Below are 57,671 nucleotides of genomic sequence, written 5' to 3'. Positions count from 1 at the left end.
GCACATCTTCCTGAATGGCGGCATTGACGATTTCCTCCACCGATCGGTTATGGCCTAAATGGATGACCTCGGCGCCGCTCGCCTGCAAAATGCGGCGCATAATGTTGATTGAGGCGTCATGGCCGTCAAACAAGCTCGATGCAGTCACAAAGCGGACGTGATGCTTCGGACGGTAAATGTGCGCCATCGTTTCTTCTCCCCCTTTTAGACTCGCTGTTTCTCCATAATCCCCTTTAATAAAAACTCGGTTTGCAGTTCGATATATTCATCGAGTGTATACATTTTCCGCAGCACCCAACGGCGGAACGCCCACATTTGCCCAAGAACGACGATGTTGTGGGCGAACAGGCGGATTTCGCTTTCAGAAAGCTGCAACGCCCCGCTCTCAACGCATGCGCGCAAAATATGTTCGAAAATCGCCGCCATATCGAGTTCTTTATTCAACACATACGGCAGCGATTCTTTGCTTAGCGCTTTCACTTCTTGATACATGACGAGCACTTCATCATCGAGTTCATCAACAACGCGGAAATAGTGGGCAATGGCGCGCCTTAACCCTTCGATCGTGCCATGGTGGGCACCGAGGTCTTGTTCCGTCCGCTCCCGCACTTCGTCGTAAATGCGGTCGCACACGAGATAGAGGACGTCTTCTTTCTTGCGGATGTACTCGTACAACGTGCCGATGCTGAAGCCGGACGCTTTGGCGATCTCCCTTGTCGTCGTTTGGTGGAAACCTTTTTGTTTAAACAAGGAAATCGCGCCTTTGATCATCTCATTGCGCCGTTTTTTCACGAGCTTTTCGTCTTTGACCGATGCAATCACTTCCCGTTTTTTCATGTTCGTTGTCTCTCCCCCATTCCCATTTGACGGCGGGGCGCCGCCCCGCCCCATGCCTATCCGTGCGCCCTTTCCCAAAGCGCCAAGCCGCCGTTCAGATCCAAAACCATTGAAATGACGCACAATGTTTCAATCGCGCGCCAACACGAATGAGTGGACGCGCAATGTTTAATTGCGTGTCAACACGAATGAGTGGACACGCAATGTTTAATTGCGTGTCAACACGAATGAGTGGACACGCAATGTTTAATTGCGTGTCAACATGCGCGAAATGACAAGGCGTTGGATTTCTTGCGTTCCTTCGTAAATTTGCGTAATCTTCGCGTCGCGCATAAACCGCTCGACCGGGTAGTCCTTCGTGTAGCCGTTGCCGCCGAAAATTTGCACCGCCTCGACCGTCACTTTCATCGCCGTGTCGCCGGCAAACAGTTTCGCCATGGCGGATGCTTTGCCGTACGGCAAGCCATTCGACTCCAACCATGCCGCTTGATAGGTCAAGAGCCGCGCCGCTTCAATGGCCGTCGCCATGTCAGCGAGCTTGAAAGCGATCCCTTGCTGCTCGATGATCGGTTTGCCGAACTGGACGCGCTGTTTCGCATAGTCCACCGCCGCATCCAGCGCGCCCTGGGCAATGCCGACCGCTTGGGCGGCGATGCCGTTGCGGCCGCCATCGAGCGTCATCATGGCGATTTTAAACCCTTCTCCTTCTTGACCGAGCAAGTTTTCTTTCGGAATGCGGCAGTCTTCAAAAATGAGCTCCGTCGTCGGCGACGAACGAATGCCGAGTTTCTTTTCCTTTTTGCCGAACGAAAAGCCCGGCGTTCCTTTTTCCACGATAAAGGCGCTGATCCCTTTATGCCGCTTTTCCGGATCGGTGACGGCAAATACGACGTAAATTTCCGCTTCGCCGCCGTTGGTGATCCATACTTTCGAGCCGTTTAAAATGTAGTGGTCCCCATCTTTTACCGCACGCGTTTTCATCGAGGCGACATCCGACCCCGCCCCCGGCTCGGACAGAGCATATGCCCCTAGTTTTTCCCCAGTCGCTAAGGCGCGCAAATACTTCTGCTTTTGTTCTTCGTTGCCGAACTTGTAAATCGGCCAGCTGGCAAGCGATATATGCGCGGAAAGCGTCACCCCGGTCGAGGCGCAGACGCGCGACAGCTCCTCAACGGCAATGACATAGGCCAAATAATCGCTGCCAATGCCGCCGTATTCTTCCGGCCACGGAATGCCTGTTAAACCGAGTTCCGCCATTTTGTTGAAAATGCCGCGGTCAAACCGCTCTTCTTCGTCTCGCTCAGCGGCAGTCGGCGCCACTTCGTTTTCGGCAAATTCGCGCACCATTTTTCGCAGCATTTCATGTTCTTCGCTCAATCGAAAGTTCATCGTTTCATTCCCCCGTTTTCCTATATATCCGAAATCCTCGTCCCCCGTGCCAGCGTGATCACCATCTTCCAGATACAGACATAAACTTGTTGGTGAGTTCCCGTTGCACCACAAAACGCCGCAAAAGACAGAGCCCCATGTTTATGCCTCGATCCCTGAAAGCGGCGTTGTTCGGTCTTCCGAAAACCCGGCGCTTAGAGCTATTTCCACCATTTCATTCGATCGCCAATCATGAGCTGGCTGAACACAAGCTTTTCTGCCTCTTTCCTCGAACAAGAACGCCAGCGGGCAAATGCCATTTGCCCGCAAAACGTCCATTGTTCGAGGAGGGCATGCTGTCGCATGCCCAGTCGGCAAGCGAACGGCTTGCCGACTACGGCAGAAAAGCTAGGAACAGAGCCTTCTCATCTAGTTCGGATTGGTTCATCAGCATGCCTGGCACAAATGTTTGCTGATGACGATGCGCTGAATTTCGCTCGTTCCTTCGTAAATTTGCGTAATTTTCGCGTCACGGAACAGCCGCTCGACCGGGTAGTCTTTCGTGTAGCCGTTGCCGCCGAAAATTTGCACCGCCTCGATGGCATTGTCCATCGCTGTTTGTGAAGCGAAGAGCTTCGCCATCGACGCCTCTTTTCCGCACGGCAGCCCTTGCGCGCGCAGCCAAGCGGCGCGATAGACGAGCCATTTCGCCGCTTCCGCCGCCGTCGCCATATCGGCAAGCTTGAAAGCGACGCCTTGCTGCTCGATGATCGGTTTGCCAAACTGCACCCGCTCTTTCGCGTAGGCGACGGCATGTTCGACTGCCGCCTCCGCGATGCCGAGCGCTTGGGCGGCGATGCCGATCCGACCGACGTCAAGGTTGGCCATCGCGATTTTAAATCCTTCCCCTTCCTGACCGAGCAAGTTTTCCGCCGGCACTTCGGCGTCTTCAAACGTAATGGTCACCGTCCGCGACCCGTGCAGCCCCATCTTCTTCTCATCTTTGCCAATCGACATCCCTGGCGTCCCTTTTTCCACAATGAACGCGGAAATGCCGCGGCTTCCGGCTTCTTCCGGATTCGTGCGGGCGAAGACGATGTACGTATCTGCCTCCCCGCCGTTGGTGATGAATATTTTTGAGCCGTTTAGCACATAACGATCTCCACGGCGCACCGCTTTCGTCTTCAAGCTTTTCGCATCCGAGCCGGCGCTCGGTTCAGTAAGGCAAAACGCCCCCAAGTACTCACCTCGGGCGAGCTTTGTCACGTATTTTTGTTTCTGTTCTTCGGTGCCGAAATACAAGATCGGATTCGTGCCGACCGACGTGTGCACTGATAAGATGACACCGACGGTCGGGCTCACTTTCGAAATTTCATGAATGGCGATGATGTACGAAACAAAGTCCATACCCGCGCCGCCATATTGCTCCGGGACAGTGATGCCCATTAGGCCGAGTTCGGCCATTTTCGCTAAAATCGGGCGCGGAAACTCCCCTTGTTCCATGCGCTCGACAAATGGGGCGATCTCCGCCGCGGCGAACTCGCGCACCATTTGCCGCATCATTTCCTGCTCTTCGGTGAAGCGAAATTCCATGAAATGGCCTCCTTCCGATGTCGCTGACACAATGGTGTTTTCAGGCGCTCCTCCGCTCCATGGGGCAGCCAGCAGGCAGCTGAACGATTCTATAGATTTGCCTTATAGGCTGTAAAACAGCGTTCCCGCATGCACCTAACGTGCGGCGTTACGGTCGGCAGACAGCATAGCGGGCGCCGCCCCACGCACATTGCGGCACGCTTCGGCGTTGTCCTGGAGCGACGCCAAGCGGTTTATTCATACGTGTAAAATCCGCGGCCCGTCTTGCGGCCGAGCCATCCGGCTTTCACATATTTGCGCAAGAGCGGGCATGGGCGGTATTTGTCATCGCCGAACCCCTCATGAAGCGTTTCCATAATGTATAAGCACGTATCGAGCCCGATAAAATCAGCGAGCGTCAGCGGACCCATCGGATGGTTCATGCCGAGCTTCATCACTTCATCGATGGCTTCTTTGGTCGCCACCCCTTCGTACAAGGCGTAAATCGCTTCGTTGATCATCGGCATGAGAACGCGGTTCGAAATAAAGCCCGGAAAGTCGTTCACTTCGACCGGCACTTTGCCGAGCTTGCGGGCAACGGCTTCGATCGTTTCATACACGTCATCAGCCGTCGCCAATCCGCGGATAATTTCGACGAGCTTCATCACCGGCACCGGGTTCATAAAGTGCATGCCGATCACTTTCTCTGGCCGTTTCGTCGCGGCGGCAATTTCCGTAATCGGCAGCGACGACGTGTTCGACGCTAAAATCGTCTCCGGGCGGGCGAGCGCATCGAGCTCGGCGAACAGCTTTGTTTTCACGTCCATGTTTTCGACGACCGCTTCAATGACAAGATCCGCTTTGGCGGCGGCATGCAAGTCGGTCGAGCGGGCAAGCCGCGCGAGCGCTGCGTCTTTGTCCGCCGCTGTCATTTTCCCTTTTTCCACTTGGCGGGCGAGCCCTTTTTCGATGTTGGCGATTCCTTTGTCTAACTGCGCCTCGCTAATGTCGTACAAAAACACTTGATAGCCGGCGACAGCGCATACTTGGGCGATGCCTGACCCCATCTGTCCGGCGCCGACGACCATAATCGTTTTGACGTCCATCGTTCCATCCCCCTATAGCAAAATTCGCAAACGCTCTTGTTCGTTTATTGGCTCCATCCTGGGACAACGCAGATCGCAAGCCAGCGGCCGCAGCGCCCAAGGGCGCGGCGGGCCATCCATATCCCCAAACCGCGGCCGCCCCACCGCCAGGCGAACCGCCTCCTGTATGGCGACAACGCCGTCGGGCGGCATGACGCGTCACGCCTCGACGGCGGCGGCCGCGATGACGTGGCAGGCCATTCCTTATACTTCGATTAAGATGGCGTCGCCTTGGCCGCCGCCGCTGCAGATGGCGGCGATGCCGAGGCCGCCGCCGCGGCGTTTCAGCTCATAAATGAGCGTGAGGATGATGCGTGCGCCGCTCGCGCCGATCGGGTGGCCGAGGGCGACAGCGCCGCCGTTGACGTTCACTTTTTCCGGGTCAAGGCCAGCGATTTGGATAGCAGCAAGAGCAACAGCGGCAAACGCTTCGTTTATTTCGAACAAGGCAATGTCGTCGACCGTTTTTCCCGTTTTGCGGAGCAATTCGTTGATGACAAGTCCCGGCGTTTTTGGGAAATCTTTCGCCTCAACGGCGATGGCGGTGTGGGCGACAACAGTCGCGAGCGGCTCAAGCCCCTCGCGGGCGGCGCGCTCCTCGCTCATCAAGACGAGCGCCGCGGCGCCGTCGTTGACGCCCGGGGCGTTGCCGGCCGTGATCGTTCCTTCCGGGTCAAACACCGGCGGCAGTTTCGCCAACGCTTCAAGCGACGTGTCTTTGCGCGGCGCCTCGTCGTGTTCGACGACAAGCGGCTCTCCTTTGCGCTGCGGAATCGTCACCGGAACGATCTCTTCCGCGAGCCGACCGGCTTCGATGGCAGCAATGGCTCGCATATGGCTGCGGTACGCCCACTCATCCTGCGCCTCGCGTGTAATGCCAAGTTCACGCGCTGTATTCCCGCCATAAACGCCCATATGGACGCCGGTAAAACTGCATGTCAAGCCATCATACACCATTAAATCCTTCACCGTGCTGTCGCCCATTCGCAACCCCCAGCGCGCTTTCGGCAGCACGTACGGGGCGTTGCTCATCGATTCCATCCCGCCCGCGACAACGACATCGGCATCGCCTAAGCGGATGAGCTGATCCGCGAGCGTCACGGCGCGCATGCCCGATGCGCATACTTTATTGACCGTCTCGGTGCGAACATGCCACGGAATGCCGGCATGGCGCATCGCCTGCCGCGATGGGAGCTGTCCTTGTCCGCCTTGCAAGACGGTGCCTAAAATGACATGATCGACTTGTTCCGCGCTCACGTCCGCGCGGGCAAGCGCTTCTTTCACGGCAATGCCGCCGAGTTCTGACGCTGACAGCGCTTGCAAAGAACCGCCGAGTTTTCCGAACGGGGTGCGCGCCCCGCTGACAATCACTGTTTTTCCCATATTCCTCTCCCCTTTTCGTTGGATAAGAAAGCGATTACAAAAAAACAGACTGAACGCTCGCTCGATCACGGTGTGAAAGAGAAGGTGTACAACGGTACACCCTCTCCTCTACCCTTATTCACTATTTTAAAAAATAAAAATTGTCTATGCAACTATTTTTACGATGCTGCTTCCTCTTTTTCCTCGCCAAACACCGATTTCGCCAACAATTCAGCGACATCGTACGTCGCAACGCGGTCTTCCACTTCCTTGGCCTTCGTGCCGTCCGACAGCATCGTCAAACAGTACGGACAGCCGGAGCTGATGACGGTCGGATTGACAGCGAGCGCTTGCTCCGTGCGGGCGACGTTGATCCGGTTGCCGGTCGTCTCCTCCATCCACATGAGGCCGCCGCCAGCGCCGCAGCACATTCCTCGCTCGCGGTTGCGCTCCATTTCAACAAGCTCGACGCCCGGGATGGCGCGCAAAATTTTCCGCGGTGCGTCATAGACGTCATTGTAGCGTCCTAAATAGCACGAGTCATGGAACGTAATGCGTTCATTTACCGGATATTTTGGCACCAAGCGCCCTTCTTCGATGAGCTTGGCGAGCAGCTCGGTATGATGATACACTTCGGCCTCGAACCCAAAATCCGGGTACTCATTTTTGAACGTATTGTAAGCGTGCGGGTCGATCGTGACGATTTTCTTGACGCCCGCTTTTTCAAATTCTGCGATGTTGTTCGTCGCTAATTCTTGGAACAAAAACTCATTTCCTAACCGGCGCGGCGTATCGCCCGAGTTTTTCTCCTTGTTGCCTAAAATCGCGAACTTGACGCCTGCTTCGTTCAACAGCTTGGCAAAAGCAAGGGCGATTTTTTGGCTCCGGCTGTCATACGACCCCATCGAGCCGACCCAGAACAAGTACTCGATTTCCTCTCCCGCTTTCGCCGCCTCTTTGACGGTCGGCACATGCACATCATCGCGCAGCTCGCGCCAGTTCTCCCGCTCTTTTCGGTTCAAGCCCCACGGATTGCCTTGGCGTTCGATGTTCGTCATCGCCCGCTGCGCGTCCGGGTTCATCCGTCCTTCCGTCAGGACAAGATAGCGGCGCAAGTCGATGATTTTATCGACATGCTCATTCATGACCGGGCATTGGTCCTCACAGTTGCGGCACGTCGTACAGGCCCAAATCTCTTCTTCGGTGATGACATCGCCGATGAGGCTCGGCATTTCGATCGTCGCCGCCTGCTCGGACGCCGCGGCGAACGCGAGCTGATTGCCCCTTGTATGTTTGAAAGCGAACGCGGGCACCCACGGCGTGCGCGACGTGACGACCGCCCCTTTTTCCGTCAAATGGTCGCGCAATTTTAAAATCAAATCCATCGGCGACAACATTTTCCCCGTGCCGGTCGCCGGACACATGCTTGTGCAGCGGCCGCATTCGACACAGGCGTACAAGTCGATCAATTGCTTTTGCGTGAAATCCTCAATTTTGCCGACGCCAAACGACTCTTGGCTTTCGTCTTCAAAGTTGATTGGCGCCAGCTTCGGTCGCGTCAGCCGGCTAAAAAAGACATTGATCGGCGCCGCGATCAAATGGGCGTGCTTTGATTGCGGCACGTACACGAGGAACGTGAGCAAAATCAACAGATGCACCCACCAGGCAATAAAGAAGAGCACCGCAGCCCCCGTTTCGCCGACCCAGGAAAACGCGGCAGCAATGAGCGAAGCGACCGGCTCGCTCCACGTCGCTTCTTCGCCGTGCCAAATGATGCTCATCCCGTTGCCGAACAACACCGACAGCATGAGCCCGGCGATGAAGATGAGGACAAGCCCAGCTTTCAAGTCGCGCTTTAAACGGACGAGCTTTTCAATGTAACGGCGGTAAAAGGCGGCGAGCACCGCGATCAAAATAAGCAAAGTGACGATTTCTTGGAAAAACGTAAATCCCGCATACAGCGGCCCAAGCGGCAAATGCGCCCCCGGCGCAAGCCCTTTGATGATGAAATCAATCGCGCCAAATTGGACGAGAATAAAGCCATAGAAAAAGACGACGTGGATCAGTCCGCTTTTTTTGTCCTTGAGCAGCTTTTTCTGGCCGAACACGTTGACCCAGATGTTTCGCAGCCGCTCTTTTACTTTGTGGTCAAACTCGACTTTTTTGCCGAGTTTGATGTACATCGCCCGCGTTTTGACGACATATGCAAACAAGTAAATTGCGTAAGCGGTTACAAGCAAAAACGCGAGCCAGTTCACCACCAACAAGGCATTCATCTTCTCTCCCCTTCCCCCGTTTTTCGAGCGAATGTGTTGCCATAACAAAAGAAATTTTCAGAATTCGCTTTATGTCTATTGTACAAATGAATGAGCATTCAGTCAATAACCTTTTTTCATCCCAACCGTGAAAACTTTCCCTTGGCAACGGAGCGATCGCGGGGGAATCATCGATTTGTTCATCCCTCTATAGACTCCCATGACGAAAAACATTCATCAATATGGAAATTTGATTCATTTGGAGTTTGGGTATGTTCACGGTAGATGCAATTTGAAACGTTTTGCGCGTTCTCGGGCACATTAATACATACCGAATCGACATAGGAGGAGAAGATATGGTCGTCATTTCCGTCATTGCCATCGTATTGTTGCTCGTTTATCTTGATGACAAGCTTGGACAGTTCATCTTCCGCAATGGGCGCAAAAAAGTCGTCTACCCGGAGCGGAGAAGCGATATTTCCCTCTATATCAACGGCAGGCATTTATTTTCTGATTACTTCGCTGAACTAGGCCGCGCCCGCGATCATATTCACGTCTTGTTTTACATTATAAAAAATGACGAAACGAGCGCGCCATTTTTCCAGATTTTAAAGGAAAAAGCAGCTGCCGGCGTGAAAGTGCGAGTGTTGACCGATTGGGTCGGCAGCTTTGGACTGCCGAAAGCGCTCATCCGTTCGCTCGAGGAAAGCGGGGTGGAGTTCGCCTATGCCCGAAAGCCGCGCTTTCCGTTTTTCATTTACCGCCTCAACCGCCGCAACCATCGGAAAATTACGGTCATCGACGGGCGGGTCGGCTACATCGGCGGCTTTAACATCGGCCGCGAATACAACGGAAAAGACGCCAACTTCGGCGAATGGCGTGATTACCACTTAAAAGTGAACGGCGAAGGGGTTCACGACTTGCAAGAACAGTTTTTGCACGACTGGGAAGAAGCAACGGACCGGACGGTGCCTGACAAACATCGCTACTTCCCGCCGCTTCCGGCCGGCGCCATTCGCCATCAGCTCGTCGCCACCAACGGCACTGCCCTTGAAGAACAGTTTATCGAGGTCATCCGCCAGGCGAAAAAAGAAATTATGATCGGCAGCCCATACTTCATCCCAAGCCGGCCGCTGTTTAACGAGCTGATGCAAGCGCTTCGGCGCGGGGTGCGTGTGACCGTCCTTGTGCCGCTGAAGGCGGACCATTTATTTGTCAAAGAGGCTGCCTATCCGTACTTTTATCGACTCTTGAAAGCCGGCGCGCGCATTTACCGCTTTTACCAAGGATTTTACCATGCAAAAACGCTCGTCATCGATGAGGAGTGGTGCGACGTCGGCACAGCAAATTTCGATCGGCGCAGCTTGTTTTTAAACAGCGAAATCAACTGCTATGTGTTTGACCGCGCGTTTACCCGCCTCGTCAAACGGGCGATCGAGCGCGATTTGTTGCGCGCCGAGCCGCTGACGGTCGACTTTTGGCAAAAACGTTCGCTTCTTGACCGCGGCAAACAGTCGATTTCCCAGCTCATCTCCGCCTGGCTTTGACCGGTCCGAAGTTCCATTTCCCTCCCAAACAACAGAAGAAGCAAAAAACCCGGCCAGCGCTTCCGGCGGCTTGATGCTGCCAAAATGGCGCCAACCGGGTTTTGTTCCCCGTTTGATCATGCAAGTGCTTACTTCCAAAACACCGTGAACCATTGAAACAACCGCATGCCGAGATACACCCCGACGATGCCGGCGATGCCGGCCAACGCCGGGGGAGCGGGAATCGGCAACCGAAGCAAGGTGAACAAAAAGCCGACAACGATGCCGGTGATGAGCGATAGTACAACTTCTTTCATTTGTTGATCCTCCACCACTGTTTTTCTTTAGAATGCCCAAACAAAAGAGGGAGCAGTCGCTCCCCCTCGTTCGTTTACATTTGTTCCGGCGCTGAAACGCCAATGAGCGCTAACGCATTTTGCAGCGTAATTTGCACCGCCTTGACAAGCGCGAGGCGGGCTTTTGTTTTTTCGATGTTGTCCAGATCAAGCACTTTTTCCGCGTTATAAAAGCTATGGAGCGCGGAAGCCAAATCGAATGCATAGGCGGTGACGCGATGCGGCATCCGCTTGAGCGCCGCCTCGGCGACGACATCGGGGAAATCGCCGAGCACTTTGAGCAGCTCGATTTCCTTTTCCGTTTCCACAAGATGGTGAAGCGCTAAGTCGCCGTCATAGGAAATGTGTTGTTCCTCCGCTTGGCGAAGAATGCTCGAAACGCGGGCGTGCGCGTATTGGACGTAGTAAACCGGGTTTTCATTCGACTGCGACACGGCCAAGTCCATGTCAAAATCCAAATGCGTATCGCCCGAGCGCATCGCAAAGAAATAGCGGACGGCATCGACGCCGACTTCTTCCATGAGCTCGCGCATCGTCACCGCCTTGCCGGTGCGCTTGCTCATTTTGACGCGCTCACCGTTTTGGTATAGGTTCACCATTTGAATGATTTCCACTTCAAGCGCCTCCGGATCATAACCGAGCGCAGCGATCGCCGCCTTCATGCGCGGAATGTAGCCGTGGTGGTCCGCCCCCCAAATGTTGATGAGCTTTTTGAACCCGCGCCGCAGCTTGTCTTGATGGTAGGCGATGTCCGGAAGCAAGTACGTATATGTGCCGTCCTGCTTAATTAAGACGCGGTCTTTGTCGTCCCCAAACGCCGTCGAACGGAACCATGTCGCCCCGTCCTGCTCGTAAATATAGCCGCGCTCGCGCAAAGTGGAAAGCGCCTCGTCGATTTTTCCGCTTTCATAGAGCGATGTTTCCGAATACCAGACGTCAAACGGCACACGGAAGTCGGCCAAGTCTTTTTTGATTTTTTCAAGCTCATAGCGGAGCCCATAGTCGCGGAAAAAGGCAAGCCTCTCCTCTTCCTCCATTTCGACAAACCGGTCGCCGTACTCTTCGGCAAGCTTTTTGCCGATTTCGACGATATCGTCGCCGTAATAGCCGTCCTCCGGCAACGGCATATCGACACCGAGCGCCTGAAAATAACGGGCTTCGACCGATTTCGCTAAATTGTAAATTTGCTTGCCGGCGTCATTAATATAGTATTCACGCGTCACGTCAAACCCGGCTTTCGCCAAAATGTTGCAAAGCGAATCGCCGACCGCCGCGCCGCGGGCATGACCTAAATGCAGGTCTCCGGTTGGATTGGCCGAGACGAACTCGACTTGCACTTTTTCCCCGTTGCCGACGTTCGATTCGCCATACGCTTGTCCCGCCTGCAAAATCGCCGGCACGACCGCCGTCAAATAGCGGTTGTCCATGTAAAAGTTAATAAACCCTGGCCCGGCGATCTCGATGCGGGCGACCGACATGCGTTCGCGGTCAAGCTGCCCGACGATGGCTTCGGCGATCGCCCGCGGCGGTTTTTTCGCGATGCGGGCGAGCTGCATGGCGATGTTCGTCGAGTAGTCGCCATGCGCCTTGTCGCGCGGCACCTCAAGCAGCACATCCGGCAGCTCGTCGGCCGAAGCCAGCCCTGCTCTTACCGCCGCCTGGCGGATTTCTTCTTTCATCTTTTCCTTGATTTGTCCGACAATGTTCACCGCTTATACCCCCTTAAATGTCAACGTCAACGTATGGCGCCCGCTTCGCTCATCGCCTAGCATCAGTTCATAGGAAAGAAAGAGCCGCCCCTTTTTCCGCTGCTCATCATAGTGAAACTCCATGGAGCTCGTTTTGGCCGCCAGCGCCCATCGTCCAAACGCTGTCCCATAATGGCCCGATGTTTCTTGGCGGCGGCGGAACGTTTGCCGCATCTCGACCGCTCCGGAACGAAGGACGGTCACCTCGTCAGGCGCGATTTTCACAATGTTGTTCACCCGCCCGAGTTCGTTTTCTTCGGCAAACTGCAAATAAACGGTTTCCCCTTTTATGTAATACGTGCCATCCGCCTCAAGCACAACCGTCTCTTGGCGCGGACCGTCGCGAATGACAGCCACTTGGCGGAGGCGCGCCGGGATGCCGTTTGTTTCCTTCATATCGATGAACACACCTTTGCGAACAAACAGTCATAATTCATAGTATAATGAACTGTTTCGCTCCATTCAAGAGGGGACAAACCCGATGGCAGATTTCCGCTCCAGTGGGCAAAAAAAGGGACTGACCCAAAAGGTTGTTTTTCCTTAAATAAAACGTACGCTCATATTCCTGCATCTTTTGTCCCACCAAAGAAAAAAGCGCCCCCGCACATTGGCGATTTAGGCGCTTTTTCTCATTTTTCACTTCGCCACCCAGCCAAGCAGCATTTCTCTCACAAGCTTGCTCGCCGTATTGGCCGTTTGTTCGGAATGGTCATAAATCGGTGCAACTTCCACCAGATCGGCGCCAACGACTCGCACGTCGGAGCGGGCGATCTCGTGAATGGCCGAAAGCAGCTCTTTTGACGTAATGCCGCCGGCATCGACCGTCCCAGTGCCTGGGGCATGAGCGGGATCAAGCACATCGATGTCAATCGTCACATACACCGGACGGCCAGCGAGCTTCGGCAACACGGAGCGGAGCGGTTCAAGCACTTCAAACTTGGCGATGTACATGCCGTTTTCTTTCGCCCATTCGAACTCTTCCTTCATGCCGGAGCGGATGCCGAACGAAAAGACATTCGTCGGGCCGATCAAGTCAGCGACTTTGCGGATCGGCGTCGCATGCGACAGCGGCTCGCCTTCGTAATGTTCGCGCAAGTCCGTGTGCGCATCCATATGAATGACGGCCAAATCCGGGTAGTATTCATACACCGCTTTCATGACCGGCCAGGAGACAAGATGCTCTCCGCCAAGGCCGAGCGGAAATTTGCCGGCGTCAAGCACCTTTTTCACGAACTGTTCAATCAGCTCCAAACTGCGGGACGCGTTGCCAAACGGGAGCGGAATGTCCCCAGCGTCAAAGTAGCGGATGTCTTTGAGTTCGCGGTCCAAATATGGGCTGTACTCCTCAAGCCCGATTGACACTTCGCGGATGCGGGCCGGGCCAAACCGCGAGCCAGGCCGGTAGCTGACCGTCCAGTCCATCGGCATCCCGTAAATGACCGCTTCGCTTTCTTCAAAATTCGGATGGCTGCCGATAAACACGTTGCCCGAATAGGCTTCATCAAATCGCATTGCCTGCGCCCCCTTACTTCGTTAAATCCGCGACAAATTTCGGCAAGACGAAACACGCTTTGTGCAATTCTTTCGTGTAATATTTCGTCTCAATGTCATGGAACCGGTCGTCGCTCACAGCGAGCGGGTCGTATTGTTTCGAGCCGAGCGTAAACGTCCAGAGCCCGCTCGGATACGTCGGAATGTTCGCCGTATACAAACGGGTGATCGGGAAAATTTCTTTCACATCGCGGTATACGTTGCGAATCAAATCGGCCTTAAACCACGGATTGTCCGTTTGGGCGACGAAAATGCCGTCTTCCTTCAACGCGTTGGCGATGCCGGCGTAAAACCCTTTTGTGAACAAGTTGACCGCTGGGCCGACCGGTTCGGTTGAGTCAACCATAATGACGTCATACTCGTTTTCGCTTTTGGCGATATGCATAAACCCGTCATCGACTTTCACTTCGACGCGCGGATCGTCAAGTTGGCCAGCGATTTCCGGCAAGTATTTTTTCGAGCACTCGATCACTTTGCCGTCAATTTCCACAAGCGTCGCTTTTTTGACGCTTGGGTGCTTCAGCACTTCACGAATGACGCCGCCGTCGCCGCCGCCGACGACAAGCACGTTTTCCGGATTGGGGTGGGTGAACAACGGCACGTGGGCGACCATTTCATGGTAGACGAATTCGTCTTTTTGCGTTGTCATGACCATGCCGTCTAGAATGAGCATGTTGCCAAACTCCGCCGTTTCGACCATATCAAGTTTTTGGAACGGCGTCTGTTCTGTATGTAAAGTGCGGATGATGCGTGCGGTGATGCCAAAATGCTCCGTTTGCTTTTCGGTAAACCAAAGTTCCATTCGGTAACATCCTTTCTCCGAGCGTTGCTTACTATACAAGTTTTCCTTAGCCAACGAAAAACTAAACATGAAAAAGTATAGAGCAATCTAGCAAAAATGCAAGAGGAACAAGTTTAAAATAAAAAATTTTTTTTCATACTGGTAAGAAAAAGCGGAAAACCTCGCTGGCGAAGCCTTGACAAAAGCAAGGCGGCGCATTCAGCCGGGCGTCCGCCCGCATGTCTAAAACAACGCCAAAACCGTTGAGGTGATGCGCAATGGAACCGATCCCGGGCAGCCGTTTTCGCGGCACGTGGAAATATGTGCGCGCCGCCGTCTTTATCGGCTTTTTTCTCGCCATCTTTGCCTTCGCCGCTCTCGGGAGCTTTGTGTTGTTCGCGAAAATCGAAGGCGCCCCGCCGGTCGCCGTGCCGCAGACGACGATTTTTTATGCCGCTGACGGCAGCAAAATCGGGGAAAGCGACCATGGACAAAAGCGGTACTGGGTTCATCTCGGTGACATTTCCCCGCACGTCATCGAGGCGACGATTGCCGTTGAGGACCGAAAGTTTTACGAACACCACGGATTTGACTTGAAACGGATCGCCGGCGCGGTGCTCGCCAATCTCGAGGCCATGGACAAAGTGCAAGGAGCGAGCACGATCACCCAGCAATATGCACGCAACTTGTTTTTGACGCATGAAAAAACGTGGTCGCGAAAAATCCAGGAAGCGCTGTACACGATCCGCCTTGAAGCCAATTACAGCAAAGAAAAAATTTTAGAAGGCTATTTAAATACGATTTACTACGGCCATGGCGCCTACGGCATTGAAGCAGCGGCTCGCTATTATTTCGGCAAGCACGCGAGCGAGCTGACGCTGAGCGAGGCGGCGATGCTGGCCGGCATTCCGAAAGGGCCGTATTACTACTCGCCGTTTGTCAATGAACAGCGGGCGAAAGCGCGGCAAAAAATCGTGCTCACCTCCATGGTGGAAGCCGGCTACATCAGCCGCGAAGAAGCGGAGCAGGCGTACCGCGACAAGCTCGTCTACGTCCGCCACCGCGAACGAGAGCAGCCTGTGGCCCCGTATTTCCAAGATGTTGTGAAACAGCAGCTGCGCACGAAGCTTGGCCTTGATGAGCGGACGATTGAGCTCGGGGGGCTGCGCGTCTACACAACGCTCGACCGACGCCTGCAGCGAATCGCCGAAGAACAAGTTAAGCAAGTCATCAGTCCCCATTCTGCCATCCAGGCGGCATTGGTGGCCATGGATCCGCGCACAGGGGAAGTAAAGGCGCTCATCGGCGGACGCAACTACGAAGAGAGCCCGTTCAACCGGGCCGTGCAGGCGGAACGCCAGCCAGGGTCGACATTTAAGCCGTTTTTGTATTACGCGGCGATCGAGCAAGGATTCACCCCATCGACCCAACTGCGCAGCGAGCTGACGACATTTACGTTTAACGGCGGCCGATCGTCGTACACCCCCCATAATTACAATGACTACTATGCCAACGGCCCGATCACGCTCGCCGAGGCGCTCGCCGTATCCGACAACGTCTTTGCGGTGAAAACGCTCCAGTTCATCGGCGCCGACAAACTCGTCGACACAGCGAAAGCGCTCGGCATCACAAGCAGATTGAAAGCAGTGCCGTCGTTGGCGCTCGGCACATCGCCGGTGAAAATGATCGACATGGTCGCCGCGTACAGCACGCTGGCCAACTACGGCAAACAAACCGAACCGGTGTTTATTCAAAAAGTCGTGGATGCAAACGGAAACGTGCTATATGAACATAAGCCGGAGAGCCGGCAAGTGCTCGACCGCGACGCGGCGTTTGTGACGACCCATTTAATGACCGGGATGTTCGACCCAAAGCTTAACGGCTATACAACCGTCACCGGGCAGTCCATCATCGATGACATCACGCGTCCGTACGCCGGCAAGTCGGGAACGACGAAAACGGACAGTTGGATGATCGGGTTCGCCCCGCAACTTGTCGCCGGCGTCTGGACCGGCTACGACCGCGGGGAAACGATGGATCGTCCTGCCGAAAGGCAATATGCCAAACAAATATGGGTTCACTTTATGGAACAAAGCCTCGCCGGCGAACCGAAAAAATCGTTCAAACCGACCAAAGGCGTCATCGGCGTCTACATCGACCCGCAAAACGGCAAGCTGGCCACCGACTCCTGTCCGGTGAAACGAAAAACGTACTATCTCATCGGTACAGAACCGACCGACTATTGCACCGACCATTTGGAAAAGAAAAAGAAGAAAAAAGAAGACGGAAAAAGCTGGTTCGAGAAATGGTTCCCATGGTTTTAAACAAGAAAATCCCCTGCGTTTGCCCGCAGGGGATTTTCTTGTCCTAGTTTTCCTGTGTTATACATGTAGATTTAGTTTATCCTTTTTTCCAAACGAGAACAAGCCCTTGCCCATATCTTTTCACAAAACCGTCACATTTCCACTTCCAAATCTTGTTTCAGCTTGTCGCTCGAACGGTTCCACATCCCAATGTCGTGCCCTTTCAAAAAGTCGGCGAGCACCCGTTTTGATTTCGCGTCCATATGATCGACAATAATGTGCCGCTTTAGCGATTTATCGAGCCGGTTCACATGTTCCGGCAATAACTTATAGCCGCGGCGCGCCTCACGGTCGATCGTCATTTCGCACGCCGTCACCCCGGCGTAATACGGGCCGTCTTCACGGCGCTCGATCGTCACCCAGACGATCCAATACGGCTTGCCGTTTGGCACGGCGGAACGGTCCGGCAAAAACTTGATGCCGCGCTCAACAGAGCTGCGGGCATGCATCGCCCCCATATCGACGAACGCTTCGCCCGCTTCGACGTCAATGATGACCGGCGAAACGTTTTCTAAGCTCAACGCCCCGGCGCCAAAGCCGCGGTGCCCGTCGGTCGGATCGTCTTTGATGATATTAAAGCCGATGTTTTTTTTCTTTTTTTGCTCCATTCCGCTTGTTCCTCCTTCCTTACATAAACAAATTGGCGACCAACGACTGCAAATTTTCCAATACAAACGGCAGCGCCACTTGAAACACCGGCTCAATCGTATATCGGTCAAGCGGCGTGAGCACAAGGATAAGAAAAATGAGCGCCCCGTAGTTTTCCCATTGCGTCATTTTCGCCCGCAGCCCATCCGGGGCCAAGTCTTCAATAATACGATACCCATCAAGCGGCGGAAACGGCAATAAATTAAACACAAACAAGACAGCGTTCAAGCTGATAAAAATTTGGAAAAACAGATCAAACCCGGCCGCAAACCAATCCGGCAGCGCCCGCATGATGCCGAAATCGATCATCGCGTACCAAATGACAAATCCAAGCGCGGCAAGCACGAGGTTGCTCAGCGGTCCGGCAACTGACACGAGAATGCCGGCAAGGCGCGGATTTTTGAAATAAAAGCGATTGACTGGCACCGGGCGCGCCCAGCCAAACCCAGCGAGAAAAATCAGCAGGGTGCCAAGCAAATCCAAATGGGCAAACGGTGACAATGTCAGCCGTCCCTCGTTTTTCGCCGTCGGATCGCCGAACTTGTAGGCGACGTATGCATGAGCGAACTCATGCACGGAAAACGCCAGCGCCAGCGTCAACAGCACGTACGGAATTTCGCTTAACGAATACGGCAAAATGTGTTCCACTTGATTAACTCCTTTTCCCCTGTATTCACTATCCTTAGTATACATGATTTACCGCCAAAAGTGGACTGAACTTCACGGTTCCATGGTATAATAAGCGCGACAGCACTCGACAAGGAAATGGGGGAATGATGATGCCGTATGTCACGATCAAAATGCTCGCCGGCCGCACGGATGAGCAAAAGAAAGCGCTGGTGGAAAAAGTGACCGACGCCGTTGTAGAGACAACCGGGGCGAAAAAAGAGAGCGTTGTTGTGTTCATCGAGGAAATGACGAAAGACCATTACGCCATCGCTGGAAAACGGCTGAGCGATGCGGAGTAACAAACGGGGGCGCCATCGGGCGTCCCCGTTGCTTTTTGGAATAAAAACGAATATTATTATAGTTGTCTTTCATATTGTTCGCCTTTAGGAGGTTGCCTATGATTCGTCTTCCGCACCATGCCAGCAATCGCAAAACAGAGTTTCTCGCTGGACTGACGACTTTTTTCACCATGGTGTACATCATCGTCGTCAATCCGGTCATCTTATCAGACGCCGGCGTCCCGTTTGAACAGGCGTTCACCGCCACCGTCATCGCGACCGTCGTCGGCACGCTGTGGATGGCAATATTCGCCAACTATCCGATCGCCATTGCCCCCGGCATGGGGCTGAACGCGTATTTTGCCTATTCCGTCGTCGGCTCGCACGGCGGCATTTCGTACGAAACCGCGTTTTCCGCTGTGTTTGTCGCGGGATTGCTGTTTTTGTTGCTGTCGCTCACCCCGCTCCGCAGCAAGCTGATCGAAGTGATCCCCGACAGCTTAAAACATGGCATCACCGCCGGCATCGGGCTGTTTATCGCCTTTATCGGCCTGCGGCTGACCGGAATTATCCAAGCCCATCCGCAAAATTTGGTCGCGCTTGGCAACTTGCATGCCCCGTCGGCCGTGTTGACGCTCATCGGCCTGGCGGTGACGCTCGTTTTCATGATGCGCGGCGTCAACGGCGCGCTCTTTTACGGCATGGTCGCGACCGGCGTCATCGCCTACGCGACCGGGCAGCTTCACTTTGACAAAGGTATCGTCTCGCTGCCGTCGCTTCCAGAAGGGCTGATCATTACCAATCCATTCGCGGCCATCGGGGACGTCATCGGTCATAGTTTGTACGCGGTCGTCTTCTCCTTTTTGCTTGTCACGCTGTTTGATACGACCGGCACAATGATCGGCGTTGCCCAGCAAGCCGGGCTGATGAAAGGAAACACGCTGCCGCGCGCCCGCGAGGCGCTCTTGGCCGACTCGGTCGCGACGACCATCGGCGCCATGTTTGGCACAAGCCCGACATCGGCGTACATCGAGTCGTCAACCGGCGTCGCCGCTGGCGGACGCACCGGCTGGACGGCGCTCACCGTCGCTGTACTGTTTGTCATCGCGGCCTTTTTCAGCCCGCTGGTTGGCGCGGTCGCCGGGTTATCCGCCATCACCGCCCCGGCGCTCATTATCGTCGGAAGCTTGATGATCAGCAACATCGCCCATATCAATTGGCGCGAACTGGACGAGGCGTTCCCAGCCTTTCTCATCATCTTAAGCATGCCGCTCACCTCCAGCATCGCGACCGGCATCGCGCTCGGCTTCATCTCGTACCCGCTCTTAAAAATCGCCCGCGGCCGCTGGCGCGATGTGCCGTTGCTGCTGTATGTGCTTGCCGTGCTGTTCTTTTTGCAGCTGGCGTTTTTGCCGCATTAACCAAAAAGAAGAAGGAGGTGTCCCAAAAGGATCGGGACACCCTCTTTCGTCTCATATATACGCACTAACCGCTTCTTTCGCACTATATTTTGTGTCTATCCTGAAGACAGACGGCCTTTTGGGTCAACCCCTTTTCGTCTATGGCCAACTGATGATACGTTGAAGCAGCTTTTTCCGCCCGCCTACACGCGGGCTTTGTTGTGGCATCGGCTGCGCAGCGCCTCAATGTACGCGTACGCCTCCTCGATTTCTTCTTCCGTATAGCGCTGCTTGCTTTTTAACACCGCAATTTTCTCTTTCACTTCGTCTTTCGGCAAATGTTCAAAATAAAGCACGGTGGACACAAGTTCCAAAAAACGGGCATTTTGTTCGTTCATCGCTTGCATGCACTCCGCCAAGCCCGGCATGTCCCAGTCATAATGGCGCAAAAACTGTTCGCCCGCTTCGGTCAATGTATAGCGATATTGCATATAACCGCTCTTTTTCTCTTTCACTTCATGCAAAAAGCCGAGCGCGCACAGCTCTTCGATGCGGCATGTCAGCTCTTCCGAATACGGGCCGTAAAAGTGGAAGTCAAACTTCTCATAAAACGGAAAGTCGAGCTTTTTCGCGATGTAGATCATTTTTTGCAGCTTTTTGCGGCCGGCAATTTCCCCGGCGGCCGCCAACGCCTTCATTACTTTCGCATGCTCTGTGAGCACTCTCCGTCATCTCCTAACCCTTTAAAATTTCCATAATCTTTTTCTTCACTGTCCGCTTCGTCGACAAGTCTTCCAGGAAATCAGCTGGGAAATACAGCTTATGGTCGGTGCGCCGTTTCCCGGAAATGGCGTCAACGAGCACCGATTCGCGCGACAGCTCGCGAAGCTCCCCGTTTGGCATCAACAAATAAATCGGAAGGCGCTCGCCTTCCTCGCCCGGCCGGTAAAAGTCATACGGCAAATCCGAGGACGAATCGACGACCAAGTAGTAGTCCGGGTCGATGCCCGCTTTTTTAAACAAACCGGTCAGCTCAATGAGCTTCTCCATTTGCTCGTTCGTCGGATGGAACTCCGTATATTTGAACAGGCGGCGGCGGACAAACCGCTGGCACAGATCGCTTAAAATCGGATCCCGTTCGTATTGCCATTGCTGGAAGTAAAACAAGATGACTGCCTCATCCAGCGCCAAGTAATCGCCAAGCGACACATTGCCTGCAAAAAACGACAAAAAGTGGACCGGCTTCGTCTGAAAACGATACCCCTCTTCATACAGCTTTTTCGCCCGATGCAAAATTTTCGTTAAAATGACTTCCGCACTGCGCGTCACAGGATGGAAATACACTTGCCAATACATTTGGTAGCGGCTCATAATGTAATCCTCGACCGCATGCATGCCGCTTCGTTTGATGACGACTTGGTCTTCGCGCGGGCGCATGACGCGCAAAATGCGCTCCATGTCAAAATAGCCGTAGCTGACGCCGGTGTAGTACGCATCGCGCAGCAAATAATCCATCCGGTCGGCGTCAATTTGGCTCGAAATGAGGCTCACCACAAGCTTGTTCGGGTACGTTTTGGCGATCACTTCCGCCACTTTTTGCGGAAAATCGTCGCCCACTTCGCGCAAGGCGGCGTTCACTTCTGTATCGCCTAAAATGATGGCCTGTGTAAAATCTTCGTGGTCGAGGCGAAACACCTTTTCAAATGAATGGGAAAACGGGCCGTGCCCTAAATCGTGCAAGAGCGCCGCGCATAGGCAAAGAAGGCGCTCGCTATGATCCCAATGATCGCGGCCGACAAACACGTCGTCAATGATGCGGCGGATGATTTCGTAAACGCCGAGCGAATGGTTAAACCGGCTGTGCTCGGCGCCGTGAAACGTCAAATATGTCGTGCCGAGCTGCTTGATGCGGCGCAGGCGCTGAAATTCTTTTGTGCCGATCAAATCCCAAATCACTTTGTCGCGAACATGTATGTATCGGTGCACCGGATCTTTAAACACTTTTTCTTCGTCAAGCTGCCCGCCGGAATACATCGCATCCTCCTCTTCCGTCTCCAACATACATCTATTATACGCCGTTTCTTTTGGCAAAGAAATAGTTGACTTTTTTCTCCGTCTTTCTCCATTATTGACGGAAAAAACAAAAAATCACCTTCTTTCGGCAAAGAAGGTGATTCGTCACCGTTTTTTCAGCTTTTCAGCCACTTTTTCAATCAGCTCATCCTCCGTCAGCGCTGCCACCGGGCGGTTGTTGACGAAGGCGAACGTTTTTTTCCGCCCCGGACCGCAATACGACTGGCAGCCGATTTTAATGACCGCATCCGGATCCAGCTTTTTCAAACGCGGAATCAATGTTTTTAAATTCGGCGCCTTGCAGTCGTCGCAAACGCGAAACTCATTTGCCATTATGCGTCATCCCTTTCTGCAGCGTTTGCTTTGTGTATTCTACCGCTTCCCGAAGAAAATTGCAAGTTTGCGGCCTTTCATTCTTTCAACTTGTCAATCCTGTAAACTTGCAACGTATAAATTCATTTTATTTTGTCCATGCTTTTACTAGCATTGAAAGAAGGAGTGGAGAACAGTGAAACAACGGCAAGACGCTTGGACGGAAGAAGACGATTTATTATTGGCGGAAACGGTATTGCGCCATGTGCGTGAAGGGAGCACCCAACTCAACGCCTTTGAAGAAGTCGGCGACAGGCTGAACCGGACATCGGCCGCCTGCGGCTTTCGCTGGAACGCGGTCGTCCGCCATCGCTACGAAGAAGCATTGCAGTTGGCAAAAAAACAGCGAAAAGAACGGCAACGGCTGCTCGCCAAACAAGGCGGCGCGAAAAAGCGGCGTCTGTACGAGCCGCCGATGCCATCACTCGAGGAGCTGGGAGAGGTGATGCAGCTGCCTGCCGTCATCCCATCCTCCCCGCCGCAACAAGTGACGCTGGATCAAGTGATCGCTTTTTTGAAAACGTTCCAATCCCATGAACGGAAACGGGAGACGCTGATCAAAGAAAACGAGCGGCTGCGCCGCGAAATTGAAGAATTAAAGCAAAAAAATAAAGAGCTTGAAGAAAAGGTTGCGAAATTAGAAGAAAACTCGTCAACGGTGCAAGAAGATTTCGAGACGCTCGTGAAAATCATCAACCGAGCGCGCAAAATGGTGTTAAAAGAGGAAGAAGAGCGGGGGCTGACCTTCCGTATGGACCCGAACGGCAACTTGGAAAAAATAGCAGAATAAACAAAATGAGGATGCCCTATCCATGGCTGCGCCTTGATCGCACTCTCTCCGGTGCGGCCGAGACACGGGGCATCCTTTTTGTCCGCCGGCGGCGTCAGGCGATGAACGCAGGCTCTTCGCCTGCCGCCGGACGGACTGCTTCCCTTACTCCCCTGCTGAAAGCGCACCGCTGAGCGCCGTTTCATTCCGTTCGACGATGCGCGCCCAATACTGCTCATACCAATTCCATTCGCCGTTCTCGAGGGCAGACGAATACAGCTCGCCGCCAAACGACTGCAGCGTGCGCCAAAGGGCGACAAGCAGCTCATCGATCGACAACTCGCAGCCGAGAAGCTCAGACAGCGACGCCATGACAGTTGGGACAACATCGGGGTAGGCGAATTTCGTTTTCTCTCCTTGGCGGCCGAGCTCATAAAAACGGCGAATAAGCTCAGCCCGCGCGGCTCCGCTCCCGTTGACGCAAAGGTAGATTTGCACGGCAACGCCGCCGCGCACGCGCCGTTGCGAAATGCCGGCAAACTTTTTGCCGCCAATGCTCAAGTCATAGCTCCCCGGGCAATACGAACCGACGATTTCCCCCGCCTCAACGCGGGCGCCGTATGAGGCAAGCATGGCGGCCATGAGCGCATACATCGCCTCATACCCTTGCTCGATGGCAATCGTGTTTTTCGTTTCCGGAAAAATGAGCGAAATATTCAACACCCCGCTGTCAAGGACAACGGCCAACCCGCCGGAATTGCGGACGACGACGCGATACCCTTCCTGGCGCAAAAACGAAATGGCCTCATCGATGTACGGAAGCTTCGTATCAGCGGCGCCTAAGACGACGGTATTCTCATGCACCCACGTGCGGACGACCGCATCCGACTGTCCCGCGCCAACCGCGGTGCATAATGCATCATCGATGGCAAACGATTGTTTCGCATCAAACAGCGGACCGAAATGCGACTGGTCGATGACCCGCCATTTCGGCTGCCGCAGCAATTCATGGCTCATCGCAGCAAACCCCTTACGTTGAACGTTCCGCTCTCATTATACCACATCAAATTGGAACGATTACGGCCAGTGAACTACCCGCCACCTACGCTTCGCTTAGAGGTGGAGGCTTCAAGCGACTTGTGCGTGTTCGCCGAACGGTAAGCCACACACAAGAACCCTTTACGCTTCCCTTCGTTCCGAAGGTGTCCGTTCTAGCCATATTCTATCCTATTCGTTGGCNNATCTCCCACCTACTCACTGGGTTACACCCTTCGCGTTCCTTGAGATGGAAGACTTCTTTCGGAAATCCGTTAAAAAAGAAAGCGGCTAAACAGCAGCCAGCCGCCTTCTTTGACACGAATCCATGCATGAAACAAGAGATCGCCCATTCTTTGGCAAAACGAACCGGTTCCGACTCCTCTTGCTCAGTTCGCCGCCTCTTTACTCCCCAAGCGACTGCGCCGCGGTGATGAGCGCGAGCTTGTAGGCGTCTTCGGCGCTGCATCCGCGCGATAAGTCGTTGACCGGCTTGTTCAGCCCTTGCAAAATCGGGCCGACCGCTTCAAAGCCGCCAAGGCGCTGGGCGATTTTGTAGCCGATGTTGCCCGCCTCAAGGCTCGGGAAAATAAAGACATTTGCGTCCCCTTGAATGACCGAGTCCGGCGCTTTCTTTTTCGCCACCTCTGGCACAAACGCGGCGTCAAATTGAAACTCACCGTCAAGGATCAGATCCGGCGCCATTTCTTTCGCCAACCGCACCGCCTCAACGACTTTTTCCGTCTCCGGCGACGAGGCCGACCCTTTCGTGGAAAAACTTAACAGCGCTACGCGCGGCGTAAGGCCGAACATTTTGGCCGTCCGGGCGCTCTCGACCGCGATTTCAGCCAAATCATGACTGTTAGGAGCAATGTTGATGGCGCAATCGGCAAACACATATTTTTCGTCGCCGCGCACCATGATGAACACGCCGGACGTTTTGCCAACGCCTGGCTTCGTTTTAATGATTTGCAAGGCTGGTCGGACCGTATCCGCCGTCGAGTGGGCCGCCCCGCTGACGAGGCCGTCGGCCGCTCCCGTATAAACGAGCATCGTACCGAAATAGTTTTCATCGAAAAGCAACTCGCGCGCCGTTTCTTCTGTCACTTTCCCTTTGCGCCGCTCCACAAACGCCGAAACTAGCTCATCAAACCCGCCGTAGCGGCGCGGGTTGACAATCTCCACCCCTTCAAGCGGCAAGCCAAGCGCCGCCGCTTTCACCCGCACAGCTTGCTCATCGCCAAGGACGATCGGCTGAAGCACTTGCTCCGTCGCCAAACGGCTCGCCGCCGTTAAGATGCGGTCATCGGTTCCCTCCGGAAACACGATTTTTCGACCCGTATCGGTTACTTTCGCTTTTAATGCCGTAAATAAATCGGTTGTCACGATTCATGCCTCCTTCACGGTTGGCCCGCCTGTCTCCAGGCATCAGCCTTTCTCTACATTAAGCATACCGCTTCGATACGAAAACGCAACGATCGTAAGCCCGTCCAATCAATAATTCACCTTTTGGAACAATTCAGTATCTTTTGCTTTATGCACGGACACCCGCTTTTTTGGCCAAACTATGATATAGTGGTACTGTACAATTGATTGAATAAAGGAGTGACGATGATGAGCGAAGCGGCCCAAACGTTGGACGGTTGGTATTGTTTGCACGATTTCCGCACGATCGACTGGAGCGCGTGGAAAACACTTCCAAACGAAGAGCGCGAGGCAGCGATCAGTGAGTTTTTAGCGCTTGTCGACCAATGGGAGACGACGGAAAGCGAGAAGCAAGGAAGCCATGCCGTCTACACGATCGTCGGGCAAAAAGCCGATATTTTGTTCATGATTTTGCGGCCGACGCTGGATGAGCTGCATGAAATCGAAACAGCGCTTAACAAAACGAAACTCGCCGACTATTTATTACCTGCGTATTCGTACGTTTCAGTCGTGGAGTTGAGCAACTACTTGGCGTCCGGCAGCGAAGATCCGTACCAAATTCCAGAGGTGCGCCGCCGTTTGTATCCAATTTTGCCGAAAACGAACTACATTTGCTTCTATCCGATGGACAAGCGGCGCCAAGGCAACGACAACTGGTACATGTTGTCGATGGAACAGCGGCGCGAACTGATGCGCGCCCACGGCATGACCGGCCGAAAATACGCCGGCAAAGTGACGCAAATCATCACCGGGTCGGTCGGCTTGGATGATTTTGAATGGGGCGTCACCTTGTTTTCGGATGATGCGCTCCAGTTCAAAAAGCTCGTCTATGAAATGCGCTTTGATGAAGTGAGCGCCCGCTTTGGCGAGTTTGGTTCATTTTTTGTCGGCACTCGCTTGTCGGTGGAAAAAGTTCCTTCGTTCTTCCATGTATAAAAAAGAGGGGCCCAAACGCGGCAGGGCCCCTTCGCTTATTTTCCTGTTCTTCAAGCAACCGGCGAGCTCCTCCCCCTGAAAGGTCAGCCAAACGAGCGATTTCTTCCGCCGTCATCCCTTTGCACATCATGTTACGGGTCTTTCTTGCGCAACGGGTTTCCCTTTTTGGTCAACCTCCCCTGTTTCTGTCATATCCAGCCCAACTGCCCCATACATATAAATCAGAAATTCCTCCGAGAAATCGTCTGTCTGTCTGTCACCATTTTCCTGTTCCATCAATAGCCTATTACTGTCGAAATTCACAACGACTGAGGTGACGATATGGGTCAGATCGCTCCCTCCATTGTAGCCCACACAGAAGAGGAAGTGAAGTTGTTGGCTCGGCTCATGCGAGCCGAAGCGGAAGGAGACGGGCGGCTTGGGATGCTCATGGTCGGCAACGTCGGCGTCAACCGCGTCATCGCCGACTGCCTTGACTTCCGCGGCATCCGCTCTATCCGGCAAATGGTGTTTCAAAGCCCGGGAGGCTTTGAGGCGGTGCAAAAAGGGTACTTTTACCAACGGGCGCGCGAAGTGGACATCGGCCTAGCCCGCCAAGTGCTCCGCGGTTGGCGCTACCACCCAGCGACAAACGCCCTTTGGTTTTTTAAACCACCTGAAGGTCAACCGTGCCCACCGCAATGGTTTGGCCAGTGGAACGTCGGCCGCTACAAATCGCATTGCTTTTTTGCACCGACTCCATCCGACTGCCCACGTGTCTATTCTTAATATTGAGGAGGGTTCTTTATGCCGAACAATCCAGAAAATCAATTTTATCCACTTGATGAGGAGCAACAATCATTTTATTATTCGCCGTTCGGTCAAGAACGGCAACAACCGTATGCATCCTATCCATACGGCTATCCGTATCCGCAGCCGTACTATCCGGCGGCGTACCCGTATTATTACTATCCGCAAGCGGCTGCCGCTCCAACGATGACACCGGCGACAGCCGCCGCTCCGACGTTCGGTTTGCAGGCGCCGACGTTTACGGCCCCGACACCGATGCCGACCACCACCGGCCCATCGATTCCAGGGATGCTGCCGATTGAAGAATCGTACATTGAAAACATTTTACGGTTAAACAAAGGAAAAGTTGCCACTATCTATGCGACGTTTGAAAACAACCGTGAGTGGAATGCCAAGGTGTTTCGCGGCGTCATTGAAGCGGCTGGACGTGACCATGTCATTTTAAGCGACCCACAAACAGGCACACGCTATTTGATCCCGATGATTTACCTCGATTACGTCACGTTTGAAGGAGAAATCGCCTACGAATATCCGTTTGCCGGTGCTACAGCCGCAACACCGCTTGCTACGTATTCTCCACGCTAAACGGAAAAACTGTCTTTTGACAAGAAGGTTGCCGATGGCAACCTTCTTTTTTTGGTTGACGTGATGGCCATCACAAGCTGCTACTACACGGCCTTATATAATGGTGGTAAATGACACAAAAGAGGTGTCTACTGATGGTTTGGACGTCGCGTGATTTCCTGCTGGGGGTACATCTTATCGCGGCGATCATGTGGGTGGGGGGCGTGGCATTCATCGGCTGGGCAGTGTATCCAGCCTCCCAATTCATGCCGCCTCTTGAGCGCCGGCAATTTTTCCGCTCGCTCATGCAGTGGTCGCATCGGCCGCTCGCCGCGGCAAGTGCCGTCGTCATCGCCACTGGCATATGGCTTGGCACAGCCGCCGGACCGATCAACCGTTGGGCAGATGTATGGCAGACCGCCTATGGCCGTGTATGGCTGACCGCCCTTCTCACAGGCATCGCAACGCTCGCTTGGGGGATGTTCGTCGGCTACCGCAAGGCGATGACGGTGTTTTCCAATGAAGACCTTTGGCGCCAAGCCAATGGCGGTGACGATGCGCCGTTAAAAAAAGCGATGACCTCGATCATTGCCGTTCAGTCGGTCGAAGCGGCCGGATTTGTCGTGCTCATCGTATGCATGCTTTTACTCTCCTAACGGAAACGAGGGGTTCGCATTGCGATATGAACATCGTGAAGAAGATCGGCATTGGGTTTACCGTTTTTCATGGCTTCACTTAATGCGCCCGCCGACATGGAGCGGAACGATCAGCCCTGTGCTGGCCGCCACCGCGCTGGCGGCGAAAAAGGGCGCCGTTCGGATCGAGGTGCTGCTGGCGATGTTAGCCGCCTCTGTGCTGATTCAGTCAGCCGTCAACATGCTGAATGACTATTTTGATCGGTTGCGCGGCCAAGACGATGACAAATGGACGAACGGGCATGGCCATGGACCTGCCCATCGCTCGATCCCTGCCGTTGCTGGCGCCATGCTGGCCGTCGCGGTTGCGTTAGGCGCGTACTTGGCGTGGCAAAGCGATCCAGCCATCGCGTGGATCGGCGCCGCAGCGATCATCTGCGGGATCGCCTACTCAGCCGGGCCGCGTCCGCTCGCCTCGCTCGGTTTAGGTGAGTTGACCGCCGCCGTTTGCATGGGGCCGGTCGTGACCGCACTCGCTTATGCCGTACAAGGGCATGTTCCAGACACCGCTCTGTTTGCCTTGTCCATCCCGTTCGCCTTGCTGATCGCCTCGATGATTTTGACAAACAACATCCGCGACATCGAAAAAGACCGGCCGTTTCGCCGCACATTAGCCATCCGGCTCGGACGGAACAACGCCGTGCGCCTTCTCGGGCTTCTTCTCGTCTCCGCCTACTTGTCCATTGCTGCTTTGATCGTTTGGCATATCGTTCCTTTGCTTGCCGCGGTCACAGGGCTCGCGATGCCGCTTGCCATCCGGCTTCGTCTCTGTTTCCGCCCCGGCGCTAGTCGAACCGAGGAAAGAAGCGGCATGAAATGGGCCGCCCGCCATCATTGGGCCGTTGGACTGTTGTTGACGTTGAGTCTATGGCTTTCGCTATAGAGCGGAGAGGGACGGCGGCAAAAAAACGGAGCGCTCCGCTCCTGCGCTCCGTTTACAACCATTTTAACGCCGCATATCCGATCATCACCCAGGCGACCAAAAAAGCGACGCCGCCAAACGGAGTGATCGCGCCAAGCGGCTTAATCTGCGTTACACTTAATACGTACAAGCTCCCGGAAAACAACACGATGCCGGCGAACATCACCCAGCCCGCCGCACCGATCAGCCCGACATTTGGCGCCTTGCCAGCGAGCAATCCGACAACAAGCAGCCCTAATGCGTGGAACATCTGGTATTGGACCGCCGTTTTCCAAATCTCCAAATAACGATCCGGAATCTTCCCTTCAAGCCCGTGCGCGCCAAACGCTCCCAATGCGACGGCTAAAAACGCATTGAGCGCGCCGAGAAGGACGAATGTTTTCATAGCTGTTCCGCCTTTCTAATGAAAGATTGTTTTCCCTCATTCATCTTCTTTGGCGAGGAGACCCCGACTTCTAAGCGAGAGCGAAAGTCGGGGAGGAATCGCCCTTCCTCCTTTCAATTAACAATGTACTAGCATGCTCAACTCTTTTTAACTTTTTCCAGCTTGCTGAAGCATGCACTTTTGTGCCATCTAACAGCCGAAGGTCAAAATAACCACTGCTTCTTCTGCCAAATATAAAACATTCTTTCCTTTCGTATACCACCTTGTCAAACAGTTGAAACCCTTTGACAAATCGTGGAGCTTTGTTTGATTTTCGTTTTCCGCCTTTTAAGATGGTTGCTTTATGCAATTGACGGTTGTTTTTTCGAACGAATTTTAGAAGATAAACCGTGCCACTTGGCTTGGCTAGTGGATTTCCACTAATACAACGAGCATCCACCATATGAGATTTAGACAGTCCATTAGCAATGCGAATACATTTGGTGATATACCCGTATGTGATATTTGCATGCGAGTATTTTTCTCTTATCCTACTAAACATTGCCCATCGCATGGCGGTCATCTGACTAGCATCCCTCATAGGCGGTCGTTTGCGTTGAAATATATGCTCAAGCCCTTTTTCGTGAATTTCATGGTGGCATGTTTTGCATAGAGTGATCAGATTATCTGGTGAATCACCTCCTGTCTTTCGACTTTCAATATGATGCACTTGGAGAACAGGGTCTTTCTTTTTTCCTTTGCAATATTGACAAGTATGATTGTCTCTGTATAGAACATACTCTCTAACATTCCAAAACCCCATTTGTTCTCCTTGTTGATATTCCACCCCTCGGATATTTAGGTTTTTTAATTTCTGTGTATCGAATGCTGCTACCTCAATAGTGACAGATGTGGCAGGGAGAATATTGTGAACTAAGTCAATCAACTTTATATGCGAGTTGATTTTGTGTTGAATAGATGGTGGTAACCATCCCTCTGGTTTTCTTCTGTTAAGAAATCTGGCTTCTCGGTAGCGAGTCTTTCTGTTTCTTCGACTTCTACGGAACTGTCTCCGTATAGCAAGTAATTCCACAATATCTGTTCGAAGTTGCGCTTCCGCTTCAAACAGCACATCTTTCTTTGTTGTTGCAGAAATTCCTACATGTCGTGTCCCCATGTCAACACCCAATGACACGGGTTGTTTGTAACCACTGCTACCATATAAAAGCTGGATGGTAAAAGGTGTCCTTCTTACTACTTTTGCTTTCTTCTGTTTTAGCAAAAGTCTTGCTTTCCTTGGTGAGCATGGCATGAGTGGTTTTCCATGCTTATTGATAATGTACACGAACAAGACGTGTACCTCCTTTCAGGAGTGAGTTCCTCCTCCCCAATGTTGGAAGGGCTTGTTCGGCAGACAGCACCGCTCCTACCCATCAGAGCTTTTAACCATCTGCGACAGGGTTACGGACTGGAGGAGCATCCGTAAGTGTCATGACCCTTCCAACGTAGCCATTGAATGGCTGAGGGTAGTCAACTAGGGCTTGCCAAGCCCCCACTTCAAAAGCCGTTAGGCTTTAAGTGGTGGGTAGTTGACTAATATAATGGGAATGTTCCCCGACAACAAATTACTAATGAATGTCAGCCACTTCACTCGACAGAACCGGTCAATCGGGAGCGCCACCGGCAAGACCCGCATCCAAGCCGGTGAACCGCTTCTTGTTTTTTGGCGCAAACAAGGACAAGCGGTTTAAAGGAGTTCTGTTGATCAAGAATCCCTGTGGAGAAGGCCGTTCCACGGGGATTCGCTGTCCCACTCTCAGAAATCCAGCAACGACTCTCCGTTCGCCTCATCGTCAATGTCAGGGGAGCGTCCCCCGACAGAAACGGCTCCAAGCGAAAGCCCGCCAGCAACCGAAATCGGCCCGCCGACGACAAGCGGCCCGGCTGCGGCAGACGAAGCGGACGGCTGCGGATGGCTTGTTGCCTCCAACATCAAATCGCATAAAACGCGAATGGCAGCGACATGTTCACGCATCCGCTGCGGGTCATGGGCCGCCTTTGCCTTGCGCAATTCGTCTTCCATTTTGGCGACAACCGCCGCCAAAGAGATCGTCATGATGTCTTCCCCCTTTCTTCATTCAGCGCGGGCGCCGATGTTCTCGATTTGCCAATCGATCGGTTCGCGTCCGTGCTTGGTTAAAAACGCGTTCGTCCGCGAAAACGGGCGATGGCCGAAAAAGCCGCGCGCGGCGGAAAACGGGCTCGGGTGCGGCGCTTCAATAATCAGATGGCGCGGATTCGTAATCCGTTCTTTTTTCTCTTGCGCGTTCCGGCCCCAAAGCAAAAAGACGACCGGATCGTCTTTTTCGTTGACGAGCTCAATGACGCGGTCAGTGAAATATTCCCACCCTTTGCCGCGATGGGAGTTCGCCTGGCCGCGGCGGACCGTCAACACCGTGTTTAACAACAGCACCCCTTGCTCAGCCCATTTGACGAGATAGCCGTTATCTGGTATATAGCAGCCAAGGTCGTCATGCAGCTCTTTAAAAATGTTCGCTAAGGACGGCGGCACCGGCACGCCCGGCTTGACGGAAAAACTAAGCCCGTGCGCCTGCCCCGGGCCGTGGTACGGATCTTGCCCGAGCAGCACGACTTTGACGTTTGCATACGGTGTATAATGAAGGGCGTTGAAAATATCGTGCATATCGGGATAGATCGTCCGCGTCCGGTACTCCTCTTTTAAAAACTCGCGCAGCTTTACGTAGTACGGCTTTTGAAACTCCTCTTCAAGCAGCGGAGCCCAGTCGTTTTTGAGAATCAGCATTGCGAGCAACTCCTTTGCCATCGGCTTTTTCCCTTTTATCATTGTAGCCCAAAAGACACCAGCGTCAAAGCGAAGTGAATGTTCAGATTGAGGCAACCATAGCGAAACCTGTTTCCCCAACAGGAAATGCGCCAATCCCCTGCCGCAGCCAAACCGGAACACGCCGGTCGCGGCAGGCGGAATAGAGGACAAAAATCTCCTTTTTTATTCTCTTCGCCCATTGTTTCCATCTTTCCATCATCATGTCCCCTTTTCATTCGACATTCCCTGTTTCAACAAGTATAAAATATGGGTATAGAAAGCGTAAACGCCAAAGGCCGGACAAGCTAAGCCGTCGGCGCCAACGCAACACCGGGATATCCATCAAACGCACAGTGGGGTGAAAGAAATGGATCAGAAACAATTCCGTCTTGTTCATGACGAACAGCCGGATCGGCACGTTGTATACATAAAAGGCGAACTGGACCTGGCGGCAGCCGAGCAATTTCAACGCACCGTCGAACCGCTCGCCGGCGATGCGTCCAAACCGCTCGTTCTTCGTCTCGAAGATTTAACGTATATTGACAGCACCGGGATCGGCATGTTTGTAGCGCTGTTAAAAACGCGGCATCAACTCGGGGCGCCGTTTGCCATTGAAAACGTGCCGCCGAAAGTGCGGCGTCTGTTCGATTTAACTGGAGTATCCTACTTTTTTTCCGAAATGAACGATGCGTCAGAAAGGATCGGAGGCCAATCATGAAAGAGCACGAAACGATCGTACAGCTGTCGATTCCAGCCGATGCACAGTTTCTTGACATCGTGCGTTTGACGTTATACGGGCTGGCTGCCAAAATGGGATTTTCCTATGAAGAAATCGAAGATATGAAAGTCGCCGTCTCCGAAGCGTGCAACAACGTCGTGCTTCACGCCTACAACGGAAGAAGCGGCGATATTCACCTCCGTTTTGAGATGAGCGCCGATGCGCTTTCCATCGTCATTAAAGATGAGGGAAAAGGGTTTGACTACAAACGGGCGACCAAACAGGCGGCGTCGCTGTCCGGCAAGCCACTCCAAGATGTGAAAGTCGGCGGCCTCGGCCTCTTTTTAATGAAAGCACTCATGGATGACGTCCGCGTCACGACCAAAGGCGGAACGGAAGTCCGCCTGACGAAATTCCGCCATCGCGGCGAAGGAGAGCATGCCCATGAATGTATATCCCCCTCCTCTGTCCAAGAGCAAGCTTGACGCCCTTATTTCCGCCTATCAACAAACGAAGACGGAAGAAGCGGCGACAGCGTTGCTCGTGCGTTTTGAGCCGCTCATTGCGGCCGCAGCGAAAAAAATGGCGCGCAGCCGCCCTGATTTTTACGAAGACTTGTTTCAAGTCGGCCGGCTGTCGTTTTTGCGCCTTCTTGACCATTACGACCCGAACCAAGGAACAAACTTTGAATCGTATGCGATGAAAAGCTTGATCGGCTATATGAAAAACTATTTGCGCGACAAAGCGTGGTATATCCAAGTGCCGCGCCGGGTGAAAGAGAAAGGAAGCAAAGTGCAGCAAGCCATCGACGAACTGACCGTCAAGCTCGAGCGGTCGCCGAACATAGATGAAATTGCCGCCCATTTAGGCTTATCGGTGGAAGAGACGATCGAGATTTTAGCCGGCCGCGACCATTACCAGGCGATTTCGCTCGACGCCCCGGTGCAAGACGGGGAAAAGGATGCGACGACGATCGGTGAATTCGTCGCGGATGAAGCGAACGAAATCGAGTCGCTGATCGAGCGAATGGATTTAGAGCAGGCGATCGGCAAACTGAGCGAGCAAGAACAAATCGTCATCGACGCCGTCTTCCGCCGCGGCGAGACGCAACGGTCGCTCGCTGAACGGCTTGGCGTCTCGCAAATGACGATCAGCCGCATTCAAAAGCGGGCGATCGAAAAGCTGAAACGGCAGCTGGCCGCTGCCTACCCGTCGTAACAGCCAAAAACGCCGCCGCCGGCCGGCTAGGGCGGCATCAGCGGCGGCGGAGCAACAACAACGTCTGGTCGTCTTTTTGTTCGTATTGGTGGTACGCCTTGATATGCTCGTACAAATCGCGGACGATTTGCGCTGCCGGCTGGTCCAAATTGACGCGGGCAACCATCGAGGCGAGGACGGAAAAATCATCGTCCGCCTCTTCGCCGCGTTTTTCGGTCACCCCATCGGTGTACAGCAACACAAAATCACCCGGCTCGAGCACTACCGACTTCGTCTCAAACGAAAATTGCGGAAACAACCCGAGCGCGCATCCTTTGGCGTGCAGCGGGACGCATTGTTTCGTTTTCGCCCGGTACCAAAGCGCCGGTTCGTGCCCAGCGCACGCGTACGAGAACGTATGCGTCTTTTCGTTGTAATTGCCGACAAACATCGTGACAAACATCGACGGCTCGGTGTAGTCGTAGGCGAATCGGTTCAGCAGGTCAAGATACACGTGCGGCTGCGTTCCGTAATGAACGGTCCGGTCCAGAATAAATTTCATCAGCGTCATGAGCATTGCCGCTGGAATGCCTTTTCCCGATACATCGGCAATGCCGACGGACACCGATGTTTGATGGACAGCAAAGTGATAAAAATCGCCGCTCAACACTCGGGCAGGGACGCTGAGGACGCTGATGTCGACGTACGAAGGCAAATCCGCCTTCGACGATGTCTGCAAAAGCGCCCGTTGCATATTCGCGGCAAGCGACAGTTCAAAGTCGAGCTGTTCCCTCTCGCGCTCAAGCCGCTCTTTCTCTTTTTTCTCCGTCATGTCGCGCAAAACGGCGACAAGCCCTGTCAGCGCACCGTTTTCCATCACCGGCGCCAGCGTGTAGCCGACCGGCAGGCACACGCCGTCATGGCGGCGAAACGGCTCCTCCTCGACGCGAATCACCTCGCCGCTTTTCAGCTGTTTGACAACACGGCGCAGCCGCTTCCAGTCCCACGCGGACCCATCCGGCCCGGCGAGCGAGACAAACGAAAACAGTGGCTTCCCTTTCGCTTCCTCCGGATCAAGGCCAAGCAAACGGCCCGCTTCCGGGTTCATCCATACGATCCGGCCGTCGCGGTTTAACATCATCAATCCCTCGCCAAGGGCGTTCGCCATCATTTCCAGCTGCTGTTTGTGCTGTTTCAGCTCCACGTACGGTTTTTCGACCGTCTCGACGTACATTGCACGCACGACATACAAAAATCCGGCCATTTCATACAGCTGCCCCCATAGCGCATGGCCGCCGCCAAGCATAAGCAGCCATTGGCCGAGGGCAAACCACCATAACGCCAGCAGCCAGTACAGGAAGGATCGGGAACTCCCTTGCCGCCAACGACGCCATACAAGCAAAGCGGCGCCCGCATCGAGCAAACCGGCAATCCCTTCGCCGGCCTTCCACCAGAGCGGCCAGCGGCTTGTCCCGTCTCCCGGCCAAAGCGGCGCTACCCAATGGATGAATAGCCCAACGACCGCCGCATAAGCAAAAGCGGCGAAAAACGCTTGCCAACGCTGGCCGCTGCGACGCTCCATCACCTCATCGCGGCGCGAAAACAGAAAAAGAAGCCCCCAGGCAAGCGTCAATCGGGCCGAGAGCGAAAAAGGGGACGCTTCCACACCATCAGATGCAAAAGACAAGACAACATGCAGCGAAAACAACAAGCCTGAGGAGAAAAACAGCGCCCCCATCATCAGCCGCTCCAGCGACAACGTATGCGGAAACACGGCCCACCCTTGCACGGCAACAAGCCAGCAAACGACCACCACGGCGAGCCCTAAGGCAAGATGAATAGAATGATAGAATCCGGGCGAAACAGGCAGCCGGCCGGCCGCAAACAGAAGCAAGCCAAACATTCCGGCCGCCAGCACGGCCATCGCGCTGTGCAGACGCACCAGGCGATATCGTTCGTATTCCTTCACCAACGAGGAACCCCCACTCTTCATTCTATATGGTTTATTATACCATACGGCTCCCCACCAGCGTATATGAACGTCACGGCGGTTTGGTTGTCCAATAAAAAAGGAGCCTCTCCGAATGAAGAGGCTCCCAAGCCAAGTTTGCGGCCATTTTCCGCGCAATACCCGTTCTCCCGTTAAAACGTGTGCGCCAAGTCTTTCGCCCGGGCGATGGCGTTCGCTTTGATTTCTTCCGCCTTTTCCGGCACCGCCGCATGCCCTTCGACAAATACCATTCTATTGGTGGTGGGAGATATCCTGCAACGACAAAATATGAACCGTGTAAAATGGGTATTTGACCTGTAACGTATTTACAATGTATTGACGACGTATTTATGACGTATTGACATTTCCCTAGGTTTTTTCTATACTTAGAGTACAAAATAAGTTGTCTGTCTCGTCACAGACCATTTCACACGTGAAAAAACGTGGATTCGTTTGTTTTGACAACGGAGAGGAGCCTAAATGGTTCCTCTCTTTGCATATTATCGCCAAGAGAATCATAACCTAATGATAAGTTGCCTGCCGCGTCGCAGGCCATTTCACCCCGTCAGCGGGGAATTCATGGTTTTTGCCCCAGTACTTCGGTGCTGGGGTTTTATGTATTTATCGAGGAAAATTTCTCACGAAGAAATAGGGACTTTATTGATCAGGCTATACCATACGGCTCCCCACCAGCGTATATGAACGTCACGGCCGTTTGGTTTGTCCAATAAAAAAGGAGCCTCTCCGGATGAAGAGGCTCCCAAGCCAAGTTTGCGGCCATTTCCCGCGCAATACTCGGCCTCCCGTTAAAACGTGTGCGCCAAGTCTTTCGCCCGAGCGATGGCGTTCGCTTTAATTTCTTCCGCCTTTTCCGGCACCGCCGCATGCCCTTCGACAAACAACCCTTCAAATGACGGAACACCGAAAAATTGCATGATGACGCTTAAATACCGATGGCCCATTTCCATTTCCGCCGCCGGGCCTTCGGAGTAGAAACCGCCGCGCGCTTGAATGTGGAGCGCTTTTTTATCAGTAAGCAATCCGACCGGCCCTTGTTCCGTATATTTAAACGTCTTGCCGGCGACCGCCACGGCGTCAATATACGCCTTTAACACCGGCGGGAACGAAAAGTTCCACATCGGCGTGACGAATACATATTTGTCGGCGGAAATAAACTGCTCGCACAGCTCGTTCATCCGCCCGACTTTCGCTTTTTCTTCGTCAGACAGCTCTTCAAACGATTTCCCGGAGCGAAGTTTGCCCCAGCCGCTGAACACGTCGACGTCGATTTCCGGAATGTATTCCTTGTATAAGTCGAGATGAATGACTTCATGATCCGGATGCACTTGTTTGTATGTGTCGATAAACGCTTTTCCGACCGCCATGCTGTAAGACTGCGTGTCGTCGTGCGGATGGGCGGTGATGTACAATACTTTTGTCATGATGCATACTCCCTTTCGTGATGATCTCGGCACTTTAGTGTTTGCACTTTGTTGAAGCGGCATACAATTGTTTTGAATTCAAATATCTCCAACAAAAGATAATTATATAAAGGTCCGAAACGCTTGGCAAACAATTTGACCGCAAAAAAAAATTGCCTTTCTCCAAGGCAATGTTACTCGCTTTGTTCCACGACAAACGGGTTGCCGCTGATTTGTTTTCGTATCTCATCGGTGAGCGTAAACGGTTCGCTTTTGATGACGCTTTCATCATTGCCAGGCGGATGGCCGCTTCCATCGTAGTAAATCGGTTTCCCTTCCATCATGGTGAACCCCCTTGATCCATTGCAGGAACTAGTCTATACTTCTATTTTACCATTATATACAGCGAACATCCATCTATTTTTTTGAATTTTTTTCTAAAAAAGCGGTTCTATCCCCATACACGTTCTTAAAAAAACGCCGGGGGATCTGTGGCTGCCCCGGCGTTCACTTCATCAAAACGCGATCTTTTCCTCTAAAAAGGCTTTAAGCTCCCCTATCGGCAGCCGCACTTGTTCCATCGTGTCGCGGTCGCGCACGGTCACTTGGCCGTCTTGTTCAGACTCGAAATCGTACGTGATGCAAAACGGCGTGCCGATTTCATCTTGGCGGCGGTACCGCTTGCCGATCGAGCCGGTTTCGTCATAGTCGACCATGAAATGTTTCGCCAGCTCTTCATAAATGCGGCGCGCTCCGTCAGCGAGCTTTTTCGACAGCGGCAAGACAGCCGCTTTGTACGGCGCAAGCGCCGGATGCAAATGCATCACCGTCCGGGTCGTGCCGTCTTCCAGCTCTTCTTCGTCATAGGCGTCGATCATAAACGCCAACGTGACGCGGTCAGCGCCAAGCGACGGCTCAATGCAGTACGGGATGTAGCGTTCGTTCGTTTCTTGGTCGAGATAATGGAAATCCTCGCCGGAGTATTCCATATGCCGCTTTAAGTCGTAATCGGTGCGCGACGCGATGCCCCACAACTCACCCCAGCCGAACGGGAAATGGTACTCGATGTCGGTCGTGGCGTTGCTGTAGTGGGATAGTTCTTCTTTCGCATGGTTGCGCAGGCGGATGTTGTCCTCCTTCATGCCAAGCGACAGCAGCCACTCCTTGCAAAATTGCTTCCAATACTCAAACCATTGCAGCTCTTCGCCCGGTTTGCAGAAAAACTCGAGCTCCATCTGTTCAAATTCGCGCGTGCGGAACGTAAAGTTGCCCGGCGTAATTTCATTGCGAAAACTTTTGCCGATTTGCGCGATGCCAAACGGCAATTTTTTGCGCATCGTGCGCTGGACGTTTTTGAAGTTGACGAAAATGCCTTGCGCTGTCTCCGGGCGCAAATAAATTTCGTTGGCGCTCGACTCGGTGACGCCTTGGTACGTTTTGAACATTAAGTTGAACTGGCGCACGTTCGTGAAATCGCGGCTGCCGCATTCCGGGCAGGCGATGTCGTATTCCTTGATGAGTTCATCCATTTTGGCCAGCGGCAAACCGTCGACGATCATCTCGATCCCTTTTTCCTCGAGCGCCTTCTCAATCAACTTATCGGCGCGGTGGCGCGCTTTGCACTGTTTGCAGTCGACCATCGGATCGTTGAAGTTGCCTAAGTGGCCGGACGCTTCCCACGTTCTCGGGTTCATTAAAATGGCGGCGTCAAGCCCGACGTTGTACGGCGACTCTTGGACGAATTTTTTCCACCACGCCCGTTTGATGTTGTTTTTCAGCTCGACGCCAAGCGGGCCGTAATCCCACGTGTTCGCCAGCCCACCGTAAATTTCCGACCCCGGAAACACGAAGCCGCGATGCTTGGCATGTGCGACGATTTCTTCCATTGTGACAGCCATTGTTTTCATCCTCCTCCAATTTCAGTTTCCAACAATCAAAAACGCCCTCGCCCCTAGGCCTTGCGCCTAGGGACGAGAGCGTAGCTCCCGCGGTTCCACCCTAGTTGATGCGCCAAACGCGCACCCACTTTCGTCATGTTCGCTCCGGACTGCCGTTTCATTAACCGTCTTCACCGGGCTCCCACCGCCCCCGGCTCGCTTCGGAAGAGAGGGTTAACTACTATTGATCCGTCATCGCGATCCATATATGATTTTGTCCACTATCATAGCAAACCAAAAATACCTATGTCAATGGTCGCTGGCATTTTTTTGCGCCCAAAATCGGGACACAATCGGCTTCCCGTCCCAGATGACTTCGCTTTTCGCCCGGCGCTTCGCGACTTCCGGCTCGTCAAGCAAGAGCCAAAAGTTTTTCACCGGCAAGTCCCCAAGCCCATGCTTCTCGCAAAGCCGCCGCAAGTAATGCCGCCGCTTGTCGCTCATATGTCGCGACACGTTGTCGCCGTCCGGGCTGAACGCATACAAGACCGTCGCCGCCGCGACACGCGTGACGCGGCATACAGAGGCGGCGCGCAAAAAGAAGTCCCAATCCCAATAATGGTGGACAGTCGGGTCAAAGCAACCGATCTCGTCATGGAGCGATTTTCGATACACGCTTCCAGACGGGACGTACGTCGAAAACGTCCGCATCGCTTCCAAATCGTACTCATAGGCAAATAAAAAACGGGCCGATGGGACGCGCTGATCGTTTTCCACCCGATACTGGACAATTTCCGCATCAGCATAGGCAAAATCAGCGTCACGAAGCGCTGTGACCATCCGCTCGAGATGGCATGGCAACACTAAGTCGTCGTCGTCGCAAAGCATGATGAGATCGTTGCGCGCCTCCTTGACGCCGATGTTGCGGGCCGCGACATGTCCTTCGTTGTCGCGGCGGTCGATGAGACGGATGTCAAGCTCCGGGTACAAGGCGACGACATCATGAACCGGGACACCCCCGTCGTTGACGATAATGACCTCAAACGGCTTGTACGTTTGCCGGCTTAACGACTCGAGCAGCTCGGCAAGCGGATACGGGCGATTGTACGTCGGGATGACGACGGACACGGACGGACATAACATCAATTCACCGCCTCTCGCACTGGTTTTCCCCTTGGCGTCCGCGGGCGTCGATGCGCACACCCACCAAAAGCTTGGCCAATCAAAAAAGGGGCTTACCCTTAAGGTACCGCCCCTGCCGTTTGTTTGTCAATTTCGTCTTGCCTCCCCTAACGAGCGCCACGAACCAAAGCCCGCAACCCCTCATTAGAGATCTGCCTTAGAATGTCCCTTACAACGATTTTACTCATGCAAGCTCCTGCTGCTTCGTCTCGCTGCCCAACACCGCGACCGCCAAAACGGCGACAAGGACCGATAGACAAAACAGCGTGAAAATCATCGTCACCGACACCCCTTGCGCGACAAGCGATCCGACCAACAGCGGGCCGAAAATGCCGCCGATGCGGCCAAACGCCGCCGCCATGCCGGCGCCTGTCGCACGGATCGATGTCGGATACTGCTCCGGTGTATAGGCATACAGCGCCCCCCAGGCGCCCAAGTTGAAAAACGACAAGAAAATGCCGGACGCCATCAGTCCGACGAGCGACTCGGCCGTGCCGAAAAAGTAGGCGCTCAATGCGGTGCCAAGCAAGTACGCAACCAAGACAAATTTCCGCCCGGCCCGCTCGATCAGCCATGCGGCGCTGAAATAACCCGGAAGCTGCGCTAGCGTCATGATAAGCACGTACTCAAAACTTTTAATCAAGCTGAACCCTTTCATGACCATGACACTCGGCAGCCATAAAAACATGCCGTAATACGAAAAGACGACGCAAAACCAAAGCAGCCAAAGCATGGCCGTCTCTTTCCGATGGGGAGCGGACCATACTTTGACGATATTGCTCCACACCGTCTCCTCTTTTTGCGCGGCCGCAAACCGCGGCGAATCGGGCAGGCGGAGGCGCAAATAGATCGCATACAGCGCTGGAATCGCCGCCAGCCATAACGCCGTCCGCCATCCGTAAACTGGTATGACGAAATACGAGATGAGCGCTGCCAGCAACCAGCCGCCCGCCCAAAAGCTCTCAAGCAGCACGACAACCCGGCCGCGGTCGGCAGCCGGCACCGCCTCCGAAACGAGCGTTGACGCGACCGGCAGCTCACCGCCAAGCCCCATGCCGATCAAAAAGCGGAACGCCAAAAACGCCGCCAACGTCGTCGTGAGCGCCGACAGCCCACTGCCGATCGAGAATAATAACAATGTGACAATGAAAACATTTTTCCGGCCGATCCGGTCGGCGAGCAGCCCGAACACGAGCGCTCCGACCGCCATGCCGATCGAGTTGACGCTGCCGATCCAGCCGACTTGGCTGGCCGTCAAATTCCAGTCTTTTTGCAAGGCCGCCATCAAAAACGACAACATGCCGACATCCATCGCGTCAAACAGCCAACCGAGACCGGCAATGCCTAACAGCTTGCGCTGGGAAATCGCGGTTTGGTTCATGTGTATCCTCCTGTCATTATCAATGTAAAGACATATTTATTATAAAAGAAAATCACCCACCTGTGCACCCACTTTGTTATAGTATTCATTGGAATAAACAAATCGATAAAAGGACGGTGCTTATGAACGAGGAAAGAATCAAGGATCTTGAAGCAAAATTGAGTCTAGCCACCGATGCAATTACGTTACTCTTAGATATGGTGAACAAGGAGCACAAAAGCTTTGCGATTCTGGCCTTAGCCACTGGCTTTACTGCCGACGAGTTGGAACGCCTGGAAAAGCTGTTTTATCACGCTGGCCAATCACAGTGGGACAAGGATACATTTGTGGCAGAGTTCGAGAAGCAGCTTCCCAAAAGAAGTGCAATGTTGAGAAGCATTTTGGAAGGGCTAAAGTCAGATGGAAAGTTTGTATCGTTATGCGAGAAGTATTTGGATTGACAGAAAAAACCCGTCCATGTCGAGGCGGGTTTATTTTTCTTCAAAACATCCAAATCTTCACCAAGCAATTCTGTCAATGTCAAGAGAAGTGGAGATCGCGAAACTCCAAAACCTGTCGCTGCTGGCCATCAGCATGATCCACGACGTTGAGCGGCAGCATAAGTTTGCGCGAGGCTGGAAAAGTCGTCAAAATGAATCTTGAAATTAACACAGAAAAAACAAAATATTAATACACTTTAAATAAAACAAAATATTCCTTTTACACTTTTCTCATATAATCGTTTATGCTTAGGAAAAATTTCTTAAATCCTTTGAACGGAAAGGAGGATCACCTTCCAGCAAACCATGAAACCCGCTTCTCATGCCAAAGGAAAAATAGAAAGGAGAGGCTCTCGTGAAAAAAATCATTGCCGGAACTGTCATGGCGACAGCTTTGCTGACGGCTCTCCCCTCATCGTGGCCGGCTCTCGATGGACATGCCTATGCCGCAGCGAAAAAGAATACAGCCGCGTCTCACTATATTGTCAATGTCAACGGCAATTTGATGACGGTCCGTTCGCTCCATCGTTCAGGAACTGTTTTATTGGCGGGGAGCGATATGGCCAAGCTGTTTTCAGCCGATTATCGGTATGATCCAAAACACCAATATTACGAAATTCGACGCACATCTCCTAACATACAGATGGTGCTTCAGACGGGGAAAAAAGCGGCATTGGTGAATGGCAAATCCATTTCATTGTCTGTCGCCCCACAGCGTTTTGGTCAAGAACTATACGTCGATGCGAAGCAAATCGCCGCTCTCTTAGGTGGACAATGGAAAGCAGAGGCTGGTGTCGCCATCGTGTCGACATCCGGCAGCTTTCGCCCATTTCGCGAGACATGGCAAGTGAACGGCTCCACAGCTACGATTCACGGTCTCGTGTTAGGACAAACATCTTTTTATTCAGTCAATGATGTTGCCGCTGCTTTTGGCGCTACTGTGCACGTTGACAAAAAAACGAGCATGGTTAAGGTCAAAAAAGGAAATAGAACTATTATATTCAATCCGTTTAGTTATGTATTAAACGCCGGCGGCAAAAAAACCTCCTTGCCGACCGCGCCATTCATTCAAAATGGAGTGCCGTACATCAATCTGTCCGCCATCGTCTATGCACTAGGGGGAGAGATCGAGGAGCAAGAGCGATTTATCGCCACGTCTGGTTTCATCAAAGGAACGAGCATCCATCCACAATGGATCAATCAAAATACATTGCTCATCAGCCGACCGGATGAAGCCTCTTCACTGCTTTTGGACATTCGCTCGCGAACGGCTCTCCGTTCCATCAACGAAATGGATCTTACGTTATCACCTGATGGGAAAAAAGCGGCTTACGTCGATGAAAACGGTCATTTGTTTGTCATAGACCTCGTTTCCAATACGGTCCAACAAATCGGCGAAGACGATGAGGTCAAAACCGACCTCGTTTGGTCCAGCGATGGCCGCTCACTCTATTGCATTTACGGCAGCAACAATGAGGCGGTCGCAGTCGTTGCCTTAGACAATGGAACCATCACCAAGATTATTGATGACAAAGTGAAGTACAAAACAGATCTTCGTCTTTCTCCCGATGGAACAAAGTTATTATACACAGTAGCGAATGAAGGGAAAACGAATTACACGGACGATCAAAGAACCGATGTCGATTCCATTGATACAAGCGGAACCGATCCGCAGCTGATTCTTGTCGACCTGTCTTCACCAACAAAACAGCCAACACCGCTCACTTCATCGTCAGACAATAAGGTTGACAGCGCGTTTCTATCAAACCATGACATCGTATATGTAAGCGCAACGGATGATGACATGAGTCCGCCATCATTGAAAATGATCCGGAACGGAGTAGAACAAACATTGCTTGATAAGCAGAACATCATTGACATGGCGGTGGTCAAAAGCCGTATTTACGTTGTTGTTGAAGCAAACGGCCTTTACACCATCCGTTGCTTCGATCCATCCACCAAATCATGGAAAACAATAGGAAGGACGAAACATGAAATCACCTCGATTGCGCCATCGCCATATGACGATCAAATTGCGGTAACGATGGCAACCGACGGTGGAGAAAACGTATCTCTTCTTCGCCATGGTTCATGGATGAATCTTACAAAATGAGGATGGAGGGAGATTTATGAAACGCAGCACATTATGGAAAAGAGTCATTTCTGCTGTTCTGTCATCTACCTTGTTGCTTGGAGCTGCCTTGGCCACCGAGCATCGCGCCGATGCCGCTGAAGTATCCGGAAAAATCGTGATTGCCGGCTCCACCGCTTTGTTGCCGTTAACTCAACAAGCGGCAAAAGAATTTAAAAAGAGCCATCCAAAAGTCAAAATTGTGGTTTCCGGCTCTTCTTCCATCGCCGGCCCGCAGTCAGTCACAAAAGGAGTCGCCACCATCGGAGCATGCGACTGGGATGCCACTAAAGCGGTCGGAGGGTTCCCTGCTTACAAAGGATTAAAAGCATACAAAATTGCCAAAATTCCGTTTGCTGTCATTGTCAACAAAGGCAATCCCGTCAGCAACCTGTCCGTCGAACAAATCCAAGATATCTATGAAGGGAAAATCAAAAATTGGAAACAATTAGGTGGAAAAGATGAAGAAATCGTCGTCATCAACCGAGCCAAAGGATCTGGAACACGCGTCAATTTTGAAGACAAAATCATGGACGGCCATATGATCAAAACGACAGGAGATAACTATAAAGAAGTGCAAAAATCAGGGGATATGGTGAATGCCGTTGCGTCGAATCCAAACGCGATTGGATTTGTTGATTTGGCTTATGTGAAAGGCGGAATTAAAGCCGTCAGCATCAACGGTGTCAAAGCAACCACAGCTAATGCCAAAAGCGGCAAATACATCTTTTACGGCTATGGATACTTACTGACCAAAGGGGAAGCCAAAGGTGCGGACAAAGCCTTTATCGATTATATTTTAAGCAAAAAATTCCAAAATGGCTCCTTGAAAAAATTAAAATTCATTCCTGTGAAATAACGACCTCTTTCAGCCTCTCCTTTATTGGCGGAGAGGCTGATTTTCCGTTCGATGACAGAAAGGGGAAAGGAAAATGGAAAAGCTGTCTCCTGATTGGACTGAGGCCACCCGCTTGTTGACCGCTCAACGTCAACGCTGGACCACGAAATATCGATTCGACCGTCTGTTTCGTTTTTTTTGCTTGACAAGCATCGTATTTCTGATTGTCGTATTGAGCGCCATCGTTCTATTCGTCAGCAAAACAGGCCTTCTCGTGTTTCGAGATGTATCTCCGTGGGAATTTTTCTTCTCCTCCCGATGGGATCCAGAACATCATCGATACGGAGCCGCCGTCTTTATCACCGGAACGCTATATGTAACGTTCGTGACGCTGTTGATAGCCACACCGATTTCCATTTCGACAGCCGTATTTATTGCGGAGATGGCCCCTCCCCGGCTTCAACAATGGCTTCGGACGCTGCTTGATTTGTTGGTCGGCATCCCATCCATTGTTTACGGATATTTGGGAGCCACCCTGCTCGTCCCATGGATTCGTAAGCTTACAGGCGCTCCAGTGGGAGATGGAATTCTTGCGGCAGCGATCGTGCTATCGATGATGATCTTGCCTACCATCACCCGCATTACCGACGATGCACTTTGCGCGGTTCCCAACGAATGGCGGGAGGCCAACTACGCCCTTGGAGGGACCAAAATAGAAATGATTTCCAAAATATTGCTTCCTGCCGCGAAATCTGGGATTGCCGCTGCTGTCATCCTCGGCATGGCACGCGCCATTGGCGAAACAATGGCCGTCGTCATGGTCATCGGCAACGTGGCGCAATGGGGATTTGATTTGGTCACGCCATCAAGTGTGTTGACCAGCCATATCGTGATGCAAATTTTAAACGTCGATTTTCAATCAACGACCAACCATGCCCTTTATATGATGGCGCTTTTGCTGCTTTTCATCTCCATTTCTTTCATTATGATGATTCGCCGCTTGCGTCTGAAAGGAGGACCGTCATCATGAACAATCAAGCCCCTGGCCTTCATGGAAAAATGAGTCGGCTCCGCATCCGCCGTCTCATGAATCGACTCGTACTGAGTATAATCAGCATCATTTCCGCAACCGTCTTTTTGATCATCTTATCCCTTCTTTATATGATCGTGCGAAAAGGATTGCCGGACATTGACATCCATTTCCTCATTGGACTGCCTGAAGAAATCGACGCTGGAGGAGGAGTTGGGCCGTTCTTATGGAACTCGATTTACATTCTCGTGCTATCATTGCTTTTGTCATTGCCCATCGGAATTGGAGCCGGTATTTTTTTAGCGGAATACGCCCCAAACAACCGAATCATGGAATGGGTGAGGGCGGCCATTGAAAGCTTGGCATCTGTCCCATCAATTGTGTTTGGTCTATTCGGTTACGCCTTGTTTGTGGAATACTTTCAAATCGGCGTGACCATTTTAGGAGCATCCATTACACTGGCATTGCTCAATCTCCCAGTTTTAGCCCGCGTCTCCGAAGAAGCGATCACGGCAGTTCCCTCCACTTGGAGGGAAGCCTCCTTCGCTTTAGGCGCAACGAAAGCACAGACCATTGTCAAAACAGTGCTCCCTGCCGCCATGAAAGGCATCTTGACCGGCATCAGCCTTGTCGCATGCCGAGCATTTGGCGAATCGGCCATCATTTTGCTAGTCGGTGGGACATCGTCATCTGGCGAGATGTGGGATTTTCATCTCCTTTCCGAAGGCGCGACTCTCCCGGTCCATTTGTGGTACATTCAGTCTGAAGCGCTCGTGGCCGATGCGCAGCAAATTGCCCAAAAAACATCCGCCCTCCTTGTGTTGCTAGTGCTGTTCCTTAGCTTTATCATTCGTTTTCCGCTATGGCTTAGCCAGCGGAAGAAACGATATTAGTAAAAAAGATCACCGCTCTTTCTTTTCGAAAGAGCGGTGATCTTGGCGAAAAAGATGATCTAACTAAACAGTTATTCGCAAAACATTTTTACATCCCTGATCCAACGCTACAAGATTGCGCGTGCTTCTATAATCTTTCACCATCTCTATTTAAAGTTCTTCTCCATTTGTTTCAATTACTCTTTTATACCAATAAAATGATTTTTTTCTTCGTCTCTCTAAGGTTCCCTTTCCTTCATTATCTTTATCTACATAGATAAAGCCATAACGTTTTTCCATTTCCCCTGTCCCAGCACTTACTAAATCTATACAACCCCATGGCGTATACCCTATAACATCAACCCCATCTAATTGGATGGCCTGTTTCATTTCCTGAATATGATCCCGGAGATACTGAATACGGTAGTCATCGTTAATCGTTCCATCTTCTTCAACGACGTCCTTAGCCCCTAAACCGTTTTCCACAATAAATAACGGAAGTTGATATCGTTCATACAAAACATTTAATGAATACCTCAGCCCTACAGGGTCAATTTGCCATCCCCAATCACTTGTTTTCACATACGGATTTCGGACAATGCGCCCAAATTCCCCATCAAATTCACTTCCCTCTACTTCACGGGCACTCACGACTTTTGACATGTAATAACTAAACCCGATATAATCGACTGTACCTCCTTTTTGTACTTGGCAGGGGTCGGAAATGTTTGCTGTTTCAAGGATTCTTGATCGTCCTTGAACTTTTCAAACATTTGTATGCGCTCTTCAAGCATTTTGTTATACACAAAACGGACACAACCGAAGGTTTTGGCGAGCCGTTGTTCTTGTTCTTTTGTTGGGGATAGACGGAACTGATAGGCTTTGTTTGCCATATCGACACCACATCACTTCATACCTTGATTTTCTATATATTTTTTTATTCCTTCAATGGGCGCACTACCCGTTGTAAGTAGGCAAAAGCTTCTTGACCAAAAATATTCTTTCCACAGTTTTCTTTTCACTTGCGGAAAATGCTTTTTGATCAGTCGAGAACTTGAACTTTTATAGGCATTGATGAACTTGGATCATTCACGATTTGGATGTGCTTTGAACAAAATATGCACATGGTCCATATCGTGATTCCATTCGACCAAGGAAATATTGTAATTTTTACCCAATCTCACAAACATATCTTTTGCATAGTCAGATATGGTATCATCAATCACTTGTCTGCGATATTTTACAACCAGCACAAGATGATAATACAATAGGAACACTGAATGGTTATTATTGTCTAATTTCATTGATACAACAGCCTTTCATTTTTCTAAAACTGATTATATCATAACACACAAAAAAGAGACAATTTTAGGCTATACCTAACCGAAATTCATCTCCCACTTTCACTTCGTTTCGAAGTGGGAGATGAATTTCGGAAAGATGTTAAAAGGGGGGATAAGTGGACATACTTAGTAATCTAATGGATCACCGTTGTCATAAAAAGCTGCCAATACGCAAACGCTTCCTTGGCAGCTTCCTTGCACACAAACAAACCTTATAATTCCCATTTCTCTATATCCATCTGAAGATGCCCATGAGCGCCAAAGAAAATCGTTCGGTCGTCCAGATGCGGAAAAAACCGCGCAGTGAACGTCTCTTCGCCATCATTGACGAACAGTTCGATCGATGACGTATCAAGGAAAACATGAAGCGAACGAAGACGTGGCAATCGACATTGCCGCTTCTCCGTCAGCCCGTTCACAAAGCTTTTCCGTTCAAGCGTCAATACCCCTTCGTCACTATTGTAAACAAGGCGAGCCGCATGGCGAAAGTAAATTTCCATCATGCTTCCGAACAGTTCGATATTGTCGAGGCGAAGTTCGATCGCATCTCCCTCGAGTCCCGGCCATGACCTCAGCTCATTCACCACAGTGGCGCTTGGATATGCTACTTTTTGTTTGCGCAACTGTTTCAGCTCTTCCACTGGCGTCTGTCTCAGCTTGCCGCCAGTGAGGCGAAGTTCGCGCGGCAAGGTGAGCGCGTGCACCCAGCGGTGGCTCACTGTCGGCTGACGGTCTTCATCCTGGTCCGGCACGCCCATCCAACCGATTAAAATTCTTCGTCCGCGTCGGTCAAGCATCGTTTGCGGAGCGTAAAATTCAAAGCCGCGGTCAAGCTCCTCAAACGTCCCGTGAAGGAATTCGGCCCGTTCGTAGTCGAAGCGGCCGACAAAATAACCTGACTGGTAGACGTTTTGGTAGCGCATGCCGTCCGGTTTTAATCCTTGCGGGCAGACAATGAGCACGTCTTGCCCATCTAATGGAAACAAGTCTGGGCATTCCCACATATAGCCAAACGGACCAAGCCCGTTCATGTTGCCGCCAGCAATTGGGCCAAGATGCTCCCAATGACAAAGATCAGCGGAACGAAACAGCACCGCTTTTCCATCGCCGCTTTCGCTTTGCGCCCCCAAGATCATATACCAATGGCCCTGATACCGCCATACTTTCGGGTCGCGGAAATGGGCCGTATATCCGTCCGGAAGTGTAATGACGACGCCTTTTTTTGTAAAATGAATGCCATCTTCCGATACGGCCATGCATTGGTACGTTTGGCGGTTTCCTTGTTCATCTTTCACATTGCCAGTGTAAAACAGCACGAGCTTTCCATCGCAACTAATCGCACTGCCGGAATAGCAGCCATCTTTGTCATACCATTCGCTTGGCGCTAACGCAATCGGCGCTGCTTGCCAATGAACCAAGTCTGGGGATGTATAATGCCCCCAGAACTTGGCGCCATGGCCGGTGCGAAACGGCATCCATTGGTAGAAGACGTGATACGTTCCGTGCCAGTCGATCAGCCCGTTTGGGTCGTTCATCAACCCGACAGGAGGCATGAGATGGTAGCGAAGCCGATACCGGTCGCGATTGACAAGAGTCTCATATTTTTCGACTTCAGCGTATGCTTGTTCAATAAGTTTCTGTTCGCGTTCGGATTTCATCCACACGCCCCTCACTCTTCCTCTTCGCGAAACTTCAAGAGCCATGTCGCCACAAACGCTGAAACGACGGCAATGGCAAAACCGATTAAGTAGTGCATTAAGTTCGTGAGCCCTTCCGGCGCAACGATGGCGATCATCGGGATGCCGGTCAACCCGTAGGCATTAGCCACTACATTCGTAAATACGACGTACGCTCCGCCGAGCGCGCCGCCAATGGCCGCAGCGATAAACGGCTTCCGGTATTTTAAGTTCACCCCGAAAATGACTGGCTCGGTAATGCCTAAAAAAGCTGACAAGGCCGCCGGTAACGCAATCTCTTTTGTTTTTGTCCGCTTCGATTTGACAAATACAGCCAAACCGGCGCCGCCTTGGGCGACGTTGGCCATCGACCAAATTGGCAGTAAATAGTTGACCCCAAGTTTCGCCAACAAGTTCGCTTCAATGGCATGAAAGCTATGATGCACACCGGTAATGACGATCATCGAGTACAATCCGCCGAAGATAAGGCCGGCTAACGCACCGCCATAATGGTAAACAAAGTTCAACACCGTCGTAATCCCATCGCCAAGCAAATTGCCGAGCGGACCAATGGCCAAAATCGTAATAAATCCCGTCAAAATGACGGTCACAAAAGGAACAACAAGCAAACTGACCGCATGGGGAACAACTCTGCGCAATCCACGCTCCACTTTGCTCATCACATACGTCGCCAGCAAAATCGGCACGACCGTCCCTTGATACCCGACCATAGCGATATCAAAGCCAAGAAAATGCATATAGTTTGGCTTGGCCTCGGCCAATCCCCACGGGTTTAATAGCGCCGGGTGAGTCATAATACCGCCGATGACCGCCCCTAAAAACGGCGTGCCGCCAAATTCTTTCGCCGCGCTAAAGCCGATTAAAATCGGCAAAATAATAAACGCCGCACTCGAAAACATATCAAGCAAAATATACAGCGGGCTGTCTGCCGCCACCCATTTGAACGCCTTCATCATCCCAAGCAAACCCATTAACAAACCGCTCGCGACAATGGCTGGGATGATTGGGACAAAAATGTTTGACAACGTCTTCGCAAAGCGGGCGAGCGGATTCATTTTTTGCTTGATGGCTTCTTGATGAGCATCAGCATCACCTTGCTGTACCCCTGCTTCCCGGGCAAACGCTTCATACACTTTATTCACCACGCCGGTGCCAAAAATAATTTGAAACTGTCCGGAGCTGGAAAACGCCCCTTTAACCCCTTCAATGTTTTCAATGTCTTTCGCCTCGGCCTTTTTGTCATCTTTTAAGACGAGGCGAAGCCGTGTCGCGCAATGAGTTACGCTAATGATGTTTTCTTTCCCGCCAAGGAGCGGGATGAGTTGTTTAGCAATGTGTTCATAATTCATCGGTGAACTCCTCTCCTTCTGAATGATGGTGAAATGAAAAACAAAAAAGACCTAAAACATACAAAGGGCGATCTAGCGGCATGACTCACTTGCCGTTCCCTTCATACGTTTTAGGTCTTGCCTGCTCGAAGCAGTTACAATCCCGCAATATTTCGTTGTCTGTTTTGCATTATACGGCAACTTGCTGTTTTTGTCAACGCTTTCGCAACCGTTGGATATGGAGGACGATATAGGCGAGTTCCTCCTCCGGAAAACGGATGCCATATTCCTTTTCTGCATAGGTTGCCGCTTTTTGTGTACACGCCCATTCCCTTGCATATTTTGTCTGAATGAGCGCAAGCATCTCCTCATCCATCGAATGAATCGGCTCCCCGTTTTCGATGCGGCTTAAGGCAAAGCGCAAATGAGTGAGCAGCCGCTGGTATGAAATGCTTTCCTTATCGATCGATATGCCGAGCTCCGTTTGGATAAGGTCAACGAGTTCATGAATGAGCGTCGTCTCGCGCATCGTTTTGTTCATGCTGGCGGCATCGAGTTTCGCCGTATGAATATGAAGGGCGATATGGGCCGCCTCGTCATCGGGAATCTCGATGCCAAGCCGCTCTTTGATCAACTGTTTCGCCCATAGCCCGATTTCATACTCCGCCTTATATAGCACTTTAATTTCATTGAGCAATTTGTTTTGAATGCGGTAACCTTGCTTCAACCGCTCGATGGCAAACGACAAATGGTCAGTCAGCGCAATATGAATATGGTCGCTGAGCGGCGCTTGCAGTTTGCCTTCCGCATAGCTGATAATTTCTTCGGCAATATCGATATGTTCTTCTGGCAACGTGCGAAGCAATTGCTGGAACTTCTCATTTTCTTCTTCCATGACGAAAATTTTCTCAATGCGGCCCGGGGGGATGAGATCGTTTTTCCGCTTTTGAAACGCAATCCCCGGGCCCATGACAATTTTCTCTTTGCCTTCGTCGAGCACGACAACGGCGTTGTTGTTTAAAATCTTATGGATGCGAAACGCCATATGTCCTCCCTGCCGCCCTTATTTCATTTTGACATGAAATAAGACCGTCTCGCCTTTTTTGGCTGAGGCCTCGGCCTCTCTCTCGAGGCTTTCGAGGGCGTCGCCGTTCGTGATGATGATCGGCGTCACCGCGCTTTTCGCTTTCTCGCGCACAAGCGGCAAGTCGACAGAAAGAAGCCGATCGCCCCGTTTCACTCGGTCGCCGGCTTTGACATAGGCGGTGAATCCTTCCCCGTTCATCGACACGGTGTCGATGCCGACATGGATGAGCAGCTCCACACCCGCTTCCGAACGCAAGCCGATGGCGTGTTTCGTCGGAAAGAGCTGGATGATTTCACCATCGACCGGAGCGACGACATCCCCATCCGCCGGATCGATGGCGATGCCATCGCCCATCATGTTTTGCGCAAACACCGGATCCGGCACGTCTTCAAGCGGCACAATCGTTCCGTCAAGCGGCGCGGTGATCGTCTCTTCCTTCGGTTGTTGCTTGCCAAACCATTTTTTGAACAACGGGCGTCATCCTTTCTATTCGGTTTGTCTGACATTCAGTATACCGAAACGGAAGGACAGTGCCAACCGCGCCGACCCAATCGGTCTTCATCAGCCGCGTTTGCGCAGCCGCCGGCAAATTTCTTCCGTCACTTCCTTTGTCGTCGCCGTGCCGCCGAGATCCGGCGTTTTGATGCCGTCAGCGGTGACATCCTCGATCGTTTGCAACAAAAGGGCGCCGAGCTCTTCCTCTCCGAAATGATCGAGCATCAGTTTCGCCGTCCAAATTTGCCCGATCGGGTTGGCGATGCCTTGGCCGTAAATATCAGGTGCCGATCCGTGAACCGGCTCAAACATCGACGGGTACTTGCCGTTGACGTTGATGTTCGCCGCCGGGGCAATGCCGATGCTGCCCATAATGGCGCCGCCAAGGTCCGTCAAAATGTCGCCGAACAAGTTGCTCGCGACAACGACGTCAAACGTATGCGGCCTTGTCACGAAAAAGGCGGCCAACGCGTCAATATGGTACGACGCGGTCGCGACATCCGGATAATCGCGCTTGACGTCGGCGAACACTTCGTCCCAAAACGGCATCGTATGGAAAATGCCGTTCGATTTCGTCGCGCTCGTCACATGTCCTTTCCGCTTCCTCGCCAGCTCGAACGCATAACGCATCGCCCGCTCCGCCCCTTTGCGGGTAAAGACGGCGTTTTGAATGGCGATTTCATCCTCACCGCGATGAATGCGCCCGCCGACTTCGCTATATTCCCCCTCGCTGTTTTCGCGGACGACGATGAAATCAAAGTCGCGCGGCTCGGTCAGAGGCGAGGATAAGCCGCGGAAATATTTCGCCGGGCGAATGTTAATCACTTGTTCAAATTCGCGGCGGATTTTCAGAAGCAATCCCCATAATGAAATATGATCAGGGACAAACTTCGGATTGCCGACCGCTCCAAGGAAAATGGCGTCAAAGTTCCGCAGCGTCTCCAGCCCATCATCCGGCATCATTTTTCCATGCTCCATATAATAGTCGCAACTCCATGGAAATTCAGTGAAAGAAAAGGAAATCCCTCCATGGACATCCGCAACCGTTTTTAACACATCCAACGCCGCGGGCACAACTTCCTTGCCGATGCCGTCGCCAGGAATGACGGCGATTTCCCATTTTTTCACAACAGTCTCCTCCTTGATGAATCATTTCCTTTCCCTAATTCGACAGAAAGCGCACCGAACCCTCTCCGTTATAGAATACACAATGGCAACCCTTATTTGTGGTAAAATCAAACTACAATCCTATGGACGATGCGGGGGAAACAAATATGTCTCACTATACCGACCCGTTCCGCGGCGAATTTGACAGCCTTGAAGAGTTTGCCGACCGTGTCAGCGACGTGCTGAAATGCCCGGTGACGATCGAAGACGCGAACCATCGGCTCATCGCCTACAGCGCCCATGATGATTACACCGACCCGGCGCGGACGGCGACGATCATCAGCCGGCGCGTTCCGGAAAAAGTGATCAACAGCTTATGGAAACAAGGCGCCATCCCGGCGCTGCTCAAAAGCCGCGAACCGGTGCGCGTGCCGCCAATTCATGATGTCGGCCTCGGCAGCCGCGTCGCTGTCTCGATCTGGAAAAACGATGAGGTGATCGGCTTCATCTGGGTGCTCGAAACAAACCGGACGCTGTCGCCTGAGGAGATGGAATGGCTCAAGCTCGCCGCCAAGGCAGCGAAAAACAAAGTGTTGCAGCTGTATATGCGCAAAAACAAAAAAGAAGAGCGGGTGCAAGAGCTGTTTTGGAAGCTGCTCACCGGCCACATCGCTCGTGAAGACGACATCCGCGCTCATCTCGCCGCGATGCAAATCCCGACCGCACCGCAGTTTGCTGTTGTCGTCTTCCGCTTTGCCGCCGATTTGATCGCCGAAATGGAGCGGCAAATTTCCTACTTATTGCAAACAACCCAGCAACTCCCGCTCCTTCTTTATACGACTGACGGCCGCGATGTGATTTTGCTGGCGGCGCCCAAAACCGACCAGCCGCTCAAAGAGCTGAATGCATTCATCGAGTCGTTCGCCGCCAAAATGAAAGAACGATTTCACATCCACGATGTGCAGTGCGGGTTTGGCGGCGTGTACGGCGCCTATCGCCTCATTGAAAAAAGCTACCGCGAAGCGCTCGCCGTCCTGGCGCTGAAAGAAAAGCTCGGCGATGAAATCAAGTCGGTTTACGGCTATGCCCAGCTTGGCATTTACCAATTTTTTGATTTTTTGCTTGAACAAAAGCGGCAAGGAGAATGGACCAACCCAGCGTTAACGAAGCTGCAATCGTACGACCAGAAACACCACAGCGACTTGGTCAAAACGTTTGAAACGTTTTTTGACCATAACGAAAACGCGCAAGAAACCGCCGACGTCCTCAACGTTCACCCGAACACGCTTGCTTATCGGCTCAAGCGGATTGCCGACATTGCCGAGCTTGATCTCAATGACATGAATCAAAAAATCAAATTATACATTGATATTAAATTAGCGAAATACGAAGCGCGCGGTTGAATTTGTGGAAATCCACAAAAACCGGGCGCTTCTTTCTCTTTTTTGAACAATGCCCGGCCCGTTCCGTCTCTTTTATACTATAAGTAAGGCCACTTCTGACGAGGAGGAACGATATCCATGATTATTGGAGTGCCAAAGGAAATCAAAAATAACGAAAACCGTGTCGCCATTACGCCGGCTGGCGTTTTGTCATTCGTTCAGGCTGGACATACGGTTCTGATTGAGAAAGAGGCAGGGGTTGGAAGCGGTTTCAGCGACAGCGATTACGCCCGTGCCGGAGCACAAATCATCGAGCGGGCGGAAGATGTTTGGGCGCAAGCCGATATGGTGATGAAAGTGAAAGAGCCGCTGCCAAGCGAATACGGCTATTTCCGCCCAGGTCTCATTTTGTTCACCTATTTGCATTTGGCCGCCGACCCGGAGTTGACGCGCGCCTTAAAAGAAAGCGGCGTCATCGCCATTGCCTATGAGACGGTGCAAGTCGGCCGCACGCTGCCGCTGTTGACGCCGATGAGCGAAGTCGCCGGGCGGATGGCGGCGCAAATCGGGGCGCAATTTTTGGAAAAGCCGTACGGCGGCAAAGGCATCTTGCTTGGCGGCGTCCCAGGCGTCGCCCGCGGCAAAGTAGTCATCATCGGCGGTGGGGTCGTCGGCACGAATGCGGCAAAAGTCGCGGTCGGCCTCGGGGCAGATGTCACGATCATCGACTTGAACGCGGATCGCCTGCGCGAGCTTGACGACATTTTCGGCAACCAAATTACGACGCTCATGTCCAACCCGATGAACATCGCCGAAGCGGTCGCAGAGGCCGACCTTGTCATCGGCGCCGTCCTCATCCCGGGAGCGCGGGCGCCGAAGCTCGTCACCGAGGACATGGTGAAAGCGATGAAACCGGGTTCGGTCATCGTCGATGTCGCCATCGACCAAGGGGGCATCGTCGAGACGAGCGACCACGTCACGACACATGACGACCCGACGTACGTCAAACACGGCGTCGTCCATTATGCGGTCGCCAACATGCCTGGAGCCGTTCCGCGCACCTCGACGATCGCCTTGACGAACGTCACGATGCCATACGCCTTGCAAATCGCCAATAAAGGCGTCATGCAAGCCATTACGGACAACCCGGCGCTCGAGCTTGGCGTCAACGTCGCCAACGGCGAAATCACGTACGAAGCCGTCGCCCGCGACCTCGGCTATCGCTACGTCCCGGCCCGCGAAGCGCTCGGGAAAACGTTGGCCGCCAACTAACCATGATGGACGCGGCCGACAACGCGCGCTGCCGGCCGCCTGTTCATCATTGTCCATTCCCATGACCGCCCACTCATAGCGGGCGGCTTTTTTTATCGTCCTAACCCGACAAGGCCGCCATTTCGGCAAGTGAGCGCAGGCGGTGGGAGTATGCCCCATACCCATCAAGTTAAGAATTTTGGTCTTTGTGCATCGT

Annotated in this window: 54 protein-coding genes and 4 pseudogenes (1 of these 58 running past the window's edge); 20 read left to right on the top strand and 38 right to left on the bottom strand. The window is 52.5% G+C overall.

The features are described 5' to 3' along the window. The 7 genes from icmF to ETR37_RS10510 all read right to left on the bottom strand — a co-directional run. Positions 1-187, bottom strand: partial view of a fused isobutyryl-CoA mutase/GTPase IcmF gene (icmF, locus tag ETR37_RS10540; RefSeq protein WP_129447230.1) — the 5' portion only. It extends 3,074 nt beyond the left edge of the window; only the first 187 of its 3,261 coding nucleotides appear in the window; the start codon lies at positions 185-187; its stop codon lies beyond the left edge, outside the window. A 17-nt stretch (positions 188-204) separates the two neighbouring features. Beyond that, entirely contained in the window at positions 205-837 is a 633-nt protein-coding gene (locus ETR37_RS10535) for a TetR/AcrR family transcriptional regulator (protein WP_011232859.1), read from the bottom strand. A gap of 246 nt (positions 838-1,083) precedes the next feature. Next, complete coding sequence (locus tag ETR37_RS10530) at positions 1,084-2,226, bottom strand: acyl-CoA dehydrogenase (RefSeq protein ID WP_060788151.1); 1,143 nt, start codon at positions 2,224-2,226, stop codon at positions 1,084-1,086. A 426-nt stretch (positions 2,227-2,652) separates the two neighbouring features. Further along, positions 2,653-3,798: an acyl-CoA dehydrogenase gene (locus ETR37_RS10525; RefSeq protein ID WP_014196972.1), complete on the bottom strand. Its 1,146-nt coding sequence runs from the start codon at positions 3,796-3,798 to the stop codon at positions 2,653-2,655. 233 nt (positions 3,799-4,031) lie between these two features. Further along, the gene (locus tag ETR37_RS10520; protein ID WP_013146630.1) at positions 4,032-4,883 is read right to left on the bottom strand and encodes a 3-hydroxybutyryl-CoA dehydrogenase; all 852 of its coding nucleotides are present in this window, start codon (positions 4,881-4,883) and stop codon (positions 4,032-4,034) included. Positions 4,884-5,126: 243 nt separating this feature from the next. After that, positions 5,127-6,305: an acetyl-CoA C-acetyltransferase gene (locus ETR37_RS10515; RefSeq protein WP_060788149.1), complete on the bottom strand. Its 1,179-nt coding sequence runs from the start codon at positions 6,303-6,305 to the stop codon at positions 5,127-5,129. 158 nt (positions 6,306-6,463) lie between these two features. After that, a complete protein-coding gene (locus ETR37_RS10510; protein ID WP_129447229.1) occupies positions 6,464-8,560 on the bottom strand; it encodes a heterodisulfide reductase-related iron-sulfur binding cluster in 2,097 nt (698 codons plus the stop codon). Between the two features lie 335 nt (positions 8,561-8,895). Here ETR37_RS10510 and cls point away from each other — a divergent pair, with 335 nt between their 5' ends. Beyond that, positions 8,896-10,086: a cardiolipin synthase gene (cls, locus tag ETR37_RS10505; protein ID WP_129447228.1), complete on the top strand. Its 1,191-nt coding sequence runs from the start codon at positions 8,896-8,898 to the stop codon at positions 10,084-10,086. Between the two features lie 128 nt (positions 10,087-10,214). On the opposite strand, the gene ETR37_RS10500 is transcribed toward cls, so the two are convergent. From ETR37_RS10500 to speE, 5 genes are all read right to left on the bottom strand, one after another. Beyond that, complete coding sequence (locus ETR37_RS10500; RefSeq protein WP_013146634.1) at positions 10,215-10,382, bottom strand: XapX domain-containing protein; 168 nt, start codon at positions 10,380-10,382, stop codon at positions 10,215-10,217. A 74-nt stretch (positions 10,383-10,456) separates the two neighbouring features. Continuing rightward, positions 10,457-12,130 carry an arginine--tRNA ligase gene (gene argS / locus ETR37_RS10495; protein WP_011232868.1) on the bottom strand — a complete coding sequence of 558 codons (1,674 nt, stop codon included), beginning with the start codon at positions 12,128-12,130 and terminating at the stop codon, positions 10,457-10,459. A 3-nt stretch (positions 12,131-12,133) separates the two neighbouring features. After that, complete coding sequence (locus tag ETR37_RS10490) at positions 12,134-12,565, bottom strand: YwiB family protein (RefSeq protein ID WP_011232869.1); 432 nt, start codon at positions 12,563-12,565, stop codon at positions 12,134-12,136. 240 nt (positions 12,566-12,805) lie between these two features. Further along, positions 12,806-13,681 (bottom strand): agmatinase, encoded by an 876-nt coding sequence (gene speB / locus ETR37_RS10485; protein ID WP_081132706.1) that lies wholly within the window; start codon positions 13,679-13,681, stop codon positions 12,806-12,808. A 13-nt stretch (positions 13,682-13,694) separates the two neighbouring features. Next, complete coding sequence (gene speE, locus ETR37_RS10480; protein WP_033006446.1) at positions 13,695-14,522, bottom strand: polyamine aminopropyltransferase; 828 nt, start codon at positions 14,520-14,522, stop codon at positions 13,695-13,697. Between the two features lie 257 nt (positions 14,523-14,779). On the opposite strand from speE, the gene ETR37_RS10475 reads away from it, so the two are divergent. Then, the gene (locus ETR37_RS10475) at positions 14,780-16,825 is read left to right on the top strand and encodes a transglycosylase domain-containing protein (RefSeq protein WP_129447227.1); all 2,046 of its coding nucleotides are present in this window, start codon (positions 14,780-14,782) and stop codon (positions 16,823-16,825) included. A 131-nt stretch (positions 16,826-16,956) separates the two neighbouring features. Here ETR37_RS10475 and ETR37_RS10470 read toward each other — a convergent pair whose 3' ends face one another. Beyond that, positions 16,957-17,472 (bottom strand): YwhD family protein, encoded by a 516-nt coding sequence (locus tag ETR37_RS10470; protein WP_060788143.1) that lies wholly within the window; start codon positions 17,470-17,472, stop codon positions 16,957-16,959. A gap of 19 nt (positions 17,473-17,491) precedes the next feature. Next, a complete protein-coding gene (locus tag ETR37_RS10465) occupies positions 17,492-18,160 on the bottom strand; it encodes a site-2 protease family protein (protein WP_013146641.1) in 669 nt (222 codons plus the stop codon). Positions 18,161-18,291: 131 nt separating this feature from the next. On the opposite strand from ETR37_RS10465, the gene ETR37_RS10460 reads away from it, so the two are divergent. Further along, positions 18,292-18,480 (top strand): 2-hydroxymuconate tautomerase, encoded by a 189-nt coding sequence (locus tag ETR37_RS10460; RefSeq protein ID WP_025949649.1) that lies wholly within the window; start codon positions 18,292-18,294, stop codon positions 18,478-18,480. Between the two features lie 98 nt (positions 18,481-18,578). After that, complete coding sequence (locus tag ETR37_RS10455) at positions 18,579-19,880, top strand: NCS2 family permease (protein ID WP_033004744.1); 1,302 nt, start codon at positions 18,579-18,581, stop codon at positions 19,878-19,880. A gap of 182 nt (positions 19,881-20,062) precedes the next feature. Here ETR37_RS10455 and ETR37_RS10450 read toward each other — a convergent pair whose 3' ends face one another. The 3 genes from ETR37_RS10450 to ETR37_RS10440 all read right to left on the bottom strand — a co-directional run bounded on the left by ETR37_RS10450 (position 20,063) and on the right by ETR37_RS10440 (position 22,265). Beyond that, positions 20,063-20,581, bottom strand: coding sequence for a YwgA family protein (locus ETR37_RS10450; protein ID WP_013146644.1), 519 nt, complete (start codon positions 20,579-20,581; stop codon positions 20,063-20,065). 13 nt (positions 20,582-20,594) lie between these two features. Then, positions 20,595-21,893 carry an HD domain-containing protein gene (locus ETR37_RS10445; RefSeq protein WP_013524829.1) on the bottom strand — a complete coding sequence of 433 codons (1,299 nt, stop codon included), beginning with the start codon at positions 21,891-21,893 and terminating at the stop codon, positions 20,595-20,597. A gap of 144 nt (positions 21,894-22,037) precedes the next feature. After that, the gene (locus tag ETR37_RS10440; protein ID WP_025948348.1) at positions 22,038-22,265 is read right to left on the bottom strand and encodes a YuzB family protein; all 228 of its coding nucleotides are present in this window, start codon (positions 22,263-22,265) and stop codon (positions 22,038-22,040) included. Between the two features lie 175 nt (positions 22,266-22,440). Between ETR37_RS10440 and ETR37_RS10435 the strand changes: the two genes are divergently transcribed. Continuing rightward, a complete protein-coding gene (locus ETR37_RS10435; RefSeq protein ID WP_033011014.1) occupies positions 22,441-23,094 on the top strand; it encodes an RsfA family transcriptional regulator in 654 nt (217 codons plus the stop codon). A 144-nt stretch (positions 23,095-23,238) separates the two neighbouring features. Here ETR37_RS10435 and lipL read toward each other — a convergent pair whose 3' ends face one another. Further along, complete coding sequence (lipL, locus tag ETR37_RS10430; protein WP_033011015.1) at positions 23,239-24,090, bottom strand: octanoyl-[GcvH]:protein N-octanoyltransferase; 852 nt, start codon at positions 24,088-24,090, stop codon at positions 23,239-23,241. Positions 24,091-24,513: 423 nt separating this feature from the next. Further along, positions 24,514-25,494 (bottom strand): phosphate acetyltransferase, encoded by a 981-nt coding sequence (pta, locus tag ETR37_RS10420; protein ID WP_033011017.1) that lies wholly within the window; start codon positions 25,492-25,494, stop codon positions 24,514-24,516. Positions 25,495-25,722: 228 nt separating this feature from the next. Here pta and hemQ point away from each other — a divergent pair, with 228 nt between their 5' ends. The 5 genes from hemQ (at position 25,723) to ETR37_RS10390 (ending at position 29,400) form a co-directional block, all read left to right on the top strand. Then, positions 25,723-26,469 (top strand): hydrogen peroxide-dependent heme synthase, encoded by a 747-nt coding sequence (hemQ, locus tag ETR37_RS10415; protein WP_011232883.1) that lies wholly within the window; start codon positions 25,723-25,725, stop codon positions 26,467-26,469. A gap of 321 nt (positions 26,470-26,790) precedes the next feature. Further along, positions 26,791-27,237, top strand: coding sequence for a cell wall hydrolase (locus ETR37_RS10405; protein WP_011232884.1), 447 nt, complete (start codon positions 26,791-26,793; stop codon positions 27,235-27,237). A gap of 18 nt (positions 27,238-27,255) precedes the next feature. Then, the gene (gene gerQ / locus ETR37_RS10400) at positions 27,256-27,843 is read left to right on the top strand and encodes a spore coat protein GerQ (RefSeq protein ID WP_015376086.1); all 588 of its coding nucleotides are present in this window, start codon (positions 27,256-27,258) and stop codon (positions 27,841-27,843) included. A 134-nt stretch (positions 27,844-27,977) separates the two neighbouring features. Beyond that, positions 27,978-28,478, top strand: coding sequence for a hypothetical protein (locus ETR37_RS10395; RefSeq protein WP_014196991.1), 501 nt, complete (start codon positions 27,978-27,980; stop codon positions 28,476-28,478). A 19-nt stretch (positions 28,479-28,497) separates the two neighbouring features. Further along, on the top strand, positions 28,498-29,400 hold the full coding sequence (locus ETR37_RS10390) for a prenyltransferase (protein WP_014196992.1): 903 nt from the start codon (positions 28,498-28,500) through the stop codon (positions 29,398-29,400). Positions 29,401-29,452: 52 nt separating this feature from the next. Here the strand turns inward: ETR37_RS10390 and ETR37_RS10385 are convergent, their stop codons facing one another. The 4 genes from ETR37_RS10385 to ETR37_RS10370 form a co-directional block, all read right to left on the bottom strand. Next, on the bottom strand, positions 29,453-29,824 hold the full coding sequence (locus tag ETR37_RS10385; RefSeq protein ID WP_015376087.1) for a DUF423 domain-containing protein: 372 nt from the start codon (positions 29,822-29,824) through the stop codon (positions 29,453-29,455). A gap of 70 nt (positions 29,825-29,894) precedes the next feature. Further along, a complete protein-coding gene (gene iscB / locus ETR37_RS10380; RefSeq protein ID WP_240673893.1) occupies positions 29,895-31,148 on the bottom strand; it encodes an RNA-guided endonuclease IscB in 1,254 nt (417 codons plus the stop codon). A gap of 471 nt (positions 31,149-31,619) precedes the next feature. Beyond that, positions 31,620-31,919: a YwdI family protein gene (locus ETR37_RS10375; protein ID WP_033011021.1), complete on the bottom strand. Its 300-nt coding sequence runs from the start codon at positions 31,917-31,919 to the stop codon at positions 31,620-31,622. A gap of 18 nt (positions 31,920-31,937) precedes the next feature. Continuing rightward, the gene (locus tag ETR37_RS10370) at positions 31,938-32,627 is read right to left on the bottom strand and encodes a uracil-DNA glycosylase (protein WP_060788163.1); all 690 of its coding nucleotides are present in this window, start codon (positions 32,625-32,627) and stop codon (positions 31,938-31,940) included. A gap of 388 nt (positions 32,628-33,015) precedes the next feature. On the opposite strand from ETR37_RS10370, the gene ETR37_RS10365 reads away from it, so the two are divergent. Genes ETR37_RS10365 through ETR37_RS10355 form a run of 3 tightly spaced genes read left to right on the top strand, consistent with a single transcriptional unit; the run spans position 33,016 to position 34,584 of the window. Next, positions 33,016-33,366 carry an STAS domain-containing protein gene (locus ETR37_RS10365; RefSeq protein ID WP_011232889.1) on the top strand — a complete coding sequence of 117 codons (351 nt, stop codon included), beginning with the start codon at positions 33,016-33,018 and terminating at the stop codon, positions 33,364-33,366. Further along, the gene (gene rsbW / locus ETR37_RS10360; RefSeq protein WP_060788138.1) at positions 33,363-33,851 is read left to right on the top strand and encodes an anti-sigma B factor RsbW; all 489 of its coding nucleotides are present in this window, start codon (positions 33,363-33,365) and stop codon (positions 33,849-33,851) included. The genes ETR37_RS10365 and rsbW overlap by 4 nt, the downstream gene beginning before the upstream one ends. Continuing rightward, positions 33,811-34,584, top strand: coding sequence for a sigma-70 family RNA polymerase sigma factor (locus tag ETR37_RS10355; RefSeq protein ID WP_060788137.1), 774 nt, complete (start codon positions 33,811-33,813; stop codon positions 34,582-34,584). Before rsbW ends, ETR37_RS10355 begins: the two co-directional genes overlap by 41 nt. Before the next feature lie 37 nt (positions 34,585-34,621). Here ETR37_RS10355 and ETR37_RS10350 read toward each other — a convergent pair whose 3' ends face one another. The 7 genes and pseudogenes from ETR37_RS10350 to ETR37_RS10320 form a co-directional block, all read right to left on the bottom strand. Next, entirely contained in the window at positions 34,622-36,532 is a 1,911-nt protein-coding gene (locus ETR37_RS10350; RefSeq protein WP_060788162.1) for a SpoIIE family protein phosphatase, read from the bottom strand. Positions 36,533-36,705: 173 nt separating this feature from the next. Continuing rightward, positions 36,706-36,801: pseudogene (locus tag ETR37_RS10345) on the bottom strand (FMN-dependent NADH-azoreductase); the annotation flags it as partial. Positions 36,802-37,359: 558 nt separating this feature from the next. Further along, a complete protein-coding gene (locus ETR37_RS10335; RefSeq protein ID WP_015376094.1) occupies positions 37,360-37,995 on the bottom strand; it encodes an FMN-dependent NADH-azoreductase in 636 nt (211 codons plus the stop codon). Positions 37,996-38,168: 173 nt separating this feature from the next. Further along, on the bottom strand, positions 38,169-38,318 hold the full coding sequence (locus ETR37_RS19140) for a hypothetical protein (RefSeq protein ID WP_011232896.1): 150 nt from the start codon (positions 38,316-38,318) through the stop codon (positions 38,169-38,171). A 171-nt stretch (positions 38,319-38,489) separates the two neighbouring features. Then, complete coding sequence (locus ETR37_RS10330) at positions 38,490-39,872, bottom strand: glycine--tRNA ligase (protein WP_063193475.1); 1,383 nt, start codon at positions 39,870-39,872, stop codon at positions 38,490-38,492. A gap of 288 nt (positions 39,873-40,160) precedes the next feature. Further along, positions 40,161-40,994 (bottom strand): glycosyltransferase family 2 protein, encoded by an 834-nt coding sequence (locus ETR37_RS10325; RefSeq protein ID WP_129447226.1) that lies wholly within the window; start codon positions 40,992-40,994, stop codon positions 40,161-40,163. A 223-nt stretch (positions 40,995-41,217) separates the two neighbouring features. Next, a complete protein-coding gene (locus ETR37_RS10320) occupies positions 41,218-42,414 on the bottom strand; it encodes an MFS transporter (RefSeq protein ID WP_129447225.1) in 1,197 nt (398 codons plus the stop codon). 122 nt (positions 42,415-42,536) lie between these two features. Here ETR37_RS10320 and ETR37_RS10315 point away from each other — a divergent pair, with 122 nt between their 5' ends. The 5 genes from ETR37_RS10315 (at position 42,537) to pstA (ending at position 47,785) form a co-directional block, all read left to right on the top strand. After that, positions 42,537-42,854 (top strand): hypothetical protein, encoded by a 318-nt coding sequence (locus ETR37_RS10315; protein ID WP_011232900.1) that lies wholly within the window; start codon positions 42,537-42,539, stop codon positions 42,852-42,854. A gap of 394 nt (positions 42,855-43,248) precedes the next feature. Continuing rightward, on the top strand, positions 43,249-45,006 hold the full coding sequence (locus ETR37_RS10310; RefSeq protein WP_060788855.1) for a stalk domain-containing protein: 1,758 nt from the start codon (positions 43,249-43,251) through the stop codon (positions 45,004-45,006). A gap of 16 nt (positions 45,007-45,022) precedes the next feature. Continuing rightward, entirely contained in the window at positions 45,023-45,883 is an 861-nt protein-coding gene (locus ETR37_RS10305; RefSeq protein WP_011232902.1) for a phosphate ABC transporter substrate-binding protein, read from the top strand. A gap of 73 nt (positions 45,884-45,956) precedes the next feature. Beyond that, on the top strand, positions 45,957-46,892 hold the full coding sequence (gene pstC / locus ETR37_RS10300) for a phosphate ABC transporter permease subunit PstC (RefSeq protein WP_011232903.1): 936 nt from the start codon (positions 45,957-45,959) through the stop codon (positions 46,890-46,892). Further along, on the top strand, positions 46,889-47,785 hold the full coding sequence (pstA, locus tag ETR37_RS10295; protein WP_011232904.1) for a phosphate ABC transporter permease PstA: 897 nt from the start codon (positions 46,889-46,891) through the stop codon (positions 47,783-47,785). The genes pstC and pstA overlap by 4 nt, the downstream gene beginning before the upstream one ends. A gap of 150 nt (positions 47,786-47,935) precedes the next feature. Here pstA and ETR37_RS10290 read toward each other — a convergent pair. The 8 genes and pseudogenes from ETR37_RS10290 to ETR37_RS10255 all read right to left on the bottom strand — a co-directional run. Next, positions 47,936-48,475 (bottom strand): annotated as a pseudogene (locus ETR37_RS10290) (family 1 glycosylhydrolase); the annotation flags it as partial. Beyond that, positions 48,460-48,657 (bottom strand): annotated as a pseudogene (locus ETR37_RS10285) (helix-turn-helix domain-containing protein); the annotation flags it as partial. The pseudogenes ETR37_RS10290 and ETR37_RS10285, both read right to left, overlap by 16 nt. A gap of 12 nt (positions 48,658-48,669) precedes the next feature. Continuing rightward, a pseudogene (gene tnpA, locus ETR37_RS10280) lies at positions 48,670-49,068 on the bottom strand (IS200/IS605 family transposase). Positions 49,069-49,319: 251 nt separating this feature from the next. Then, entirely contained in the window at positions 49,320-50,765 is a 1,446-nt protein-coding gene (locus ETR37_RS10275; RefSeq protein WP_129447224.1) for a glycoside hydrolase family 32 protein, read from the bottom strand. 11 nt (positions 50,766-50,776) lie between these two features. Continuing rightward, entirely contained in the window at positions 50,777-52,153 is a 1,377-nt protein-coding gene (locus ETR37_RS10270; protein ID WP_015376099.1) for a sucrose-specific PTS transporter subunit IIBC, read from the bottom strand. Positions 52,154-52,346: 193 nt separating this feature from the next. Next, complete coding sequence (locus tag ETR37_RS10265) at positions 52,347-53,177, bottom strand: PRD domain-containing protein (RefSeq protein ID WP_015376100.1); 831 nt, start codon at positions 53,175-53,177, stop codon at positions 52,347-52,349. A gap of 18 nt (positions 53,178-53,195) precedes the next feature. Continuing rightward, a complete protein-coding gene (locus ETR37_RS10260; RefSeq protein WP_129447223.1) occupies positions 53,196-53,690 on the bottom strand; it encodes a PTS sugar transporter subunit IIA in 495 nt (164 codons plus the stop codon). 90 nt (positions 53,691-53,780) lie between these two features. After that, the gene (locus ETR37_RS10255; protein WP_129447222.1) at positions 53,781-54,842 is read right to left on the bottom strand and encodes a tartrate dehydrogenase; all 1,062 of its coding nucleotides are present in this window, start codon (positions 54,840-54,842) and stop codon (positions 53,781-53,783) included. Positions 54,843-54,988: 146 nt separating this feature from the next. On the opposite strand from ETR37_RS10255, the gene ETR37_RS10250 reads away from it, so the two are divergent. Both ETR37_RS10250 and ald read left to right on the top strand, forming a co-directional pair. After that, entirely contained in the window at positions 54,989-56,224 is a 1,236-nt protein-coding gene (locus tag ETR37_RS10250; protein ID WP_033004946.1) for a PucR family transcriptional regulator, read from the top strand. Between the two features lie 117 nt (positions 56,225-56,341). Continuing rightward, a complete protein-coding gene (ald, locus tag ETR37_RS10245; protein ID WP_129447221.1) occupies positions 56,342-57,475 on the top strand; it encodes an alanine dehydrogenase in 1,134 nt (377 codons plus the stop codon). The last annotated feature ends 196 nt before the right edge of the window (positions 57,476-57,671 follow it).

Source organism: Geobacillus sp. PK12 (assembly GCF_004123125.1).
Taxonomy (GTDB): Bacteria; Bacillota; Bacilli; order Bacillales; family Anoxybacillaceae; genus Geobacillus; species Geobacillus zalihae.
The sequence above is the reverse complement of the archived record's forward strand: the minus strand, read 5'-3'. Positions and strand labels throughout refer to the sequence as shown.

Excerpts from the sequence above, each read along its gene's own strand:
- ETR37_RS10320 (WP_129447225.1), bottom strand. The coding sequence starts at position 42,414 with ATGAACCAAACCGCGATTTCCCAGCGCAAGCTGTTAGGCATTGCCGGT.
- ETR37_RS10475 (WP_129447227.1), top strand. The coding sequence starts at position 14,780 with ATGGAACCGATCCCGGGCAGCCGTTTTCGCGGCACGTGGAAATATGTG.
- rsbW (WP_060788138.1), top strand. The coding sequence starts at position 33,363 with ATGAAAGAGCACGAAACGATCGTACAGCTGTCGATTCCAGCCGATGCA.
- speE (WP_033006446.1), bottom strand. The coding sequence starts at position 14,522 with ATGGAACTTTGGTTTACCGAAAAGCAAACGGAGCATTTTGGCATCACC.
- ETR37_RS10325 (WP_129447226.1), bottom strand. The coding sequence starts at position 40,994 with ATGTTATGTCCGTCCGTGTCCGTCGTCATCCCGACGTACAATCGCCCG.
- ETR37_RS10510 (WP_129447229.1), bottom strand. The coding sequence starts at position 8,560 with ATGAATGCCTTGTTGGTGGTGAACTGGCTCGCGTTTTTGCTTGTAACC.
- ETR37_RS10370 (WP_060788163.1), bottom strand. The coding sequence starts at position 32,627 with ATGCTGATTCTCAAAAACGACTGGGCTCCGCTGCTTGAAGAGGAGTTT.
- cls (WP_129447228.1), top strand. The coding sequence starts at position 8,896 with ATGGTCGTCATTTCCGTCATTGCCATCGTATTGTTGCTCGTTTATCTT.
- ETR37_RS10525 (WP_014196972.1), bottom strand. The coding sequence starts at position 3,798 with ATGGAATTTCGCTTCACCGAAGAGCAGGAAATGATGCGGCAAATGGTG.
- ETR37_RS10375 (WP_033011021.1), bottom strand. The coding sequence starts at position 31,919 with ATGACGATCTCTTTGGCGGCGGTTGTCGCCAAAATGGAAGACGAATTG.
- ETR37_RS10470 (WP_060788143.1), bottom strand. The coding sequence starts at position 17,472 with ATGGAGCAAAAAAAGAAAAAAAACATCGGCTTTAATATCATCAAAGAC.
- ETR37_RS10500 (WP_013146634.1), bottom strand. The coding sequence starts at position 10,382 with ATGAAAGAAGTTGTACTATCGCTCATCACCGGCATCGTTGTCGGCTTT.
- ETR37_RS10315 (WP_011232900.1), top strand. The coding sequence starts at position 42,537 with ATGAACGAGGAAAGAATCAAGGATCTTGAAGCAAAATTGAGTCTAGCC.
- ETR37_RS10330 (WP_063193475.1), bottom strand. The coding sequence starts at position 39,872 with ATGGCTGTCACAATGGAAGAAATCGTCGCACATGCCAAGCATCGCGGC.
- hemQ (WP_011232883.1), top strand. The coding sequence starts at position 25,723 with ATGAGCGAAGCGGCCCAAACGTTGGACGGTTGGTATTGTTTGCACGAT.
- ETR37_RS10445 (WP_013524829.1), bottom strand. The coding sequence starts at position 21,893 with ATGTATTCCGGCGGGCAGCTTGACGAAGAAAAAGTGTTTAAAGATCCG.
- gerQ (WP_015376086.1), top strand. The coding sequence starts at position 27,256 with ATGCCGAACAATCCAGAAAATCAATTTTATCCACTTGATGAGGAGCAA.
- ETR37_RS10395 (WP_014196991.1), top strand. The coding sequence starts at position 27,978 with ATGGTTTGGACGTCGCGTGATTTCCTGCTGGGGGTACATCTTATCGCG.
- pstA (WP_011232904.1), top strand. The coding sequence starts at position 46,889 with ATGAACAATCAAGCCCCTGGCCTTCATGGAAAAATGAGTCGGCTCCGC.
- ETR37_RS10460 (WP_025949649.1), top strand. The coding sequence starts at position 18,292 with ATGCCGTATGTCACGATCAAAATGCTCGCCGGCCGCACGGATGAGCAA.
- ETR37_RS10270 (WP_015376099.1), bottom strand. The coding sequence starts at position 52,153 with ATGAATTATGAACACATTGCTAAACAACTCATCCCGCTCCTTGGCGGG.
- ETR37_RS10515 (WP_060788149.1), bottom strand. The coding sequence starts at position 6,305 with ATGGGAAAAACAGTGATTGTCAGCGGGGCGCGCACCCCGTTCGGAAAA.
- ETR37_RS10275 (WP_129447224.1), bottom strand. The coding sequence starts at position 50,765 with ATGAAATCCGAACGCGAACAGAAACTTATTGAACAAGCATACGCTGAA.
- ETR37_RS10355 (WP_060788137.1), top strand. The coding sequence starts at position 33,811 with ATGAATGTATATCCCCCTCCTCTGTCCAAGAGCAAGCTTGACGCCCTT.
- speB (WP_081132706.1), bottom strand. The coding sequence starts at position 13,681 with ATGCGATTTGATGAAGCCTATTCGGGCAACGTGTTTATCGGCAGCCAT.
- ETR37_RS10365 (WP_011232889.1), top strand. The coding sequence starts at position 33,016 with ATGGATCAGAAACAATTCCGTCTTGTTCATGACGAACAGCCGGATCGG.
- ETR37_RS10405 (WP_011232884.1), top strand. The coding sequence starts at position 26,791 with ATGGGTCAGATCGCTCCCTCCATTGTAGCCCACACAGAAGAGGAAGTG.
- ETR37_RS10440 (WP_025948348.1), bottom strand. The coding sequence starts at position 22,265 with ATGGCAAATGAGTTTCGCGTTTGCGACGACTGCAAGGCGCCGAATTTA.
- ald (WP_129447221.1), top strand. The coding sequence starts at position 56,342 with ATGATTATTGGAGTGCCAAAGGAAATCAAAAATAACGAAAACCGTGTC.
- ETR37_RS10535 (WP_011232859.1), bottom strand. The coding sequence starts at position 837 with ATGAAAAAACGGGAAGTGATTGCATCGGTCAAAGACGAAAAGCTCGTG.
- ETR37_RS10530 (WP_060788151.1), bottom strand. The coding sequence starts at position 2,226 with ATGAACTTTCGATTGAGCGAAGAACATGAAATGCTGCGAAAAATGGTG.
- ETR37_RS10385 (WP_015376087.1), bottom strand. The coding sequence starts at position 29,824 with ATGAAAACATTCGTCCTTCTCGGCGCGCTCAATGCGTTTTTAGCCGTC.
- pstC (WP_011232903.1), top strand. The coding sequence starts at position 45,957 with ATGGAAAAGCTGTCTCCTGATTGGACTGAGGCCACCCGCTTGTTGACC.
- ETR37_RS10520 (WP_013146630.1), bottom strand. The coding sequence starts at position 4,883 with ATGGACGTCAAAACGATTATGGTCGTCGGCGCCGGACAGATGGGGTCA.
- ETR37_RS19140 (WP_011232896.1), bottom strand. The coding sequence starts at position 38,318 with ATGATGGAAGGGAAACCGATTTACTACGATGGAAGCGGCCATCCGCCT.
- ETR37_RS10455 (WP_033004744.1), top strand. The coding sequence starts at position 18,579 with ATGATTCGTCTTCCGCACCATGCCAGCAATCGCAAAACAGAGTTTCTC.
- ETR37_RS10265 (WP_015376100.1), bottom strand. The coding sequence starts at position 53,177 with ATGGCGTTTCGCATCCATAAGATTTTAAACAACAACGCCGTTGTCGTG.
- ETR37_RS10490 (WP_011232869.1), bottom strand. The coding sequence starts at position 12,565 with ATGAAGGAAACAAACGGCATCCCGGCGCGCCTCCGCCAAGTGGCTGTC.
- ETR37_RS10305 (WP_011232902.1), top strand. The coding sequence starts at position 45,023 with ATGAAACGCAGCACATTATGGAAAAGAGTCATTTCTGCTGTTCTGTCA.
- lipL (WP_033011015.1), bottom strand. The coding sequence starts at position 24,090 with ATGAGCCATGAATTGCTGCGGCAGCCGAAATGGCGGGTCATCGACCAG.
- ETR37_RS10250 (WP_033004946.1), top strand. The coding sequence starts at position 54,989 with ATGTCTCACTATACCGACCCGTTCCGCGGCGAATTTGACAGCCTTGAA.
- ETR37_RS10335 (WP_015376094.1), bottom strand. The coding sequence starts at position 37,995 with ATGACAAAAGTATTGTACATCACCGCCCATCCGCACGACGACACGCAG.